At 54.1% G+C, this 53,847-nt stretch carries 52 protein-coding genes; 31 read left to right on the top strand and 21 right to left on the bottom strand.

Features of this window, described 5'->3' with window-relative positions; all coding sequences use genetic code 11:
- Positions 1-288: 288 nt before the first annotated feature.
- The 7 genes from B4O97_RS16915 to B4O97_RS16885 all read left to right on the top strand — a co-directional run bounded on the left by B4O97_RS16915 (position 289) and on the right by B4O97_RS16885 (position 9,233).
- Positions 289-885 carry a TetR/AcrR family transcriptional regulator gene (locus tag B4O97_RS16915; RefSeq protein WP_158084368.1) on the top strand — a complete coding sequence of 199 codons (597 nt, stop codon included), beginning with the start codon at positions 289-291 and terminating at the stop codon, positions 883-885.
- 87 nt (positions 886-972) lie between these two features.
- The gene (locus tag B4O97_RS16910) at positions 973-2,295 is read left to right on the top strand and encodes a TolC family protein (RefSeq protein WP_158084367.1); all 1,323 of its coding nucleotides are present in this window, start codon (positions 973-975) and stop codon (positions 2,293-2,295) included.
- A 5-nt stretch (positions 2,296-2,300) separates the two neighbouring features.
- Positions 2,301-3,371, top strand: coding sequence for an efflux RND transporter periplasmic adaptor subunit (locus B4O97_RS16905; RefSeq protein ID WP_083052676.1), 1,071 nt, complete (start codon positions 2,301-2,303; stop codon positions 3,369-3,371).
- Complete coding sequence (locus B4O97_RS16900) at positions 3,371-6,490, top strand: efflux RND transporter permease subunit (RefSeq protein ID WP_083052674.1); 3,120 nt, start codon at positions 3,371-3,373, stop codon at positions 6,488-6,490. Before B4O97_RS16905 ends, B4O97_RS16900 begins: the two co-directional genes overlap by 1 nt.
- A 30-nt stretch (positions 6,491-6,520) precedes the next feature.
- The gene (locus B4O97_RS16895; protein WP_083052672.1) at positions 6,521-7,453 is read left to right on the top strand and encodes a hypothetical protein; all 933 of its coding nucleotides are present in this window, start codon (positions 6,521-6,523) and stop codon (positions 7,451-7,453) included.
- Positions 7,454-7,560: 107 nt separating this feature from the next.
- On the top strand, positions 7,561-8,670 hold the full coding sequence (gene ychF, locus B4O97_RS16890) for a redox-regulated ATPase YchF (protein WP_083052671.1): 1,110 nt from the start codon (positions 7,561-7,563) through the stop codon (positions 8,668-8,670).
- A gap of 5 nt (positions 8,671-8,675) precedes the next feature.
- The gene (locus B4O97_RS16885; RefSeq protein ID WP_083052669.1) at positions 8,676-9,233 is read left to right on the top strand and encodes a hypothetical protein; all 558 of its coding nucleotides are present in this window, start codon (positions 8,676-8,678) and stop codon (positions 9,231-9,233) included.
- On the opposite strand, the gene B4O97_RS16880 is transcribed toward B4O97_RS16885, so the two are convergent.
- The 5 genes from B4O97_RS16880 to B4O97_RS16860 form a co-directional block, all read right to left on the bottom strand.
- Entirely contained in the window at positions 9,230-9,685 is a 456-nt protein-coding gene (locus B4O97_RS16880; protein WP_083052667.1) for a hypothetical protein, read from the bottom strand. The genes B4O97_RS16885 and B4O97_RS16880 overlap by 4 nt on opposite strands.
- Before the next feature lie 121 nt (positions 9,686-9,806).
- Positions 9,807-10,334, bottom strand: coding sequence for a 3-isopropylmalate dehydratase small subunit (leuD, locus tag B4O97_RS16875; RefSeq protein ID WP_083052666.1), 528 nt, complete (start codon positions 10,332-10,334; stop codon positions 9,807-9,809).
- Positions 10,331-11,626, bottom strand: coding sequence for a 3-isopropylmalate dehydratase large subunit (locus B4O97_RS16870; RefSeq protein ID WP_083052664.1), 1,296 nt, complete (start codon positions 11,624-11,626; stop codon positions 10,331-10,333). The genes leuD and B4O97_RS16870 overlap by 4 nt, the downstream gene beginning before the upstream one ends.
- A 28-nt stretch (positions 11,627-11,654) precedes the next feature.
- Complete coding sequence (locus B4O97_RS16865) at positions 11,655-12,230, bottom strand: helix-turn-helix domain-containing protein (RefSeq protein ID WP_083052662.1); 576 nt, start codon at positions 12,228-12,230, stop codon at positions 11,655-11,657.
- A gap of 74 nt (positions 12,231-12,304) precedes the next feature.
- Positions 12,305-12,877 (bottom strand): TetR/AcrR family transcriptional regulator, encoded by a 573-nt coding sequence (locus B4O97_RS16860; protein ID WP_083052660.1) that lies wholly within the window; start codon positions 12,875-12,877, stop codon positions 12,305-12,307.
- 136 nt (positions 12,878-13,013) lie between these two features.
- Between B4O97_RS16860 and B4O97_RS16855 the strand changes: the two genes are divergently transcribed.
- Together B4O97_RS16855 and B4O97_RS16850 are read left to right on the top strand one after the other, a co-directional pair.
- Complete coding sequence (locus B4O97_RS16855) at positions 13,014-13,439, top strand: metal-dependent transcriptional regulator (RefSeq protein ID WP_083052659.1); 426 nt, start codon at positions 13,014-13,016, stop codon at positions 13,437-13,439.
- 61 nt (positions 13,440-13,500) lie between these two features.
- Positions 13,501-13,908 carry a SufE family protein gene (locus tag B4O97_RS16850; protein WP_158084366.1) on the top strand — a complete coding sequence of 136 codons (408 nt, stop codon included), beginning with the start codon at positions 13,501-13,503 and terminating at the stop codon, positions 13,906-13,908.
- 9 nt (positions 13,909-13,917) lie between these two features.
- On the opposite strand, the gene B4O97_RS16845 is transcribed toward B4O97_RS16850, so the two are convergent.
- Positions 13,918-14,193, bottom strand: a complete 276-nt coding sequence (locus B4O97_RS16845) for a late competence development ComFB family protein (RefSeq protein ID WP_083052656.1) — start codon at positions 14,191-14,193, stop codon at positions 13,918-13,920.
- Positions 14,194-14,316: 123 nt separating this feature from the next.
- On the opposite strand from B4O97_RS16845, the gene B4O97_RS16840 reads away from it, so the two are divergent.
- Positions 14,317-14,622 (top strand): Trp family transcriptional regulator, encoded by a 306-nt coding sequence (locus B4O97_RS16840; RefSeq protein ID WP_083052654.1) that lies wholly within the window; start codon positions 14,317-14,319, stop codon positions 14,620-14,622.
- 10 nt (positions 14,623-14,632) lie between these two features.
- Here B4O97_RS16840 and B4O97_RS16835 read toward each other — a convergent pair whose 3' ends face one another.
- Positions 14,633-15,430, bottom strand: a complete 798-nt coding sequence (locus B4O97_RS16835) for an alpha/beta hydrolase (RefSeq protein WP_143305788.1) — start codon at positions 15,428-15,430, stop codon at positions 14,633-14,635.
- 144 nt (positions 15,431-15,574) lie between these two features.
- Between B4O97_RS16835 and B4O97_RS16830 the strand changes: the two genes are divergently transcribed.
- From B4O97_RS16830 to cyaB, 7 genes are all read left to right on the top strand, one after another.
- Complete coding sequence (locus B4O97_RS16830) at positions 15,575-16,609, top strand: TRAP transporter substrate-binding protein (RefSeq protein WP_083052651.1); 1,035 nt, start codon at positions 15,575-15,577, stop codon at positions 16,607-16,609.
- Between the two features lie 2 nt (positions 16,610-16,611).
- Complete coding sequence (locus B4O97_RS16825) at positions 16,612-17,139, top strand: TRAP transporter small permease (RefSeq protein WP_083052650.1); 528 nt, start codon at positions 16,612-16,614, stop codon at positions 17,137-17,139.
- A 12-nt stretch (positions 17,140-17,151) separates the two neighbouring features.
- Positions 17,152-18,435, top strand: a complete 1,284-nt coding sequence (locus B4O97_RS16820; RefSeq protein WP_083052648.1) for a TRAP transporter large permease — start codon at positions 17,152-17,154, stop codon at positions 18,433-18,435.
- Positions 18,436-18,549: 114 nt separating this feature from the next.
- Positions 18,550-19,425: a formyltetrahydrofolate deformylase gene (purU, locus tag B4O97_RS16815; protein ID WP_083052647.1), complete on the top strand. Its 876-nt coding sequence runs from the start codon at positions 18,550-18,552 to the stop codon at positions 19,423-19,425.
- 113 nt (positions 19,426-19,538) lie between these two features.
- Positions 19,539-21,188, top strand: coding sequence for a 2,3-bisphosphoglycerate-independent phosphoglycerate mutase (gpmI, locus tag B4O97_RS16810; protein WP_083052645.1), 1,650 nt, complete (start codon positions 19,539-19,541; stop codon positions 21,186-21,188).
- 1 nt (position 21,189) lies between these two features.
- On the top strand, positions 21,190-22,518 hold the full coding sequence (locus tag B4O97_RS16805) for a hypothetical protein (RefSeq protein WP_083052644.1): 1,329 nt from the start codon (positions 21,190-21,192) through the stop codon (positions 22,516-22,518).
- 29 nt (positions 22,519-22,547) lie between these two features.
- Complete coding sequence (gene cyaB / locus B4O97_RS16800; protein WP_083052642.1) at positions 22,548-23,084, top strand: class IV adenylate cyclase; 537 nt, start codon at positions 22,548-22,550, stop codon at positions 23,082-23,084.
- Positions 23,085-23,109: 25 nt separating this feature from the next.
- Here cyaB and B4O97_RS16795 read toward each other — a convergent pair whose 3' ends face one another.
- Genes B4O97_RS16795 through B4O97_RS16775 form a run of 5 tightly spaced genes read right to left on the bottom strand, consistent with a single transcriptional unit; the run spans position 23,110 to position 28,266 of the window.
- Positions 23,110-23,907: a hypothetical protein gene (locus B4O97_RS16795; protein ID WP_083052641.1), complete on the bottom strand. Its 798-nt coding sequence runs from the start codon at positions 23,905-23,907 to the stop codon at positions 23,110-23,112.
- Between the two features lie 16 nt (positions 23,908-23,923).
- The gene (locus tag B4O97_RS16790) at positions 23,924-24,601 is read right to left on the bottom strand and encodes a lysophospholipid acyltransferase family protein (protein ID WP_083052640.1); all 678 of its coding nucleotides are present in this window, start codon (positions 24,599-24,601) and stop codon (positions 23,924-23,926) included.
- Positions 24,598-25,449 (bottom strand): MBL fold metallo-hydrolase, encoded by an 852-nt coding sequence (locus B4O97_RS16785; protein ID WP_083052638.1) that lies wholly within the window; start codon positions 25,447-25,449, stop codon positions 24,598-24,600. Before B4O97_RS16785 ends, B4O97_RS16790 begins: the two co-directional genes overlap by 4 nt.
- A gap of 10 nt (positions 25,450-25,459) precedes the next feature.
- Complete coding sequence (locus B4O97_RS16780) at positions 25,460-26,500, bottom strand: aldose epimerase family protein (protein ID WP_083052637.1); 1,041 nt, start codon at positions 26,498-26,500, stop codon at positions 25,460-25,462.
- Between the two features lie 14 nt (positions 26,501-26,514).
- A complete protein-coding gene (locus B4O97_RS16775) occupies positions 26,515-28,266 on the bottom strand; it encodes an ATP-binding protein (protein WP_083052635.1) in 1,752 nt (583 codons plus the stop codon).
- A gap of 133 nt (positions 28,267-28,399) precedes the next feature.
- Here B4O97_RS16775 and rnhA point away from each other — a divergent pair, with 133 nt between their 5' ends.
- From rnhA to B4O97_RS16740, 7 genes are all read left to right on the top strand, one after another.
- On the top strand, positions 28,400-28,879 hold the full coding sequence (gene rnhA / locus B4O97_RS16770) for a ribonuclease HI (RefSeq protein WP_083052634.1): 480 nt from the start codon (positions 28,400-28,402) through the stop codon (positions 28,877-28,879).
- Positions 28,880-28,922: 43 nt separating this feature from the next.
- Positions 28,923-30,461 carry a YifB family Mg chelatase-like AAA ATPase gene (locus B4O97_RS16765; RefSeq protein ID WP_083052632.1) on the top strand — a complete coding sequence of 513 codons (1,539 nt, stop codon included), beginning with the start codon at positions 28,923-28,925 and terminating at the stop codon, positions 30,459-30,461.
- 74 nt (positions 30,462-30,535) lie between these two features.
- Positions 30,536-31,765, top strand: coding sequence for a S1C family serine protease (locus B4O97_RS16760; RefSeq protein ID WP_083052631.1), 1,230 nt, complete (start codon positions 30,536-30,538; stop codon positions 31,763-31,765).
- Positions 31,766-31,769: 4 nt separating this feature from the next.
- Positions 31,770-33,755 carry an excinuclease ABC subunit UvrB gene (gene uvrB, locus B4O97_RS16755; protein WP_083052629.1) on the top strand — a complete coding sequence of 662 codons (1,986 nt, stop codon included), beginning with the start codon at positions 31,770-31,772 and terminating at the stop codon, positions 33,753-33,755.
- 15 nt (positions 33,756-33,770) lie between these two features.
- Complete coding sequence (locus B4O97_RS16750) at positions 33,771-34,181, top strand: SH3 domain-containing protein (protein ID WP_083052628.1); 411 nt, start codon at positions 33,771-33,773, stop codon at positions 34,179-34,181.
- A gap of 9 nt (positions 34,182-34,190) precedes the next feature.
- On the top strand, positions 34,191-35,513 hold the full coding sequence (locus tag B4O97_RS16745; protein ID WP_083052626.1) for a DUF445 family protein: 1,323 nt from the start codon (positions 34,191-34,193) through the stop codon (positions 35,511-35,513).
- A gap of 22 nt (positions 35,514-35,535) precedes the next feature.
- Positions 35,536-36,555, top strand: coding sequence for a GGDEF domain-containing response regulator (locus tag B4O97_RS16740; protein ID WP_083052625.1), 1,020 nt, complete (start codon positions 35,536-35,538; stop codon positions 36,553-36,555).
- Here the strand turns inward: B4O97_RS16740 and B4O97_RS16735 are convergent.
- The 6 genes from B4O97_RS16735 to B4O97_RS16710 all read right to left on the bottom strand — a co-directional run bounded on the left by B4O97_RS16735 (position 36,539) and on the right by B4O97_RS16710 (position 42,220).
- On the bottom strand, positions 36,539-37,255 hold the full coding sequence (locus B4O97_RS16735) for a response regulator transcription factor (RefSeq protein ID WP_083052623.1): 717 nt from the start codon (positions 37,253-37,255) through the stop codon (positions 36,539-36,541). The two genes, B4O97_RS16740 and B4O97_RS16735, sit on opposite strands and share 17 nt — an antisense overlap.
- Before the next feature lie 11 nt (positions 37,256-37,266).
- A complete protein-coding gene (gene phoU / locus B4O97_RS16730; protein WP_083052622.1) occupies positions 37,267-37,929 on the bottom strand; it encodes a phosphate signaling complex protein PhoU in 663 nt (220 codons plus the stop codon).
- 25 nt (positions 37,930-37,954) lie between these two features.
- Positions 37,955-38,713 carry a phosphate ABC transporter ATP-binding protein PstB gene (gene pstB, locus B4O97_RS16725; RefSeq protein WP_083052620.1) on the bottom strand — a complete coding sequence of 253 codons (759 nt, stop codon included), beginning with the start codon at positions 38,711-38,713 and terminating at the stop codon, positions 37,955-37,957.
- Positions 38,714-38,724: 11 nt separating this feature from the next.
- Complete coding sequence (gene pstA / locus B4O97_RS16720; RefSeq protein ID WP_083052619.1) at positions 38,725-40,365, bottom strand: phosphate ABC transporter permease PstA; 1,641 nt, start codon at positions 40,363-40,365, stop codon at positions 38,725-38,727.
- Complete coding sequence (gene pstC / locus B4O97_RS16715) at positions 40,365-41,234, bottom strand: phosphate ABC transporter permease subunit PstC (protein ID WP_083052617.1); 870 nt, start codon at positions 41,232-41,234, stop codon at positions 40,365-40,367. Before pstC ends, pstA begins: the two co-directional genes overlap by 1 nt.
- Positions 41,235-41,389: 155 nt before the next feature.
- Positions 41,390-42,220, bottom strand: coding sequence for a phosphate ABC transporter substrate-binding protein (locus B4O97_RS16710; protein ID WP_083052681.1), 831 nt, complete (start codon positions 42,218-42,220; stop codon positions 41,390-41,392).
- Positions 42,221-42,409: 189 nt separating this feature from the next.
- Between B4O97_RS16710 and murG the strand changes: the two genes are divergently transcribed.
- From murG to B4O97_RS16685, 5 genes are read left to right on the top strand one after another with little or no spacing between them, the layout of a single operon-like run.
- Complete coding sequence (gene murG / locus B4O97_RS16705) at positions 42,410-43,531, top strand: undecaprenyldiphospho-muramoylpentapeptide beta-N-acetylglucosaminyltransferase (protein WP_083052615.1); 1,122 nt, start codon at positions 42,410-42,412, stop codon at positions 43,529-43,531.
- Positions 43,528-44,028, top strand: a complete 501-nt coding sequence (locus tag B4O97_RS16700) for a CvpA family protein (protein WP_158084365.1) — start codon at positions 43,528-43,530, stop codon at positions 44,026-44,028. The genes murG and B4O97_RS16700 overlap by 4 nt, the downstream gene beginning before the upstream one ends.
- Positions 44,021-45,193 (top strand): hypothetical protein, encoded by a 1,173-nt coding sequence (locus tag B4O97_RS16695; protein WP_083052612.1) that lies wholly within the window; start codon positions 44,021-44,023, stop codon positions 45,191-45,193. The genes B4O97_RS16700 and B4O97_RS16695 overlap by 8 nt, the downstream gene beginning before the upstream one ends.
- On the top strand, positions 45,190-46,362 hold the full coding sequence (locus tag B4O97_RS16690) for a two-component system sensor histidine kinase NtrB (RefSeq protein WP_083052611.1): 1,173 nt from the start codon (positions 45,190-45,192) through the stop codon (positions 46,360-46,362). Before B4O97_RS16695 ends, B4O97_RS16690 begins: the two co-directional genes overlap by 4 nt.
- Positions 46,352-47,713, top strand: coding sequence for a sigma-54-dependent transcriptional regulator (locus B4O97_RS16685; RefSeq protein WP_083052609.1), 1,362 nt, complete (start codon positions 46,352-46,354; stop codon positions 47,711-47,713). The genes B4O97_RS16690 and B4O97_RS16685 overlap by 11 nt, the downstream gene beginning before the upstream one ends.
- 40 nt (positions 47,714-47,753) lie before the next feature.
- On the opposite strand, the gene B4O97_RS16680 is transcribed toward B4O97_RS16685, so the two are convergent.
- Together B4O97_RS16680 and lysC are read right to left on the bottom strand one after the other, a co-directional pair.
- On the bottom strand, positions 47,754-48,611 hold the full coding sequence (locus B4O97_RS16680; protein WP_083052608.1) for a diaminopimelate epimerase: 858 nt from the start codon (positions 48,609-48,611) through the stop codon (positions 47,754-47,756).
- Positions 48,611-49,954, bottom strand: coding sequence for a lysine-sensitive aspartokinase 3 (gene lysC, locus B4O97_RS16675; protein WP_083052606.1), 1,344 nt, complete (start codon positions 49,952-49,954; stop codon positions 48,611-48,613). Before lysC ends, B4O97_RS16680 begins: the two co-directional genes overlap by 1 nt.
- 177 nt (positions 49,955-50,131) lie before the next feature.
- On the opposite strand from lysC, the gene B4O97_RS16670 reads away from it, so the two are divergent.
- The gene (locus B4O97_RS16670; RefSeq protein ID WP_083052604.1) at positions 50,132-50,938 is read left to right on the top strand and encodes a purine-nucleoside phosphorylase; all 807 of its coding nucleotides are present in this window, start codon (positions 50,132-50,134) and stop codon (positions 50,936-50,938) included.
- Positions 50,935-53,376, top strand: coding sequence for an ATP-dependent DNA helicase (locus B4O97_RS16665; protein ID WP_083052602.1), 2,442 nt, complete (start codon positions 50,935-50,937; stop codon positions 53,374-53,376). Before B4O97_RS16670 ends, B4O97_RS16665 begins: the two co-directional genes overlap by 4 nt.
- A 57-nt stretch (positions 53,377-53,433) precedes the next feature.
- Here the strand turns inward: B4O97_RS16665 and B4O97_RS16660 are convergent, their stop codons facing one another.
- Positions 53,434-53,697, bottom strand: coding sequence for a co-chaperone GroES (locus B4O97_RS16660; protein WP_083052601.1), 264 nt, complete (start codon positions 53,695-53,697; stop codon positions 53,434-53,436).
- Positions 53,698-53,847: the final 150 nt, after the last annotated feature.

Here is a 53,847-nt window from a genome sequence, read left to right as displayed (position 1 = left end):
CAAAAGAAAAGGCCGGTTTGCACTTTCGCATCCCCGCGAAAGATGCCGGACCTGGCGTCACGTGTTAAGAGCTTACGGCGTCAACGGCCTGATTACCCGGCTTGAACTTGCTCCTTTCTTATAAAAACTGCGGTTTCTCCTGTAAACACAAACGGTTGTCTCCCATCGACTTTGAAAAAAGAGACAGGTATATGATGAAATCAAAAAAAATAATGCAGAAAATTTGTTGACCGGATAAAGTAATATGATTATAGTTAGTGATAACTAACAAAGGGTGGGATGAATCCGGTGGAATTGAGTGAAAGACAGAGTGAGATACTGGAACGGTCCATTGAGATTATAGCAGAGAAAGGGATTCAGGGTTTTACAACGCGGGAACTTTCCAGGCGAATCGGCATATCTGAACCTGCTCTCTATCGTCATTTCGACAGTAAACATGCAATTCTCGTTGCAATTCTTGAGCAGTTTGCCATCTGGAGTTCACGAGTTCTGCAGGAGATCGTTCAGAGCGATCGCAGCCCGGAAAACAAACTGCGCGCTTTTTTTCTTCAGCACACCAAACGTTTTCTGGAATATCCTGCGACGTCAGGAATATTCTTCGCTGTGGAAATATTTATGGATCAGCGGGAACTTATTGATACAATTTCTCGTGTTATGGAATCCGCCGAAGGATATGTCAGAAGTATCCTTGATGAAGGCATTGAAAGCGGTATTTTTCGCAGGGAAGTGCCGATGCAGCACCAGGCAATGACCGTACTGGGTACCCTGCGTCTTTTAGTGACCCGTTGGTATTTGAGCAAATATCAGTTCGACCTGGCGCAAGAGGGGGCGGCACTTGCCGAGTCGATTATCAGCCTGTTATCAGTCGCTGGAAATAAAAGATGAAGGAGTGTAAAAATGCTGTTTTTTTACAATAGAAGGTTAGTTAGTGATAACTATGAAAAAGTACATAAAGCACGAACAAAAAGATTTATGCTGTTACTGATACCATACCTGGCGGCACTGCTTATAGCCCATCCAGGTGAAGGTTTTGCAGAGACAATAGAGCACAATGAGATCTCCCTTGATGAGGCCCTGGAGGAGGTAATGGTAAAAAATTACCGCATCGCAGCTGCAGAGGTGGAAGTCAGGCAGCATGAGGCAGCAGTACGGGAAGCACGGAGTACTCTGTTGCCGAAACTTGTAGCCCTTGGTGATTACACAAAAAATGAGGAACAGACTCTGGTATCTCCCATGCATGGTTCGCCTGAACCGGCAAATCCTCTGGAGTTTGACCGGGATATCTACACTGGTGTACTGCGCCTCGACATTCCCATTATCGACCTCGCTTCCCTCCACAGTGTCGGGGCAACGCGACATATGCTGAATGCCGGAAAGGCCCAGGCCAGCATTGTTGAACAGAATGTTATAGCCGGTGTAATTGAAGTCTTTGTACAAATGGCCCAGCTGTCAGACAGTCTCGCACTGATGGACAGTCATATTACGACCCTTAAGCGCAGACACGAGGAACTTGAGACTCTCAGCAGAGAGGGAAGGGTATCCCCCGCATCGCTTGCCGAGCTTACTGCCTCCCTTGATTCTGCGATTTCTGACCGACTTGAAATTCTTTACCAGAAGGACGTAGTTGCATACCGGCTTGGAGAAATGCTTGGACGAAGCGAAGCTGTTTATCCACGAAATCATGGTTTTTCCGTTTCAGCGATCGATAAGGATGATTTTGATGAGAAGACGATTTCCGGACCCGGAAGCCTGGCAGCGGATGCGCAGTACGCTGCTGCTCAGGAAGCGAAGAAGTCGACACTGTCTGCGTTTGCTCCGAGGCTTTCAGGCTTTGCCAGCCAGACCTTCCGGGCTTCCGCGGAAACGGATATTGCTTCCGAATGGGCCCTTGGACTGTCGGTAAGCATGCCCCTCTTTACTGGAGGAGAACGGGCGGCGCACCTGCAATCAGCGGAAGCCCGTCTGAAAGCTGCCAGGTATGAGCTGGATGCTGCTCGCACAAATGAGCAGAGCGAAGCACAAATTGCCATGCTCCGTTCCGACAATGCTGCTTCGCGCAGGGAATACCTGGCAAAAGCTGTCGAGAATCAGGAGCTGACTGTCCAGGCGGCGGAATTTCGATACTCCGAAGGTCGCAGCTCCCTGAGCGATGTCCTGACAGAAGAAGCTGCTCTCCTTGAACTTCGCCTGCGCGAGCGGAGCATGCTGTATGAAGAGCTGCTCTCCTATGTCGCGTACTACAAACTGGCGGGAAAGTTGACTCCATCCCTCGCAGGAAAATTTATACAGGAGTAATTCAGATGATACAAAAGCATAAAGCGCTGTGGATTATGGCAATTATACTATTGATGGTCCTCGCCGGATGTTCCGCCGGAGGCAGTATCGGAAAGACGGAAGGGAAACCTGCCGCGGAAAAGCCGGTAGCCGTCCGGGTGGAAAAACCCAGGATTACCAGCCTTGAACGACGTATTTCATACATAGGGACGGTATACGCTCGTCAGGAGGTACCCATAATCGCCCGGGTACAGGGTACCCTGGCGGAACTCCCTTTTCGTGAAGGTGAATCGTTTTCACGTGATGAGATACTGGCGATGCTCGATTCTCCTGAATTGGGAGCGGCGGTGGAACGACTCGAGGCCGAGGTCGACTACTGGGGCCGCAGGCATACAACAGACAAAAACCTGGTGGCAAAGGGGGCATTGGCACCTGAACAGGCCGATTCCAGCGAGCGGGCTATTCGCAGCGCCAGGGCAAGTCTCGACGAAGCGAAGGCTCAGCTGGCAAAAACGGTCGTAACTGCACCTTTCGATGGTACGGTTCTGGACTGGCCGGCGGAAATAGGGCAGCCGGTTATGCCCGGCCAGCCGCTCATCCTGATCGGAGACGAGTCCCGGGAAATCAAAGTCGATGTGGTTGAGGAGGACCTCGAACGGGGTATAGGTATTGGTACTCAAGTGGAACTTCATATAAACAACGGCCCGTCGGTGGCGGCCAGTGTGTCAGCTATATCACCGGCGGCCAGCGGCCAGTCTCGAACTTTCTCTGTGACAATACCTATACCTGATACGAACCTTGCAAAAGGCTTGTGGCGCAAGGGAGCCTCCATCCGTACCGAGTTTATTGTCCAGCGTCAGGTCGATGTTGTCGCCGTGCCGACCCGGGCGCTTGCTGATCGCGACAGCAACCCCCACCTCTTTGTCATCACCGGAGAAACGGCTCATCGAGTCGATATTGAACCGGGGATAAGCCAGGAGGGATGGGTAGCGGTTGATTTTGACTGGAACGGGCAGGATTTCGTGGCCGTCACCAACCTCAGCAGTCTGCAGAACGGGGCGCCTGTCTATGCCGTCAACGCCGAAAGGAGCAGGTAATGGCTCTTTCCGAATATTCGCTGAAAAACAGATATACCATCTATCCGCTCTTTATTGCAGCGGTAATCTTCGGGATTCTCTCGTACATAAATCTACCGATTCAACTCTTCCCGGATACCGCTCCGCCCCTGGTGAATATCCTGACCTCCTATCCCGGGGCCGCCGCCGAGGATGTGGCAGATCTGGTATCCGATCCCATCGAAGAGGAGCTTGCCTCGCTGGAGGGGGTGGAGAAGGTCAGTTCAACCTCCCAGAACGGAATATCCCTTGTGGCAGTGGAGTTTCGCTACGATACTTCAGTAGACCTGGCGGCGGTGGATGTTCAGAATGCTTTGACCCGTATAAGGTCGGCTTTACCGGATACAATCGCCGAGCCGCAGGTATTGAAGTTCTCCACCAGTGACCGCCCGGTGATCACCCTGGGATTACTGGGTACGGATATGGTGGCGGTACGGGATCTTGCCGAAGAAGTGCTGTCCCCGGAGATTCAACGGATACCCGGCGTAGCCCTTGTGGATGTGTTCGGAGGCTTTCAACCGGAGGTATCGGTAGATGTAGACCGGTCGCGGCTGGAAGCGCATAACCTTCCCCTTGGCGCTGTTATCGGGGCGATTTCCTCTCACAACGTTAGTCTTCCCGCGGGTGAAATCAGAAGCCAGGGACAACAGTACAGTTTTCGGGTCGATGAGCTCAGTCAATCCATCGAGGAGATTGAATCAATTCCGCTAAGCACTCCCGCGGGGCAGCGTCTGATTGTGGGGGACCTGGCCCGGATCAGTATCGGTTCCGGGGAAGACCTCTCGCGCTTTCGGGTCGACGGCAGCCACGCCATCGCCATGCAGATATTCAGACAGGATGATGCAAATACCGTGGAGGTCGTACACCGGATCACGGCAGCTTTTGAGGAGATCGGAAAGAAGTACCCTGAGTTGACCGTGCTGGTTGCTGACGAGGATGCCTCCTTTACCGAGCAGGTTGTTTCCAATATGCTCGGCGCCGTCGGCCAGGCGCTGGCCCTGGCAACGGTAATCATCTTTCTTTTCCTGGGCAGTTTTCGTCGCGGCCTGGTGGTCGCCATTTCGATGCCCATGTCCTTCCTTCTTACCTTCGCCGGGATGAAGCTCTTCGGCATTCAGGTCGACCTGGTTACGCTGACGGCGATAATCCTCGCGGTGGGAATGGTTGTGGACGCCTCGGTTGTGGTCCTGGAAAACATAACTCGCCACTATCAGGAGGGGAACTCAGAGGGGGCGGCTGGTGTCTCCTCTTTCAAGGCGGCCCTGGAGGGCGCCAAGGAGATCCAGTTCGCTGTTATTGCCGGTAACGCGACGACCTTGACGGTTTTGATTCCCCTTTTGTTTCTGTATGGATTTGTCGGAAAGACCTTTGGTCCCCTGGCGGCAACAATGATCATCGCCTTTATTTCATCCCTTCTGGTAGCCTTGATGCTGGTTCCGATTCTCACCATGAAGGTCACAGGGAATGCGGGCAGAATGGAACGGTTTGCTCAAACCGCGGCCAGGCCCTGGAGTTTTCTGATGAACCGTCTCCGATCGCTGTACGTTCATATGCTCAAGTGGTCTCTTCACCACCGTTGGGTGGTACTGGTCGTCGCGCTGGTGCTGTTTGTGGCCGGGGGGCGTATTCTTGTGTCCCTGGGTATGGAACTGCTGCCGAAGATGGACGGCGGAGCGACCTTCATAAGCATCGAGACTCCCTCAGGTTCCTCTCTCGACGAGACAGAACGGGTTGTTGCCGATGTGGAAGCGATTATCCTTGAAGAGGCTGAACTGGACAAAGTATCGACCCAGATAGGATTCGAGCCGGGGATGAACTCCTTCGGGGGCGGTGGTGTCCAGGGACCGACGCAAGGGTATATCACCATTGCTTGGACAGAGCGGACAGAGCGGGATGAGACGATATGGGAGATTCAGGACCGGGTGCGTGAAAAAATCTCGCGGGTGCCTGGAATCGAGAATTATGTTGTCCGTGAGTCCGGCAGTACCGCTAAATCAACCACGGCCTCGACGATTGTAGCCAGTATAAAAGGTCCCGATCCTCTGGTTCTCGATCGGCTTGGTGACGAGGTGCTGAAAACAGTCGCCTCGGTGCCGGGAACGGTCAATACCTACCGCAGCTGGCGTCTCGACCAGCGGAACGTAATCCTCACTGTCGACATAAATCGTGCCCGTGAGCTCGGACTGCCGCCTGACGAGATCTCCCGTGAACTGGCACGATCCCTCGACGGGGCACCTGCCGGCGTCTACCGGGGTGAAGGAGGCAACGACACTCCCATACGCGTCCGCTACGCGCCGGAGTACCGCCGCGAACGGGATGATGCCTTTGCCGTCCGGGCTTTTGCACCCAGTGTCGGGACAACCGTGCCGGTTGGAACAGTAACCCAGGGGCGTGAGGTAATGGGGCAGGGGCTGGTTACGCGGGAGAACCTGCTGCCGACCCTCGACATCCTGGCGCTCCATCAGGATCGTCCCCTTAATTTTGTCTCCCGTGATGTGGAACGAGCCCTCGATAAAATCCTGGTACCGGAAGAATACGCAATTACCCTGGAAGGCGAAGAGAAGGATATGGCCGAGTCGCGGAGCGAACTCGCCGGCGCGCTGGGAATCGCCTTTATTGCTGTCTATCTGCTTCTGGTAGCACAGTTCAAGTCCTTCGCCCACCCGATTACCGTGATGATGGCGGTACCCTTGAGTCTGATAGGTATAGCCACGGCACTAGGGATAGCGGGAATGCCCGTCTCGATGCCGGTACTGGTAGGCCTGATTCTCCTGATCGGAATTGTGGTGAACAACTCAATAATCCTGATCGATTTTATCCAGCAACGACGCGATGCCGGTGAAGACCGCATGGTGGCGATAGAAAGCTCTGTGGATGCCAGATTCAGGCCTATAATGATGACCTCCCTTTCAACCATCGTGGGTATGATCCCCCTGGCCATGGAGTGGGCCCTCGGAGCCGAACGTTTTTCGCCCCTGGCGGTAGCTGTTATCGGCGGAATGACCGCGGCAACCTTTCTGACCATGATAGTAATCCCGGTCTTCTATTCGGTGATGGACGATCTCGGCGGATGGGTCAAGAGATTCAACAGGACTGATTGATTTTCCAAAGGAAGGAGTATCTCAGAAATCATGCGTCGATCAACGAGTGAAATTTTAGACGGAGCTCCGGTCGTAGTTGTCGGCCGGGGGCTCAATGCTCTCTGCTGGGCAGCTTTACTCCAGAAACAGACCTTTACCATTCTTGTAAGCTCTTCTGAGTATGCGGTGGATCCATATATTCCTGCCATTGAAGGAGCGGGATTGTGGACCGAAAACCTGCTGATACGGCCGCGGGATGTGCTGAAACCGGGTACGATATTGGATGGAAGAATACTCAATTGTGAGGACCATCAAATCCATATTATCCTGCGAAACGGGTCGAGTTTCTGGCTGCCCGTCAGTGCGCTGTTGAACATCGATTCCCCCCGATTTTTTGTCAATGGGATTGATGTATATGAAAACTGCAGCTGCAAGGCCAGGACGATCTTGTCAAATCGACCTGAAAGGATCGTTCTTGGCGGACATGTCCTGAGTGCAGCAAGCGCGGCAATTGAAACCCTTGCCGCCGGATCACCGCTCAGCCTTACCTGGGCTGTTCATCCTGATGAGCATGTCCCAGCTGATTTTCTGCAGTATGTTGGATTATTGGGCGGGCGAATACAGGTCGAAGCGGAAACAGTGAATAACCCTTCGGAGCAAGAGAGAAGTCTTTCCGGCTGTCTCCAACAACCAGATGAGGCCTGTTTTCACTACTCTCTGCCTGATTATGAGATTGATGAAAATGAAGAGCTGCTTTCCAGGATACTGTACTCTGCTTCTGTTCTCAGCGAGGTGCCGATAACGCATCATGCCTGTAGTAATTCTGGCCTGAAAAATCAGTTACCCGTCGTACTCTCTGAAAAGGCGAGACACAGACTGTCTCGATTGGGTATTACGGGGGATGAGATCTCGGAAAATACCAGTTTAGAGCAGCGCATAGAGACTATTCAAACCATTATCAAGATATTACAGGAACACCGCTGATCGGGATGTCTCCCTCTGTCCGAGCTGACCTTTATCTGCCTGTCATTGAATAAAGTCCCGATTTCAGAGTATAAAGAATAAACAATCCTTCAGATAAGAGAATAATAATGGCATTGAATTGCGGTATCGTCGGACTGCCGAATGTTGGAAAATCAACTATTTTTTCTGCCCTTACCTCGGCACCTGCTGAGGCGGCAAACTACCCTTTTTGTACTATAGACCCGAATGTCGGAATAGTGTCCGTACCCGACAGCAGGCTTCAGAAAATTGTAGATCTTATTCCCACAGAAAAGGTTATACCCGCCATCGTGGAATTTGTCGATATCGCTGGACTTGTAAAGGGCGCCTCCAAAGGGGAAGGGCTTGGGAACAAGTTCCTCGCGAACATCCGGGAAGTAGGAATTATCGCCCATGTGGTGCGCTGTTTTGACGATCCTGATGTCACCCATGTAAGCAATACGATTGATCCTGCTTCGGATATCGAGACGATCAATATCGAGCTTGCTCTGGCGGATCTCGAGACGGTGGAGAAGCGGCTGGAAAAAAACAGCAAGGCCCTCCGGTCTCCTGACAAGGATGTGAAAAAGAAGGCCGAAACCGCAGATCTGCTCCTCAAGCGGCTGCAGGAGGTCCTCTCCCAGGGAAAGGCGGCCAGGACCCTGGATTTCGGTAATGATGAAAAGGAGATCCTGAAGGAACTTCAGCTTATTACCCTGAAAAAGCAGATTTATGTGGCCAATGTCGATGAGGAAGGCATAAAGGACGGCAATGATTATACCCGGGAGGTTGAAAAGATTGCCGGAGAAGACGGGGTCGAGGTCGTACGAATCTGCGGCAAACTCGAGGCGGATATCGCGGCACTGGATTCCGAGGAAGAGAAGGAGATGTTCCTCTCCGATGCAGGTCTTGCAGAGTCGGGTCTGTCCAAACTGATACAGAAGGCCTATGACACGCTTGATCTCAGGACCTTTTTTACCGCCGGACCGAAGGAGGTCCGGGCCTGGACCTTCCATAAAGGCGACACCGCGCCGAAAGCCGCCGGGGTAATTCACACGGATTTCGAGAAGGGTTTTATCAAGGCGGAGGTTTACCACTGCGAAGACCTTTTCAGTTATGGATCTGAACAGAAGGTCAAAGAGGCAGGTAAACTGAGGATTGAAGGAAAGGAGTATCCCGTCAAGGACGGAGATGTCATGTTCTTCAAGTTCAATGTTTAGAGGCCATGGACAAGATACGGATCTATCCCATACTTGAATATATCCTGAATGAGGCAGACACGGATGATCTTGCCGCTATCAGGGAAGCACTGAAAAGGCGGGAGAAGCAGCAAGCCTTCGGCGGGGTTAATATTCAGAACGTCGCTCGCCAGACCGGCCGCAGTATTGAAGAGCAGGTCGGGGCAAGTGTGGAATCCATCCGGGACATGATTCGCAACTATGCCGTGCAGATAATAAAAGGTCAGGCCCCCGAGATCGGAGACGAACAGCTTGAGACCCTCCTGGAGTCATGGATTCCGGATCCCGGGAAGAAAAGCAGGGGCGGACAAAGCGCCGGGGACATTCCCCAGGAAGCCCTTTTGACAATGATTCGCCAGTATATTGCCTACAAGACCGAGAGTATGGATCCCCGGGAGCTCAAATCTCTTGTTGCCGAGATCGGAGACTGGCCTCAAGCTTATTGGAGCAAATTTCCGGTTCCCGTACGCAGAATCATTACCAAGTATCTGAATAAAGAGATCGATGCCGATATGTGCTGGGAGCTGATAAACAGGTCGATCTAAAGGGTCGTGATCTTGTTGGGGGAGTTCTCCCGAAGGTATACCTTCTTGTAGCGTCCGGAATCCGGGCTTCTCTTTTCCTCGGGCAGTCCTGCTGTGCTGCTCAGAAAAAATACCACGTCCTGCATGTCCTTGAAGTTTTCACTGAGACAGTATCTGAAGAAGAATTTCCTGTTTTCGATGAATTTTCTTTTTTCAAGGTCTTCCTCGAGTTCCGGGTCGGTTATTCTCCGCAGGCGGGACCGGAGTCCTCCGTACCATGCGCAGTCTACCTCGTGAAGGATCATTTTTCCGTAGGGGTCCCGGTAATAGAGTTCGTATACCCCGGACATGGAGGGAACGCCGGAGTTTATACGGTATTTGTCAGCCTTTTCGAGGGGTGACCAGTGAAGGGTAAAATACACGTTGTGGTTTCTGGTCATCTTTTCTATGACCGGGGTATGCTGAAAAGCCAAAGGATCCTCCCTCTCAAGTGTACGACTTTAGGGCAGACAGATTCAAGGCGCCTGGAGAAACGGGAATAAAAAACGCTGCCCTCGAACGAGAGCAGCGCGGATGAAAAGGAATGGCCTGTTTTTACCGGTATTTGGCGTCGGCGTATTCCACCCAGCCGCCGGCTTTTATCAGATCCTTCTCGAATTCGCTCAGTTTAAAGGGTATCTCGATCTTTTCTGATCCCGAGGAGAATATAAACTTCATTGCATCCAGGTCCGTTTCCACTGAAACATCTTTCCCTGAGAAGCGTTGAAAAAGATCATCGCATGCAGGGGATGGTATTTCCACCGCCAGCATACCGCAGTTGAACATGTTCTGCCGGAAAATTCTTGCAAAGCTGGTGGCTATCACGATATTGATTCCCCGGGCTTCAAGGGCCCAGGGTGCGTGTTCCCTGGAAGATCCGCATCCGAAATTCTCCCTTGTCACTACGACCTTTTTTCCTTCCAGGTCCTTTGCCGGATCGAAACCCTCCAGGGAGAGGTCTTCCAGCAGGTGGGGACCCAGGGCCTCCCGGGTGATTTCTGTGAGATACTTTGCCGGGATAATCTCGTCGGTATTTATGTCTCCCCGGTCCAGAAAAAGGACCCGGCCTGAGAAGTTCTTCATTTTGCGCTCCTTGCATAGAGGGGTGAGTTGATGATGCGGCCTGCGATGGCTGTCGCCGCAGCGCTTGCAGGACTCATCAGGTGTACCATGCCGCCCTTTCCCATGCGGCCGTTGAAGTTGCGGTTGGTGGTGGAGGCACAGACCTCTCCCTCCGCCAGTACTCCGTTGCTCATGCCCAGGCATGCCCCGCAGGTGGGGTTAGTGACACAGAAGCCGGCCTCCATGAAGATGTCTATTATTCCCTCTTTCAGGGCCTCATGGTAAACCCCGGGGGTTGCGGGGGAGAGTATTCCCCTCACGGCAGGGGCTACTTTTTTCCCCTTCAGAACCTGTGCGGCGATGCGAAGGTCTTCGAGTCTGCCGTTGGTACAGGATCCTATATAAACCTGGTCCACGGGGGTGGAATCGAAATCCGCCACGGGTTTTACCTGGTCAGGCTTGTAGCCGAAGGTGCTCAAGGGTACTACGTCTGCAGCCTCGATAACGATGGTTTCACTGTATTCTGCATCGGAATCGGCGGCGAAGCGGCTGTACTCTTCAAGGGCGGCCCCGGGACTGGCGAACTCATCCTGGATGAAGGGCCAGAGGTATTCGACGGTGGTCGTATCCGGCATGCATATACCGCTGGTCGCTCCGGCCTCCACGGCCATGTTGCTCAGGGTCATGCGGCTTTCCATGGACATTGCCGTTATCGCCTCTCCGTGAAACTCGATTACCATGTCGGTTGCTCCGGCAACTCCGATGGTTCCGATGATGTGCAGAATCAGGTCCTTGGCGTATACTCCGGGCTGAAGGCTTCCGCGGACTTCGATCTTCATGGTCTGGGGTTCACGAAAGACGCAGACGCCTTTGAGGATCCCTACTTCCAGGTCGGTGGTGCCCACTCCCGCCGCGAAGGCACCGAATGCACCGTGGGTACAGGTGTGGGAGTCGCCCATGATTACAGTGTAACCGGGACGCACAAAGCCTTTCTCCGGAAACAGGGCATGGCAGACCCCGTTGCGTCCGATGTCAAAGAAGTCCCTGATTTTCTGCTCCCGTGCCCATTCCCGGAGAATCTTGCCCTGAAGGGCCGTCTTGGAGTCCTTGGCGGGGCTCACATGGTCGATTACGGCCTTGATTTTATCGGGATTGAACACCCGGTCCTTCTTTCTGGCCTTGAGATCCAGAATAGCTCCGGGGGTCGTGATTTCGTGGCAGAATACCGCGTCGAGGTTGAGAACATATCGTCCGGGTTCCGGCTGATCGACCTGATGAGCCTGGAATATCTTTTGCGCAGTCGTTTGTCCCATTTTTTCTCCTTGCTTTTTCTTCCTGTTATCAGGGTGTATGTTTTGGCGGTGTTATTATCCAGACTGCCCGCAGGGGGGTCTGGCCTTTGTTTTCCAGATTGTGGGGAATGTCGGAATCGAAGGAGACACAATCCCCGGCGTGAATAGTATATGAGTTGCTTCCGTAGGTGAGGGTACCTGAGCCTTCAAGAATGACACCCAGTTCTTTTCCCCGGTGGCCGTACTCCATGTCACCCCGGGTACCGCCTTTTTCCAGAGTAAGAAGAAGGGCTTCCATGGAATGCTCATCCGTGGGATCACTTACCACGGTTAAGTGCTCATAGGTGACACCCTGGAAGGTCCTGGTGACCCGCTGGTCGGGACGTACTATGGTGGCGTTCTTTTTCCTTTTATAATCGCGGAAGAGGTATTCCAGATCGATTTCCAGAACATTCGCTATGGCAATAAGGGTGTCGACAGAGGGGGATACCTTGTTCCGTTCAATCTGGGAAATCAGGCTTTCGCTGACTCCCACCTCCAGGGCTACCTTTTTTAAGGTGATTCCCCGGCGTTCTCTGACGTTTCTGAGTATTTCCCCGAATCTGTGGCGTGTCTCTTCTTTCATTTAGACTAAAGCCTCTTAAGTATTTATAAAGTATAAAGCCTGATAAGTCAAGATATGTATCGGCCTGGGAGTGCTTAACGTTTATACACGAGCCAGTGAGACATCTCTTCCAGGGGAAGGTCATCGACTCCCAGGAGCTGCTGTATCATGCCCCCGGTTATGCTGGTAAGCAGAACGTGGGAGAGTACGTCGATATCCTTTCTGCGTTTCAGGATTGTTTTTAAACCTGAGCTGATCATTTCCCGCCATTCGTTGTAAGCCTGCTGGAAACGCTGCTTCAGTTCGTCGTTGCCGATGATGGCCTCCTGAACAAGATAGAGGTGCAGCTTCGATCGCGATTCGGCTTTTATAATTGTGTTGTAGACGAGGTGGATAATCTCCGCCGCATCCATGGTTTCGGCCTTGTCCTCCACGAGCTTCAAGAGGGAGGATGTCATCGAATTCATATGTTCATGGGTAATGTCGAAAATCAGTTCCGCTTTTGTTGAATAATAGTAATAGAGGGTACCTTTGCTGATCCCCGCAGCTTTGGCTATGTCCGCAAGGCTGGTCTGCTGTCCGCCTTTCTTCTGAAAGATTTTCCTGGCACTGTTCAGGATCTTTTTTTTATTGTCGATTCCCCTGTTTTTACCCCGTGCTGCTACCATTCGGATAACTCTCTCTAGGCCGTCGGCCGATATTTGCAATAACAGTACGTCCTTTTTCCTTTCTCGTCAAGCAATAATACGGCACAGGTCCTAAACATCTTGTCATCCTATTTTTGTTAGGCTATACTAATGATCGATGGTGGAAAAACTCACACAAAGTCTTGAAGATTATCTGGAAGCGATACTTTTTCTCGAAAAAAAGAATCGGGTTGCCCGGGTCAAGGATATAGCGGAAGCATTGAAGGTCCAGATGCCTTCGGTAACAGGAGCTGTGCGTATACTGAAAGAGAAGGGCCTCGTGGACTATGAAAAGAACTCATATATTACCCTGACAGGCAGGGGAACAAAAATAGCCAGATCAATCTACAACAAGCACCAGATCGTACAGCGTTTTCTGTCCGAGGTTCTCATGGTAAAGGAAGATGAGGCTGAATCAATCGCATGCCAGATAGAACACGCAATGCCCGGGAGTATCGCTGCCCGTCTGGAGAGTTTTACAGACTTTGTCCTGAGTGATAAGGTCCCTCTCGGACAATTCAGGGACGAGACCGGCGACTATTGAGATCCTCTGAAGTATCCTGCCCGGTCTTGTAATCCGACGAAATTATCCGTAGTTTATCTGTGTGAGAATCAGTGATCTTCGTGAGGATTTGAATCTTCTCTCTTCCTGGGAAGAGCGTTTTGAATATGTTATCGATCTTGGAAAGGATCTTCCCGCCTTTCCTGAAAACAGAAAAACCGAAGAATATCGTGTTCGCGGCTGTATGAGCCGGGTGTGGGTTTATCCCCGCTGGGAAGAAACTGATAATACCAGGGTGTTCCGGCTTCTGGTCGAAAGCGATTCCGCCATTGTCAAAGGACTTGCGGCTGTTCTCGTTATGCGTTACGACGGAGTTCCGGAGGCTGATCTGCCTGAAGACAGCTCCGACGGACTCTTTTCAGAACTGGGCTTTGCCGAACACATCTCCCCGTCCCGGAGAAACGGTCTTGCCGCTCTGGAAGGCAGAATCAGGAGTTTTATTGACGGGTGATTCCGGGTATCAGGGATTTCCGCGGATTTTGAGAATAGCGTTGGAGACTGCCTTCTCGACTTCGTGATAGTAGCTTTCTTCCAGATTATCGGTGTAGAGTTTCCCCAGAAGGGTATAGCTGTAAATCGGACGCAGGTGATTGAGGGCAAACGTAGCTACATCAAGAATGAATTCTTCGTTGTCCTGCAGTTCCCCCTCCGTCAGTTGCCGCTCGATCTCTTCAATAACCAGCTTTTCCGCCTGATTTCGAATCTGCGAGAAATCATAGATCTCTTCCAGGGCCATACATATCCTCTCTGAGCTGAATCAATATAATCTTCCTGAAATTTTAACCTCTTTTAATGGTCAAATCAAGGCAGAAAGGCCAGCTTGTTGCACAATAGTGTCTGTTTTTACTATATTGATTCTATGGAACAAGACAGCCTTACCCCGGAAAGGGCTTTTGACGAACTGGTGGATGCCATTGCGGCTACCGATGATCGGGATCTTATCGCAGAGTTTCTGCGCAGCCTTCTGACCAAATACGAGGTTGACGAGCTGACCAAGCGCTGGGCCCTTGTCCGACTCATTGACCAGGGTATGAGTCAGAGGAATATAGCAAAGGAACTCGGCCTGAGTCTGTGCAAGATTACCCGGGGCTCAAAGGAACTGAAAAAAGAGAATTCCGCCTTTGGCAGAATGATCGGTATATACAAAAAGCATACGGCCGTATAACTCCAGGTCATTATTCACCGGAAAATCGTGCTTTCAGCCATCCGATAATCTCTTCCGCTACAGCCTGCTTCTCCTGACCGTTGAACAGCTGATGTCCGCTCCCGGGAAAAAGCCGGGTAATTGAGTCTTTGGAAGAGACCATTCCGGCTGTTCTTGATACTGCTGCAGGGGTGACAAGTTCATCCTGACCCGCCTCCAGGAGCAGCAGGGGTGCATCCACATGGAAGAGTTCTTTTCTGACCCGTCGCCTCACCTTGAGCAGTTCCGCCACCGCCGAAAGCCTTCGGGATGACCAGTATTCTTTTCGAATATAGTTTTCCTCCGGGTCGTCGCTTTCGTTCTCCGACACCACGGGGATCTCTTTTATCAGGTACTTCAAAAGCGGCGAAAGGCAGACGCCGGGGTTTTTAAAGGTCATTGCAGGAGCTGCGGCAATAACACCCGAGGGCTGGAAAACTGCCCCCAGATGAAGAGCAAGCAGCGCACCCATGGAGATGCCGGCAACAACCGGACTGCCGCATTCAATGCTCAGGTCCATGTATGCGTCTTCCGCCCGGCGAATCCAGTCCCGGGCTGTGCTGGCAAGAAAGTCGCCGGTACTTGTCCCGTGACCCGGCAGGCGCGGTATCATGACCGTGTATCCCGCTTTCTGCAGCTCTTCGCCGAGAAAGTAGAGCTGCCCCGGATATCCTGTCCAGCCGTGGATAAGAAGGATCGATCTTTTCCGGCTGCCCGGGAGGTAACGGGGTGCAGCGCTGAGTACAGGACGGGGATTCTGCTTCATGGTTACAGTATAGTCTAAATACACTTTCCTGGACACTTGTTGTGATTTACGGTAAAAAAAGTGGACAAAGCCAGTGGGATACTAGCATAATTAAGACAGTGTCCTGATCGAGTGTTTCTCCATGGTTGTTAAGTCCGGGATGCGGAGATTATTCCTAAGGAGATACGTATGAATCGGTCCAAAACAATCCTGTTTTCCCTTCTGATTGTTTTTTCCCTCCTCGGTACAGGTGTTGGAGCTCAGGAATATGTACTTAAGCTCGCTCACCTGAATGCTCAGCAGCCTTTCGAGATCCCCTCTGCAGCAATTGCAGCGGTATTCAAGTCCTCTGTGGAAGCCAACTCCAACGGCCGAATCGAGGTTCAGATATTCGACAGCGGGGTCCTGGGAAAAGAACGTGAGACGATGATCCAGGTTCAGAACAACATCGTCCAGAGCTATATCGCCTCCACCGGCGGTATGTCGACCTTTTATCCTCTCATCGATGTAACGAACCTTCCCTTCGCGTTCTCAAGCTATGCGGTGGGATACAAGGTCTACGACGGCGATTTCGGCAAGGATATGGCCGAAGATATCCGCAAAAAAACCCGCTTCAAGGTGCTGGGTTTTGGTGAGTCCGGCGGGTTCTTTGCCTTTACCAACTCAAAGCGGCCGATCCGGACCCCCGCAGACATGAGGGGACTTAAAATCAGGACGATGACAGTTCCGCTTCACCAGGATATCGTTCGCTCTCTGGGAGGGACCCCCACGGCGATTGCATGGGCGGAGGTGTATACATCCCTGCAGACCGGTGTTGTGGACGGCCAGATGAATCCCATCTCCATAATTAATATGGCAAAGTTCTACGAGGTGCAGAAGTACATTACCCTTACGAACCATCTGTATGCTCCCTATGTGTGGGTAATGAGCGACACCTTCTATCAGCGGCTGCCCGATGACCTGAAGGCTGTCATAGACAATGCCTCCCGGGAGGCGCTTCTGGCGGGACGTGGTTTAAGCCGTCTGATCGACTCCACCGAGAAGGGGCTTCCGGTTCTGCAGCGTCGCATGGAGGTTTATACCCCGACGGCGGCCCAGATGAGGGAGTTCCGCAATCTGACCATTCCTTCCGCCAAGGCCTTTATCGAAAAACAGCTGGGCCGGGAAGGTGCAATGTGGGTGGACAAGTTCCTCGCGGCCATTGAAGAGGCGGAAAGGGATTAGGTGTGCGGGAAAAGGGCATACAGCTCTTAAAGGGCTTCGCGCAGTTTCTTGATCGCATCTCAAGCTTTGCCTGCGCCTTTATGTTGGGAACCATGACCCTGGCCGTACTGGCCGGGGTCATCTTTCGCTATGTTTTTCTGAATCCCCTGGGATGGACCGAAGAGCTTTCGCGTTATCTCATGATCTGGACCGCTTCTCTGGCAATCTCGGTGGGAATATATCACGGTGAACATATAGGCCTTACCTTTCTGCCGGATCGGATACGGGGAAGATATCCGAAAATAGTTCTGAACCTTGGTGTCAATCTTCTGATACTGCTTTTTCTCACCGTCATGCTGGTCTATTCCCTGAACATGGTCCGGGATGCGAAGTTTCAGATAGCCCAGTCTCTTCCCATCAGTATGGTGATCCCCAGTCTTGCGATTCCGGTAACCATGGGCCTTGCCATGGTTCAGAACCTGATACAGATCGCTCTTCTCCTGCTGGGGCGGGAACCGGATTCCGGGGGGGTGCGGAATGTGGATGTCTAGGAGGAGTGCCGGATGATAATCGCTGTATCGGTGTTGTTTTTCACTCTGCTGGTGCTTGGGGTTCCCATAGGCTTTACCATCGGTCTGGCCGGACTTGCGGGGCTCTATTTTATTAACATGGATCTCGCATTCTTCTCCATGGCGCCTCTTCAATATTTCTCAGGTCTGGATATGTTTACCCTCCTGGCAATGCCTTTTTTTATCCTCGCCGGGGAGATCATGAACCGTACGGGGATAACCGAGAGGCTGGTTCAGTTCGCCAATATCCTGGTGGGACATCTCCGGGGAGGCCTGGCCCATGCGAACATTCTTGCCAGCGTCTTTTTTGCCGGAATGACCGGAGCCGCAGTATCCGATACCGCTGCCATCGGTACCATGCTGATTCCGGCCATGGAGAAGGACGGGTACGACCGGGATTTTGCCGCGGCGGTTACCGCCTCGTCTTCCATCATCGGCCCGACGATTCCTCCTTCAAACATGATGGTGATCTATGGTTCCCTGATGAATGTCTCGATAGCGGGCCTGTTTGCTGCGGGCTTTCTTCCGGGGATTCTGCTTGCGGGTCTGCTGATGATTATCGCGGCGATATTTTCTGTAAAACGGGGATACCCGAAGTCAAAACGCAGCTCTCTCAAGGAGATGCTGATTGGATTCCGGAATGCCCTGATTCCCCTCTTTATGCCGGTAATAATCCTGGGAGGAATCCTGTCGGGAATCTTTACCCCCACCGAAGCCGCCGCAGTAGCCGTGGCCTATGCCGCTGTAATCGGCTTCCTGGTTCTCAAGAGCCTCTCCTTGAAGGATATTCCTGCAATGCTGATAAAAACATCCCGTATAACCGGGGTGGTTTTTCTGATAATCGGGACCGCATCCATCCTGAGCTGGGTGTTGTCCTTTTCCCAGGTGCCCCAGAAGATCGCCGCCCTGATGCTCTCGGTTACCGATAATCCGAAGCTTATTCTGTTGATGATCCTGGGCCTGATGGTTGCCGTCGGGCTTTTTATGGATATTGCCGCGGCATTGATAATTCTGGGACCCATCCTGCATCCCATTGCTGTAAGTATGGGCATAGAACCGATCCATTTCGGCATTATCATGGTCCTGTCCCTGAACATTGCCCTGATGACACCCCCCGTTGGTGCCTGTCTCTTCGTGGCCTGCAGCATCGCTGACCTTAAACTGTCTCAACTCAGCAGGGCAATCCTTCCGTTTATTGTCGTCGAGATTATCGCTCTTTTCATCGTAGCCTACGTTCCCTGGTTCAGTCTGTTTCTGCCGAGACTCCTGGGATTTTAAGCCTTCCTTTCAGGCTGTGATTTCTCCCGGCGGGGGGCATCCATTGCCTCTTGCCGGCTGCCCTGATAAAATACGGATCATACTGTTTTCACAGCACAGGAGTACTTACAGGATATGGCAACCAACCGACCGAATTCCGGTGATACCGCGACCCTTCTTATCAGCTGTCCTGATCACCGAGGTATTGTCGCGGAAGTCACCCATTTTATCTTTACCTACAATGGAAACATTCTGCATTCCGATCAGCACAATGATGACGAGACGGGCACCTTTTTTATGCGCATTGAGTGGGACCTGAAGGATTTCAGCATAAAAAAGGACAAAATCGCCCAGGCCTTCGAGGCAATCGCCGAGAAGTTTAAAATGGAGTGGCACCTTGAGTTTTCCACACGGGTCACGAAGATGGCGATTTTTGTTTCTCGCTTCGACCACTGTCTCTGGGATCTGATGACCAGGCAGCGTTCAGGGGAACTTGATGCCGAAGTGGTCTGTATTATTTCGAATCATACGGATTGTCAGTCCATAGCCGAGTATTTCAAGGTTCCCTACTATCACCTTCCTGTTTCCAGGGATAAGAAGGCCGAGGATGAGGCCCGTCAGTGGGAGATCCTCAAGAAGCACAAGGTCGATCTGATTGTTCTTGCCCGATATATGCAGATATTAAGCGACGCCTTCGTTCAACGCTATAAAAACCGGATTATCAATATCCATCACTCATTTCTTCCCGCCTTTATCGGGGCCAAGCCCTATCATCAGGCATACTCCCGGGGGGTAAAGATCATTGGCGCGACCAGTCACTATGTAACCGCCGATCTGGACCAGGGGCCGATTATCGAACAGGATGTGACCAGGATTTCCCACCGTGATACGGTGACTGACCTGGTGCAGAAGGGAAAAAATCTCGAAAAGATGGTCCTCTCCCGGGCGGTCAGGCTGCACCTTGACCACAAAATTCTGGTATTCGGAAACAAAACGGTTGTTTTCGACTGATGAGCCCACCGGGATCCCCGTTTGACTTTTCTTAAGCACCGGGATTCTATATATTTGGAGTCGATACGAATTGTACAGGCGGTTTTCCGCCAATCAAGGATAAGGACAAAATAATGGTAGAAGCATTACAGAAGAACCCGAAACATAAAGGACGGAAAGGTCCTGTTGTTCTCGTAATAATGGATGGTGTCGGATACGGAAAATATACCGAGGGGGACGCGGTAAAAGCAGCCCTGACCCCGAATCTTGACAGACTCACCGCTGAATGGCCCTCAACAAAGCTGAAAGCCCACGGAACGGCGGTGGGACTCCCCGATGACGGGGATATGGGAAACAGCGAAGTCGGTCACAATGCCATCGGCTGCGGCAGGGTCTTTGCCCAGGGAGCGAAACTCGTGGGAAAGTCCATTGAAGAAGGCAGGATCTTTGCGGGCGACACCTGGAAAAAACTGATTTCCAACGTCAGGGACAAGAACACCACTCTCCATTTTCTGGGGCTTTTTTCCGACGGCAATGTCCACTCCAATGTTTCCCATCTGCGGGCCATGCTCACCAGAGCCCTGGATGAGGGGGTTAAGCGGGCCAGGGTCCATATTCTGCTGGATGGTCGGGATGTCGGGGAAACCTCCGCGCTGGAATACATCGATCCCTTCGAGGAGTTCCTTTCCGGACTGAATGCGAAGGGTGCGGATTACCGGATCGCCTCCGGAGGCGGAAGAATGCAGATCACCATGGACCGCTACGGAGCCAACTGGAGCATGGTGGAGAAGGGCTGGCATACCCATGTTCTGGGAGAAGGCCGTCGCTTCGCCTCTGCCCATGAGGCTGTGGAGATCCTGCGCGCTGAAACCTCGGCCATAGACCAGGACCTGCCTCCCTTCGTTATCGAGGAGAATGGCAAGGCCCTGGGAAGTATCGAAGACGGTGATTCGGTCATCTTTTTCAACTTCCGGGGAGACCGTGCCCTGGAGATTACCGCCGCTTTTGAGGAAGACGACTTTGACAAGTTCGACAGGGTCCGGCGCCCCGGGGTGGAATATGCCGGCATGATGGAGTACGACGGCGATATGCATGTTCCCAGACAGTACCTGGTTCCGCCACCCTCGATTGACCGCACCCTGGGAGAGTTCCTGGCTGCCACCAGGGTAAAGCAGCTTGCCGTCAGCGAGACCCAGAAGTTCGGCCATGTAACCTATTTTTTCAATGGAAACCGTACCGGAAAATTCGATCCCGGCACGGAGGACTATGTAGAGATCCCCTCGGACATAGTTCCCTTTGAAGACAGGCCCTGGATGAAGGCCGCGGAGATTACCGACACCGTTATAAAGGCCCTGGAGGAGGGAAAGTACGACTTTATCCGCCTGAATTATCCCAACGGGGATATGGTGGGTCATACGGGAATCTATCCCGCGGTTGTCTGCGCCATGGAAGCCCTGGATCTGCAGCTCGGTCGTCTTGAGAAAGCCGCCCGAAAGGCCGGGGCCACTCTTATTCTCACCGCCGACCACGGAAACTCCGACGATATGTTTGAACACAGCAAAACCGGAGAGGTCATCATCAAGGAGAACGGTCAGCCCAAGGCGAAAACCGCTCATTCCCTCAATCCGGTTCCCTGCATCATTGTGGATTTCGACGGAAAGGGTGAGTACTCCCCGACCCTTAAGGAGGGACTTGGAATCAGTTCCCTGGCGGCCACGAGTATTGAGCTCCTGGGTTATCTGCCGCCCTCGGATTATGATCCCGGTGTACTCGACTGGAAATAACATGATCTGGAAGAAGACCCGGCTGATTTTTCCGCTGCTTCTTGCCTCGGCGCTTCTCTTCTTTTCCTGCGCCGGGGCTCCGGATGTACCGGTTTCAAATGTGCCTGCCGCCGCCGTGGATATGCCTGCGGATCATCCTGCGGATCTGACAATCTATTTTCCCCTGGAAACCGCCGCCCTCGCCGACGCAGGACAGACGGGGTTGCTGGAGGATTCCCTGGTGGTGATGCGATTTGACCGTCCGGGTCCCTGGTCGATATTCCCCGAGAGGTTTCTCTTTTCCAACGGAGTACCCCGGCGGCTTGAACCCGTCCAGATCTTCGGTTCTTCGAAACTCAGGCAAATAAATATGATTCTGCTCCGGACCGAAGCGCAGCGCCCCGCCGGATTCCTGGAAGGCCGCCGGGGGAAGGAGTTTTTCGATGAGGATTACACCCGATTCCCTCTTCCGGAGGCACTGCTGTTGCTGGACAGATCCTGGGTGAAGGACCCTCTGCTTGTCCGTATACCCCGGGATTCACCGGTCTATAAAGGGGGTATGAAGAGTCTTTCGGACCTTCCGAAGGAAAGCCGGACAGAACTTTCCGCCCTAGATTCAACGGCCCGGACAATTCTCGATGACGCTCTCCGTCTCGGTTCTGCCGGGGGGAGCCGGCGGGGTTTTCGCAGTCTGCTGCTGATTCCCATGAATGCGATACCCTTTGAGGGGTACGGAGCGTACGGCGACGGAATGGATCTGGAACTCACCTTCAGTTTTGATCCTGAGAGCGAGGGCTTTTCCGGAATGCTGACGGTAACTCCCCTGGGAAAGCAGTCTGAGGGCGGAAGCACCCCGGTATCTGAAAGGCTTGAAGAGGTCCGCATCGGTGATCTGGGAGTGTTTTCCGGGGCCACTCCTCTGCTGGATCCGGATATACCCCGCGTAGCCGGAGAGGTCTATCGGTCCGGGATCCTTACCAGGATCGGCTCATCAAAGGTGCTGCGACCAAGTCCTGTACTCTGGGAAGGAAGTTTTAACGCCTACAGGGACGAACGGAGGAGGTTTCTCTTCTCTCCCGGGATATTCTCCTATATTCCCGGAAAGCACCCTGACCTGAGCTCCGAAGATGTGCGCAAGGTGACGGGAATGGAGCAGTATGAATTCGACAGGATGCTTCAGGGGCGTTCCATCGTTACCCTGCAGCATGCCATCTACGGTGCCATACCCGCCTTCATAGCCGCTTCCGCATCTCCAACGGAACTGGAGATCGCCTTTTCAGATAATCCCCGCCTGCGGGAATCCCTGGGGGAATTCCTCCGGCAGAAGGCCCGCCTGATCTGGCTTGACTGACAAGCCTGCAGCAGGAAGGAGAGTGCTGTATGTCCATGGAGATCGAGATAAAAGCCTGGGTGGATGATCCTCCTCTGATCGAGGAGCGCCTCCGGGAAAAATTCGGAGATGCTCTCCCGGTAAGCAAGGATGATGTCTACTACGAAACCGACGGCCGCTTTCCCGGTCTCAATACCCTTCGACTTCGAAAAAGCGGCGCCAAATGGATCCTGACCTACAAGGACAAGAGTCTCGAGGACGGCACGGAAATAAACCGGGAGCACGAAACGGTGGTGGAGGAGTTCGAGGTAATTGACGAACTGCTGCGGCGTTTCGGGTGCCGAAAATTTCTGGAGAAGAAAAAGCGTGGACTCCTGTTCTCTCATGAGGATCTTGTAATAGAGCTTGTCCATGTCGAGAGTCTGGGCACCTTTCTTGAAATCGAAAAAGTACTTCCCGTGGATACCCTGGAGCTGGCCGGAATCGAAGCGGCAAAAAAGGAGATTCTCGCCGTCTTTGATGCCGTGGGGATAGGGAGGGACAGGATCGAAGGCCGCTACTACTCCGACATGCTTCTTGACCTTTAGGAGTCAGTTCTCCTTGTTTCTATCCTCAGGCTCCAATCCACAGCAGATTGAACCAGAAGAGGCAGAGGGATGCGAAGAGCAGGAAAAGATTCATCGCCGGCGGCTCTTTTGAAGTGCTGTGGTCACTCTGGAAGGCCGCGGTTATCCAGAAGCTGAGGAGCACCGCGGCAAAGATCACGAGCATCTTTTCAAAAAGGCTGAAACTCGCAGAAAGAAAGGGTATGGCGATCACCGAAAGCCAGCTCAGCAGAATCCCCGAGATGGCTGCCATTCGTCGTCCACCCCGGGTGTTTAAACCGTTGAAATACAGACCTGCAACACACAGCAGAAGTACACCCCCCATGAGACCCGTTCCGGGATTTGCCGGAAGGTAGATCAGGTAGAGGGGTAGAAAAAAACCAGACAGGGTGAGAAAAAGCAGGATACTCCTGAACTTGAAAAAGAATTCCCGGGCGGTGTGGACGGGGCTCAGGAAATTGTAGAGCGCGCTGAAGAGATAATAGAGGATTGCCAGGGCCCAGGATATGCTGTAGTACAGAATGCCTTCGGTCTTTCCCGACACCGCTGCGAAGACCACCAGGATAACCAGTATCGCCACGGCTATGCCGATGCCCAGGACATCCAGAATTGCGTTTATTAGCTGGTTTGTCTCTCGCCGGGGGAGGTTCTCCTTCTGCAGTTCCCGTTCCCACTTCTGTCTGTCGAAGCTGTAGCGGAAGCTCGATCCGTTTTTCATGCGCGCTTCAAAGCGCATCCGGGACACATCCTCTGAGTGCTCCAGAATGAGGTTGAAAATCTCCCGTATCTCATCAAGTATCTTCATGGATCCGTCTCTCCTTCTAGCTCCAGAACTTGTTATGTTTTATATCGTCGATAAGATCGGCGATGATGGCTTTTATCTCTTCCGTGAGTTCCCTCGCGGCTTCCTTCCGGTCTTCCCGTTTGTGGTATTTCGGAAAGCTGCGGGGTTTTCCTATGTTCGCGTAATAATTTCTGGATACCACCCGCAGCTGGTGATACAGAACTTCCCGTACCTTTACGTCCTTGTCGGATACATTTCTTCGCGGCGAAATCAGGCCGATGGGCACAATGGGCACAGGGTATTCGAGGTAGATCCGCGCAATGCCGGTGTAAAACTTTCTCAGCTGCTGCTGGTCCCCGATATCCCCTTCGGGGAAAATATAGACCGATTCTCCCCTTCGAAGATATTCGACGGCCTCGGGAATGACTCTGCCCCGGGCCTTCTCGTCAAAGGCGTCTATCTGCTCTCCGGCCCGCAGAAGGCCGGCCAGCCAGGGAATTCCGAAGGCCGAGCCGATGATCATGTGTACCGGTTCGTTCATAAGGGTGATTACAAATCCCGGGTCGGAGGAGGAAAAATGGTTCGAACAGAAGATCTTCGGTCCTTCAGGGGGGATGTTTTCCCGCCCCCATACGTGAAAATCGTAGAAAAGCGAAAGGTTAAGGCGCAGAATACTGCGTATTGAATTGTAGATTGTTCGTTTCCAGAGCCTCATGCAAACAGGTAATGGTGCCACTGCCTGGCAAGACCGTAAAAACCGGCCTCTTCAATCTTCTGTGCGTTGTCCTTCCAGTTGTCCCCGTAATGGGTCAGGATCATCCGTTCCTTGACTGCGACGGGCAGTGTGGCAAGTTCGTCGATACCGGCATGAACGCCTCCGGTAAAGAACTGGCAGTCGTGGAAGATATACTCCAGGTCAAAGTTCTCCGCGAAACTGTGGATAAGCTCGGGATCGAAACGGGTATCCGAGGTAAACATTATCCGATTGTCGATGATAATCCCGCAGCTCCAGAAGGAACTCTGCCAGCTTCCGGTTATATCGGGAATATGCATGGTACGGAACATCTTGATATTGATGGATCCGATATTCGCTTCGTGGGTTTCCCTTGGATAGGCCGGAAGCCAGGTCGGCCGGATCACATTCCACATGTCTCCGAAGTTAAGGTCCATTCCTCCCTTTTCTTCGTTGTAGGCCGCACCACCCCGAAGGCTCATATCCCAGAGCAGATGCTGGTAGGTTGTGTTTATCACAATGGTCGGTTTTTCCCCACGCCCGTAGCGGTTCATGAGCATGACCTCTTCCAGCCCTCCGATGTGGTCGGCGTGGGAGTGGGTTATGAGGTAGTTACGCACATCCGTAACATTGAGTCCAAGTTCAAAAAGTGCCTGCGGAGCTTTGGTACCGCAGTCGATCATTACATGGTCATCACCCTTTATGATTATAAGGTTTGTCTGATAATGAAGCTTGGAAAAGGCGCTTCCCACACCCAGCCAGAAAAGGCTTAAGCTTCCGTCATTGCTGAGTTTCAGACCCTCTTTTGGGGATTGTTTTTTTATCTGCATGCCACTTCCTTTAAGCCAGGGAAAAATGGTGTATCGTTTTATGAGTATAACGCACGCCCGGGCGTAATACTGCGGAGGGGAAATCCGGCCGGTTCGGGGAATCGGGAAATCCCGCCGCTTCCAGACAGAGGGCGCAGCGCTTCTTCGCAGAAATACCGCCCCGCAACATTATGGAGCCGTCCAGAAACTCAGCGGTGTAAAACTGAAGTCCCGGCTGGGTGGTGTAAACCTTCATTACCCTGCCGGAATCGGGGGAGTAGACCTCCGCGGCCAGGGCCGGTTCATCGGGATCGCTTTCGGCCAGCTTGTAACAGTGATCGTAACCGCCGGCGGACTGTATGTCAGCCGCAATCGTCTTGCGGCGGCGAAAATCAAAAGGGCTCTGCCGTACCTGCAGGATGCGGCCCGTGGGAATTGCATATTTGTCCACCTCCACATAGCTGTCGGCATGAATCAGGAGCTCATGATTAACGATGGAGGTCCCGCCGCCGGAACCGTCCAGGTTCCAGTAGGCATGGTTTGTCAGATTTACCAGGGTAGGGGCATCGGTGGCGGCTTCGAAACTGATGGACAGCTCGTTGTTAACCGACAGGGCATAGCTGACAACCACATCCAGATTGCCGGGATACCCCTCTTCTCCGTCGGGACTGGTCCGGCTGAACTTGACTCCCGCTTCCTGTTCGTTCTGAAAGGGGAAGCCGTCCCAGATTTTACGCTCAAAGCCCTCCTTTCCGCCGTGGAGATGATGGGCCCCGTTGTTGGTGTAGAGGGAGTATTCCTTTCCGTCCAGGCTGAACCGTCCCTCTGCAATGCGGTTTGCAAAACGCCCTATGGTCCCGCCGAAATAGGGGTGGGCACTCTCCCATCCGGTGAGATCGTCAAACCCGAGGGTCAGCTCCGCGGGATTACCTTCCCGGTCGGGACTGCTTACGGAACTCAATACTGCTCCATAGGTCAGGGCCTGAAACGCGACCTCTCCATTGCTGATGACAAAGGCATCCACCCTGTCGCCGCTTTGTGTTGTTCCATAGGGTATTCGTTCAATCGTCATGCTGCGCCTCCGCGTCAGGGATGTTCTCCAAGGAGCTCCTTGAGTTCCCGTATCTCCTGAACAAGTTTTGACCGGTCAAGGTTCTGAAAACGCTTTGGTACCATCTCGCGGCTGGTACACTCCAGGACCGCCACCAGGTTCTGCAGGCGGATCTCGTGGGGGTAGCTGGCGGGTACAAAGTCGTTCATGGCGTTTTCCAGGTCCTCCCGGGTAATGATTATATGGTTCTCCATGGCCGCGTTGAACTTGGCCCGGATAAGAATCGATTCCAGATCCGCCCCGGAGTACTCATTGGGGAACTTTTTCAGAAGATCCGTGACGGGAAACTTCTGGATCTTCATCTTCAGTTTCTTTACCAGTATATCGAAGAGGTCTTCCCGTTCACTTAAGGACTCCGGGTAGAATATGGCCAGGTGTTCCTCCGCCCGTCCCTGACGCTTCAGGTCGATGGGCAGAAGGTCCGGTCGGCAGGTTATAAGAAACCAGATAATCTTGCCCCGGTACTCCGTATTGCCCATGAAGCTCGCTATCTGGGCGAAAATCCGGTTGCTGGTGCCGGAATCCCCATCCTGGTTGCGGTCTCCCAGAAAAGCATCCGCCTCGTCGATCATGACTCCCACCGGGGACATGGCCTTGAGGATGTTGAGTACCTTCTCCAGATTCGATTCCGTCTCTCCCTGCCACTTGCTGCGGAAGTTCCGCAGCCGGACGATGGGAACTCCGATTTCCGAAGCGAAAGCGGATACCATAAAGCTTTTTCCGGTTCCCACGGGACCCGCAATAAGGTATCCCATGGGAAGCACGTCGAGACGGCCCTGCTTGATGGCCCTGGCGGCGCTCTTGAAGCGCTTTTTCACGAACTCATGCCCCGACACCATGGAGAGGTCGTGTTCGCTCTCGATGAACTCCAGGAGACCGACAGCCTCGTTCTCGATGATCTCCTTTTTTCGCTCCGTAAGATATTCCAGGGTTATGGGTTTGTCTTCCTGGTAGCTTTCCGCGGCGATCTGGTTAAGGTTCTGCAGGTTGAGTCCAGAGGTTATCTTGGCGATCCGTTTGGGATTAAGCCGGGACTCCGTCAGGAGAATATCCTGTCGGTCCAGAAAGTTGAGGAACTTTTCCCGGATGTCCTCGTCGGGAATCGGTACATGGACCTTCACCGTATGGGGGGAACGCACGATCCTGGTGCTCAGGTCCGCCAGGTTCTCGGTAAGCAGAATGATGGAAACATCTCCCTGGGTAAAGATGGGGTCGTGGGACCAGCGGTTGAGGGTTACAAGGGCGTAGCGGTCCTCGTCGGAGAGCCGGGCGAGCTCCGTATTGGGGATAAGGGTTTCGGCATAGTCGATGATCAGAACAATCCGCTTTTTATGGGGAATGTTCATGAAAAAGTATTTTTCCAGGTAGTCGAAGGCCTTCAGGGGATCCAGGGATATAAAGTCCTCCCGGGGCGTATCCGGAAAGTGGGACTCCATGATGTTCAGGTACTCTTTCTGCATTTCCGGGGAACAGAAGTTGATTCCCGAAGAACGGTCGTAAAAGGCCACGATGTCCCGGTTTCCGAAGAGCACCTCGGAGATAAACTCCTGAATCCGGACAAAGATAAACTCCCCTTCGATCATCTTGTTGGGCAGGAAGTCCCGGATATTCCCGTGGGCTATATAGAGGTTGGTTGTTTTGGAAAGATACTTATACGAAAGTTCCTGGGCCCAGGCAGGCAGGATCCGTATGAAATCCAGATTTTTTACAATCAGCTGTTCCGACATTTCCCCTCCCGAATCAAGGCAGCGGACACCTCGGAACAGTATAGGCCAAGCTACAGCCCGGGTCAACGGATAGGGGAGGGCATTTTTCTGTTCCCGCTTGCCCAATTCATGGGATTCCCCGTACTATGGGCCGATGACGGATAACAACGAAATACACATCTATACCGACGGCGGCTGCTGGGGGAACCCCGGACCCGGGGCCTGGGCCTACTGTATCCTCTCTGACGGTGAATCCCTGGAGAAAAACGGCGGAGACGCTGCCACCACCAACAACCGCATGGAACTGACGGCGGTAATCGAGGCACTGACGGAGATTCGACGGCGTCAGTGGGACCGGCGGCCGGTGGCGGTCCATACGGACAGCCAGTACGTCAAAAACGGCATTACCAGCTGGATAGAGACCTGGTCCCGGAACGGCTGGAAGACGGCGGCAAAAAAGCCCGTCAAGAATCAGGATCTCTGGGTTCCTTTAAAGGAGCTGCGGGACTCCCTGAATATCCGCTGGCAGTGGGTCAAGGGGCACGCGGGTAACGAACACAACGAACGCTGCGACGCCCTGGTACAGGAAGCCATAGCCTCGATCCAGACGGAGAAAAGGCAGCACCCCGGCTGAAGCATGCAGGTTCTTCCGGGGTTTAATTACTTCAGGAGGAACCATGACAATCTACAGCTACGCCTCCTTCGGTTACGAAGGAGAACTGGTCACCGTGGAGGTAGACCTGCGTCCCGCCCTGCCGGGGATCGAGATCGTGGGGCTGCCGGACAGCGCCATCCGGGAGGCTAAGGAGCGAATTCGGGTGGCCATCCGCAATTCTGGCTTCGAATATCCGACAAAACGTATCCTGGTAAACCTCTATCCCGCGGGAGTACCCAAGGCGGGGGCCTCCTTTGATCTGCCCATTGCCCTGGGAATCCTGGCGGCCTGCGGTATTCCGGAGAATCCGCCGGAACGTATCCTGGCCCTGGGGGAGCTGCAGCTCTCCGGGAGAATCCGTGCCGTGGACGGGGTTATAGCCGCCCTCCATGAGTCCGAAGCCCTGGGAGAACTTCCACGGCTGGTCCCTGAGGAAAACAGAGCGGAAGCAGCCGCAGCGGGAATCGGGAATCTGTGCCCTGTCGGGGACCTGGCCGATGCCGTTGATTTGCTGCGGGCCCCCGCCTCCTGGAAGCCCCGGGATACAGAAGACAAGGTAGGGGACAGCGGAATTCCGGAGACCGGGCTCGACTACGGCGATATGGCCGGATGTCCGGAGCTTCTCAGGGCCCTGCAGGTCGCTGCTGTGGGGGGCCACCATGCAATGCTTTTCGGCCCCCCGGGTTCGGGAAAATCCATGGCGGCGCTACGCTTTCCTTCGATCCTGCCGCCCCTTGCGCATCGGGAGTCCCTCGAGGTAACCCGCATTTATTCGGTGGCGGGCAAGCTGCCCCGCCGCTGGGGGCTCATAAAAAATCCGCCCTTCCGCAAGCCCCACCACAGTGCCAGCCGGGAGGGGCTTATCGGCGGCGGACCGGCTCTGCAGCCCGGGGAGGTTTCCCTGGCCCATAACGGAGTCCTGCTCCTGGATGAGGCGGCGGAGTTCCAGTCCGGGGTGCTTCAGGCCCTGCGGGAGCCGGTGGAGCAGCGGCGGGTCGATCTTGTCCGGGCCGGACGGCGGGCCTTCTTTCCCGCCCGATTTCAGCTTCTTCTTACCCTGAACCCCTGTCCCTGCGGAAATCTGGGCAAGGAGGATGCGGTATGCCTGTGCACGGAAAGGGAGATCTCCCGCTACTGGAAAACCCTGGGGGGTGCCCTGCTGGACCGGATAGATATTCGCATTCCCCTGAATCCCGCAGGACCCGGGGCGCTCCTGGGCGGGGAGAGACGGGGGTCCCGCAGTATCCGGGAGGATGTCCTTAACGCCCGCCGGTTCGGGAGGAAGCTGCGGGGGACGGAGCGCATGAATGCCGACCTTGAAGGACGTGAACTGGCCCGGGCAGCGGACCTTGACGATGACTCCCGCAGGGTCCTTCTGGAAGAGACCCATCGCGAAGGCTTCTCCAACCGCGCGGTCCACGGAGTGCTGAAGGTGGCCCTGAGCATTGCGGACCTCGAGGCTTCGGAGAGGGTCATGGCTCCCCACATCGCGGAGGCGGTGGCTCTCAGGGGAGTGGGGGGGAACCTGTTCTATTCGGGGGTGAGGATCAGATCCTCCTAGACTTTTTTCAGACTTCTCAAAGCGAGTTGGCATTATTCTCCTATCCGGCTATATTTAAAGGGACAGGAGGAAATATGAAGCTCTACAGCCGAGGACAGCTTGTTTTCTACTCCCTGGCCAGCGGGCTTATAGTTCTGCTCTTTGCGGCGGGTCTGGGAATCTTCAGCCCGGGAAAAGCCGGAACTGCGGCAGCCGAAGCAGTTTCGACTGCGGAGGAACCGGTTTTCAGACTGGAGACAAATCCCATCCCCCCGGAAAACACTTATCTGACCCAGAACGCCGGTGAATACACCGATGATGAACTGGCCACCATCCGCACCTATGAGAACCTGAATCGCGGTGTCGTGAATATCGCCACCGAAACCCTGGCCCTGAACTGGTTTCTGGAGCCTGTACCCTCGGAAGGCGGAACCGGCTCCGGTTCGATTATCGACCGCCGGGGATACATTCTTACCAATTACCACGTGGTGGAAAAGGCCTACAAGGTCCATATAAATCTTTCCGACGGAACCCAGTTCGATGGAGAGGTCATCGGCAAGGACCCGGAGAACGATCTGGCGGTGGTCAAATTCGATCCCGACGGCAGGGACCTTGTTACCATTCCCTTCGGGGACTCCACAAATCTCAAGGTTGGCCAGAAGGTCCTGGCCATCGGGAACCCCTTCGGCTACGACCGTACCCTGACAACGGGAATCGTGTCCGGCCTGGGAAGGCCAGTACGGACTTCGTCGAATATAGTCATCCGCGATATGATCCAGACCGATGCCAGTATCAATCCGGGGAACTCCGGAGGTCCGCTTCTGAATTCCCGGGGAGAGATGATCGGTATCAACACCATGATCTACAGCCCCTCGGGGGGATCCGTGGGTATCGGTTTCGCCACGCCGGTCAATACCGCCCGTAGGGTCGTGCCGGACCTTATCGAGTACGGATTGGTGCGAAGGGGATGGATAGACATTGTTCCCGTTCAGCTGGACAGAAATATTGTCCGCTATGGAAAGCTCCCGGTGGAAAAGGGTATTCTGGTATCGAAGACCGTCAAGGGAGGTGCCGCCGACACCGCAGGAATCCGCGGAGGAGACCAGAACAATCCCATACGGTACGGCAGGTCCATTCTCTATCTGGGGGGCGATATCCTGGTCGAGGTGGACGGCGACAAGACCGAGACCATATCTGATCTTCTGGGCGCCCTGGAGGACAATAGGCCGGGAGATGTAATCGACGTGGAAGTATACCGGGGCCGACAGCGGCGGAGTTTTCAGGTCGAGCTCTCCGAGCGCCCTGAAGAACTCTACTGGAATTAGCGTTATGCCCCGTTTTCGTGTAGTATCCCCCTTTGCCCCCGCCGGTGACCAGGGACAGGCAATCGCCAAGCTGGTGGAAGGCCTGAAGGAGGGAGACCGATTTCAGACCCTGAAGGGGGTAACCGGTTCGGGCAAGACCTTTACCATGGCCAGAATCATCGAGGAGGTCCAGAGACCGACCCTGGTTATCTCCCACAACAAGACCCTGGCGGCCCAGCTCTACCGGGAGTTCAAGGACTTTTTTCCCGACAACGCCGTGGAATACTTTGTCTCCTATTACGACTACTACCAGCCCGAGGCCTACGTTCCCTCCAGGGACCTGTACATCGAAAAGGATGCCTCCATAAACGACGAGATTGACCGCCTCAGGCTCTCTGCCACCTCATCGCTGATGGAGCGGGAAGACGTGATAATCGTGGCCACCGTCTCCTGTATATACGGCCTGGGAAATCCGAAGTCCTTCCACGAGATGCGTCTCCGGCTCAAGGTCGGTGATGAGGCGGACATCGCTTCCATCAGCAGGCAGCTGATCTCCCTGCAGTACGAACGGAATGACCATATTCTGGACCGGGGTAATTTCCGGATCCGGGGAGATGTGATCGAGATCTACCCGGCCTACACCGAACACGCCTTCAGGGTGGAGCTTGACTGGGACACCATCGCCCGCATACGGCGGATCGACCCGGTGGGGATGCAGGTACTGGATGAGCGTGACCACTGCGTTATCTATCCCGCCAAGCACTTCGTGATGCCGGAGGACCAGATCCAGAAATCCCTGGCTGATATCCGGGAGGAACTGGAGGAGCAGTACCGCCGCTTTACCGAAGAGGGAAAAATCGTGGAAGCCCAGCGCCTCAAGACCCGCACGGAGTACGATCTTGAGATGATGGAGGAGATGGGCTACTGTTCGGGTATCGAAAACTACTCCCGGCACCTTTCAAACAGGATAGAAGGAGAGCGGCCCTCGGTGCTGCTCGACTATTTTCCCCAGGGCTTCCTTACCATGATCGACGAGAGCCACGTAACCCTGCCCCAGGTAGGGGCTATGTACGAGGGGGACCGCTCCCGGAAGCTGAATCTCGTTAACCACGGATTCAGGCTCCCCTCGGCGCTGGACAACCGTCCCCTGATCTTCGGCGAGTTCGAGCAGATCCTGGACCAGACCATCTTCGTCTCCGCGACCCCGGGAAAGGAGGAGATCCGGCGATCCGCACGGGTGGTGGAGCAGATTATCCGTCCCACCGGGCTTCTGGACCCGGGCATCGAGGTTCGTCCCACGGAGGGACAGATCGAAGACCTTTACGGCGAGATACGGGCCACCACAGCCCTTGGATACCGGACGCTTATCACCACCCTCACGAAAAAGATGTCCGAGGACCTGACGGACTACCTGGCAAATCTGGGAGTACGGGTACGATACCTTCACTCGGAGGTGGAAACCATCGAGCGGGTGGAGATCCTTACCCAGCTGAGGCAGGGGGTTTTCGACGTTCTGGTGGGAATCAACCTTCTCAGGGAGGGGCTTGATCTGCCGGAGGTCGCCCTGATCGCCATCCTCGATGCGGATAAAATCGGTTTCCTGCGGAGTGCCACATCCCTGATTCAGACCATCGGCCGGGCGGCCCGTAACCTGGATGGACGTGTGCTTATGTACGCCGACAGGATATCCGAGGCAATGAAAACCGCTATCGATGAGACCGAACGCCGGCGCAGTATTCAGGAGGAGTATAACCGGACCCACGGGATTACACCCCAGTCGGTCAGAAAGTCCATTCACGATATTCTGGTGCGGCAGAAAGAGGAGAGCCGGGCCGCGGAGGAGCAGGCCCTGGAGGTTCTGAAGCGCAGTTTCAACGTACTTATTCCAAAGGAGAAGGCAGCTCTGATCAAGGCCCTGGAGAAGGAGATGCTCGAGATGGCAAAGAACCTGGAGTTCGAGAAGGCCGCCCTTATCCGGGATGAAATTCAGCGCCTCAAGGGCGAGGACTGACAGGGAAGGGTATTTATGATAAAATCCCTCCAAAATATGGGCAGTAAAAAATATATGCTCCTTGGAGCCTTCGGTATACTTCTGGCGTTGACGGGCTGTTCCAAAGAAGAGGCGCTGACAAATATTGAACTTCCCCCCACATCCCTTCTGTCCATGCGGGAGAAGTGGGGGGTTATCGCTTCGTCCCATCTGAGGATGAGAGACAAACCCGATCCCCAGAGCGAGGTAGTTACCACCTTCTGGAACCGCCGGGGTGTAGTGCTGGAGGTCCTTTCCCAGTCTCCCGAAAAGGTCTTCCTCGAGGGCTACGAAAACTACTGGTACCAGGTATCCTACGACGGTCTTATAGGATGGGTCTTCGGCGCTTATGTGGAACTCTACGGCAGCAGGGAACAGGCCCTGAGGGCCGCCAGGGAAACACGGTAATCCGGGAATATGACCCTTCCTCCTCTTGTTTTCTACCTTATACCTCCCCTGGTGGGGGCCCTGATCGGGTATATTACCAACAAGATTGCCATAACCATGCTTTTTCGCCCCCACAGGGAAAAGAGGTTCCTGGGGCTGAGGGTGCCCTTTACCCCGGGGATTATCCCGAAGCAGCGGCATGAGCTCGCCCGCAGCATCGCCCGTCAGGTTTCCGGAGAACTCTTCACCGTTGAGGCTGTTACCGCCCAGATGCAGACCCCGGGATTTATTCAGGGCCTGGAGGCGGCCATCCGCCGGGGCGGGGATATCCTGAGTCCGCTTACGATCTCGTCGCTTATCAGGAATCCCGATAAATCACCCCTGGGCAGGTTCTCTCCCCTGTGGAAGGAACTTGCCGGTTCCCCGGGCATCCACAGCCTGGGAAACGCCCTGATCCGGGGACTTTTCCGGATCTATCTGGGGCCCGATCAGGATGAATCCGGAGATCGGAAGGTCTTTGGTCCGGCGGGAGAACTGACTGCCGGGGTCCTTCACCGGCACATACGGGAAAAACGGCGACTGGATGAACTCCTCAGTCCGGAAGCCGTTCAGGCTCTGACCGCCGCTTTCGCCGGTCTGCTTCCCTCCCTTCGCCGCCTGCTGATCCAGTGGCTCAACAGGCGGTCGACGCGGCAGGAACTTCACCGGCGGGGTATTATGCTTTTCCGTGACGCGGTGGACAGTCTCTCGGGTATCCAGCGCCTGGTGGTCGTGGCGGGGCAGTACCACCGGAGCATGGAAGAGAACATGTCCTATCTTGTGGACCGCTTTGTACAGAACCTGGAGGAGAGCCTTGAATCTCCGGATACCGTAAAGGGGCTGCTCGCCGCGGCGCGGGAGTATCTGGAGCACAACCTCGACAAACCGGTGGGTGATTTTCTTGAACCGGAAAAGATTGACGAGCTTGCGGGGGTCGTGGATACACTCTTCAGCGGAGTCGACCTGTTCAGGCCGGAATCAGGGGTTACGACGGCGGGTATTCTTTCTCTGGTTCCCGAAAGCTTGAGCCTGGGTGAGCTTGTGCAATGGGACAGCGGAGGAAGCGAGCTTCTTATACCCCTTATTCGGGACCTCGTTCTGGGACTCCTGGTAAAGGCTGTACCCCTGGCCCTGGATGTTATGGATATAGAAAAGCTGGTGATTTTACGTATCGACAGCCTTGCCATTGCTGAGGTGGAATCACTATTATTAGAAGTAATAAAGAAGCAGCTCAAGTGGATTAACATCTTCGGGGCACTTCTTGGAGCAGTTCTTGGTGGATTTCAGGTTCTGCTTATGGTCCTTCGGGGCTGATTAATAAAAAAAATGAGGGTATATGACCCGTATTCTGTTAATTGACAGCAATCCCGACGATCTGAAAAAGATGAGCCGGTATCTGATGGAAGAATCGTATACCGTTATCCCTGCCGGGAGCTCCGCCGATGCTCTTGCATATCTGCAGGAAACGGATATTCACATTATCCTGATCGATCTCGATGTGAAGGACCCACCATGGAAAGAACTGGCCATTGAATTCAGAAAACGCTATTTTCAGCGGCCTCTTCAGATTATCCTGAGCGCTCATGAAAAACGACGCTTAAAGGATGCCCTGGAAGAAGGCGCCGATGATTATATCCAGAAGCCTGTCCGCAAGCTCGAATTTCAGACCCGCATAAAGGCTGCGTACATCCGTTTAAAAAGTCAGATGCGTCTTTTCGAGGAGCGGGAGTTTTTTCGCCAGGCTGTAAAACAGGAGGAAGAGCTTGCCAGCAAAATCCTCGACCGGCACCTGCACCTGAAACAGACCCTGGAAGTAATGGAGACCGAAAAAGAGGAGCTTGAGCGATCCAAGGCCAAGCTGGAACGGATTGCCAAGTACGATATGCTCTCCGGACTTCTGAACAGGATGAGCCTGTTTTCCATTATCGATATCGAGATTGACCGGGCCCTCCGGACCGAGGATCCTCTGTCGGGTATAATGATGGACATAGACCATTTTAAGCCGATCAATGATAATTACGGACATCCCGTGGGAGATGTGGTTATCAAAGAGATCGGCCGTCTGCTGCAGGAAACCCTGCGAAAATACGACCATGCGGGGCGATACGGAGGAGAGGAGTTTTTTATGGTCCTGCCCAATACCTACAAGGACCAGGCCTTCACCATAGCCGAACGTTTTCGTCTGTCCCTTATGGACTGCGCAATTGATACCGGTGATCTGGAGCTTTCAGTCACCGCCTCCCTGGGGGTCGCCCAGTATCACTCGGGGGAGAGCCGGGAAGCCTGGATTGCCCGGGCTGATGCCGCCATGTACCGGGCCAAACAGAAGGGACGTAATCTTACGATGATGGAATAGACTCTTCCCGCATACGATACCCGACCCCCCGGATGGTCTCTATGTATCGGCCGTAATCTCCGAGTTTCTTTCTCAGTCCGAGGATCTGTACGTCCACCGCCCGTTCGGTAACGGGATAGGACTCTCCTTTTACGGCACCGATTATCTGGTTCCGGGAGAAAACCCAGCCTGCATTCCTGGCTAAAAACTCAAGTATGGAGAACTCGGTGACGCTGAGGTTCACATGGTCTCCGCCGCAATGGACCTGATGTCTCTTTGTATCGACGGATATTCCATGAATACTGAAAGAAGACTCATTTTCCCGGGGGAGCCCTTTTTGATCCTTTCTGCGCAGAACTGCGCGAATACGGGCACCCATCACCCTGGGACTGAAGGGCTTTGTAATGTAATCATCGGCGCCGATTTCAAGACCCACCACAATATCGGCGTCCTCGCCTTTGGCGCTGGCCATGATGATGGGGATATCAGCGGTACGGGGGTCCTTTTTCAACCTGCGGCAGACATCGATGCCGTCGATTCCCGGGAGCATCAAATCGAGGATGATCAGGGCAGGATGATTCCGTCTGGCAAGATCCAGCCCCTCTTCTCCGCTTGCGGCGGGGATGACGGAATATCCTTCCTTTTCCAGGTTGTACTCCAGGAGTTCACGAATATACTGTTCATCGTCAATTATCAGTACTGTTTCGCCGAGCTGTGGCATGCCGATCTTCCCTATCTGTTTAATTCCACATGTCTGCCGGAGGTATTATAGATTATCAGCTCCGAGATATTTGTAACGTGGTCGCCCATCCTCTCGAGGTACCGGACAACAAAAATCAGCTCAAGACCCTGGTTAATCTTTGCCTTGTCTTCTGTCATTCCTGTAACGAGTTCACGGGTAATCCGGTAGTAAAGATTATCCACCTCGTCATCCCTGGCTGCTACTTCCCGGGCGTAGTCACCGTCATTGTTTATGAGAGCGGTGAGAATATCCCGGATCATGGCCTGGCAGATCTTTGCCATGCGGGGTATGTCGATCAGATCCCGGATAAAGGGGTCCTCCGATAGTTTCAGAACACTTTTTGCAATGTGCACGGCATGGTCTCCTATTCGTTCCAGCTGGGTCGCGACCTTGATGGCTGTGACGATGGTCCTGAGGTCGCCGGCCACGGGCTGCTGTGTGGCCAGGAGTTTGGTGCAGTGATCGAGTATTCCGGTTTCCGCCCTGTTGATATCCTCATCATCATGTATGATCTGTCCGGCCAGTTCGCTGTTGTGCCCTTTCAGTGCGATGATGGATTTCTGTATGGATTCTTCCACCAGTATTCCCATCTTCAACAGGCTCTGATGCAGATCCTTCAGTTCCTCGGAAAAGTGTTTTCGTGTGCCTGGCATAATCTGTTTTCTCCCTGCCTGTTTCTCAGCCGAATTTTCCGCTTATGTAGGCTTCGGTCTGCGGATTTTCGGGTTTGAAAAAGATCTGCTCCGTGGTGCCGAACTCCTCGATTACTCCGTTCAGGAAAAAGGCGGTGTAATCGGAGACCCTGCCGGCCTGCTGCATGTTGTGGGTGACGATCACGATGGTATATTTCTGCTTCAGCTCATCAATAAGGTCCTCTATCCGGGATGTGGATATGGGATCCAGGGCGGAGGTGGGTTCATCCATCAGTACCACATCCGGGTTTACCGCCAGGGTGCGGGCTATGCAGAGCCGCTGCTGCTGACCGCCGGAGATTCCCAGGGCAGGCTTATGGAGCCGGTCCTTGATCTCGTCCCAGATGGCCGCCTGCTTCAGGGAGGTTTCCACGATCTCCTCCAGCCTGTTTTTATCCTTGATACCGTGCAGCCTGGGACCGTAGGCCACGTTGTCAAAGACACTCATGGGAAAGGGGTTGGGTTTCTGAAAAACCATCCCGATCTTCTTTCTGAGTTCTATTACATCATAGTCAGAGTAGATATCCATTCCGTCGTATTCGATGGTTCCGTTTATGCTTACGGAGTCGATGATATCGTTCATTCTGTTCAGGGCCCGGATAAAGGTCGATTTTCCGCAGCCCGAGGGACCTATAAGGGCGGTCACCTTCCCTTTTTCGATATCCATGGAGACGTCGTGGAGGGCCTGAAAATCCCCGTAGAACAGATTGAGATTGCTGCATTTAATTTTAACAGTAGAATCCATATGAAACTCCTCTATTTGCCGGACATCCGGTTCATGCGGCCGATCATCCGGGTCGTCATGCGATTGACAATGAGAATGATAAAAATCAGCACCGTTCCGGTGGCGAAGGCCCTGTCAAAGGAGACGGCCTCGGAGAACAGCAGGTACAGGTGGAGGGAAAGAACCCGCGCCGGGGAACTCGGTCCCGCCACCAGCTCGTAGCTTGAACCCAGGGTGTAGAGCAGGACAGCGGTCTCGCCGACCACCCTGCCGATCCCCAGAATAATCCCCGTGAGGATTCCCGGGCTCGCCGCGGGAAGGACTACCTTGAAGATGGTATCCAGCTTGGTCGCCCCCAGAGCAAGGGATCCTTCCCGGTAGGTACCCGGAACCGCGGACAGGGCCTCCTCTGATGTCCGTACGATGGTGGGCAGTATCATAAGGGTTACCGTCAGGGTGGCGGAAAGGAATCCTATCCCCATGCCCAGGATCTGAACGAAGAATATACGTCCGAAAAGGCCGAAAACGATGGAGGGAATACCCGCCAGGGTCTCCGTACCCATGCGGAGAAATCTTACCAGGGGACCCTGTCTGGCGTATTCGACCAGGTAGATGGCTGCGGCGACTCCGACGGGGGTGGAGAAGAGCAGGGTGAAGGCGATAAGCAGCAGGGTATTTATAATGATGTAGGATATACCTCCCCAGGCCCCGGAACGGGAAGGGGCTTCCAGCAGAAAGCTCAGGGTAAGGTTGGGACCGGTCTCTTTTCTGATAACCGGAACGGAAGGAAGGTCCCGGTCATGTACTTCATCGTACAGGGCGATGCCGATGGATCCGGGGGTCGACGCGATGTAGTCGAAATACTTGTCTTTATCGGTAAATACGGGAATCCCCGACTCTTCCAGAGAACCGACGGATACGAGATCCTCCAGCTGCTCTGTAAAGCTGTCGTTGTACAGGTACAGGGCTGGAAGAATCTCAAGATCGATCCCTCCCAGCTCAAGCCAGTTTCTTGAAGTTCCCTGGAAGATCCTCTGTAGCTTCTCCTGATCCAGCTCCTGAAGCTTTTTGTTCTTCTCAATTTTAACTGTCCCGGGGCTGAAAAAGACGCTGAACCTCCGGAGGGGTACAGTTTTTACCCGGTTTAAGGAGCCCTTGTAATCGGAGGGCACAAATCCGATGGCTCCGGGGGTTTTTGCCACCATGTCCGCCATTTCGTCAAAACCGGAGACAAAGCTTGTATACTTGCTGAACTCTTTTCCCTCGGGCAGTACCGCCCGGGCTGCGGCATCTGCGAATTCCTTTGAGTCCGGAGCCGCTTTCAGGGCAAAGGGCTGGACGTCCAGGTCCTGACGGGTATAGAAGCCCCAGTTTTCCCGGCGTCGTTTGGAATAGATCTCGTTCAGCTGAGATTCCGTGAGGTCCCGGATTTTTATCTTTTTGTTGACGATAATCCGCAGTCCCTGGTCATCCGTTCCTTCCAGGGGGATTACCGATTCTTCTATGGGCAGAACATCGTAGGGAATATACTGCCGGGAGTAGAAACCCCGGAAGAGAATATAGCCTACAATCCAGACCAGGATAATGATGGTAAGGCCGGCAAAAAGCCAGACAAAGCCACGGGCAATATTTTCTTCCAGTTTGCTTATGCGGGTCGAGCGGGATAATTCCATTATTTCATGTCCTTTACGGCTTTCTTCATGAGCATCTGAACCGAGATGTTGATGACGAGGATAAAAACGAACAGGACCATTCCCGTCGTAAAAAGGCTGGTCCAGTGGTCTCCCGAGGCATAGGACATATCGGTGGCCACGTTCATGGTAAGGGTCCGTGCCAGCGAAAGGGGACCTGTGGGCATGGTAACGGCATTCCCCGCCACCATCAGAACCGCCATGGTCTCTCCTATGGAGCGGCCCATTCCCAGAACGATTCCTGCCAGAATCCCGGATCGCGCCGCCGGAACCAGGGTATGGACTATTGTCTGCCAGTGGGTGGCCCCCAGGGCAAGGGATGCCTCCTTCAGCTCCGGGGCCACCGCCCGCAGGGATACCTCGGTGATATTGATAATCGTGGGAAGAACCATGATGGCCAGCACAATGGACGCTGTCAGCACTCCCAATCCTGTATTGCTGGATGTAAGGTTGCGCACCAGGGGTGCGATGGCTATATATCCGAAGAGACCGTAAATGACCGAAGGGATTCCCGCCAGGAGTTCAACCACCGACCGGACGGTATTGGCAAAGCGGCCTCGTGCGTACTCGGCCATGAAGATTCCCACGGAAAGACCCACGGGAAGGGCAAGAATCAGGGAACCGAAGGTGACCCAGATGGAACCGGCGATAAAAGGAAGTATCCCGTAACGTGCAGGATCTCCCGTCGGTTCCCATACGGTACCGAAGACAAAATCCAGAACTCCGGTTACCCGGAACAGCGGCAGACCTTCGAGGAAGATGAAAACAGTAATGAAAAGGACGCTCAGAACGGAAACAAAGGCGCAAAAAGCGAAGATGCCCCTGGCCGTACTGTCCCGCAGTTTTTTCATGTTCAAAACGTGCCACTCCTTGTTTTTACTCGTATATATATAACGAGTGCCGTATGAAGGGCGGATAAAAGTTATGTTAGAGTTCTGTTAAAAGAATGGCCCCCCCGCCGGGGAGGGGCCGATCGCCGATGACTTTTCTTTATGAAAGCAGTGTCTTACCGAACGGATATGAACCCTTCTTCCTCTATGATGGCCTGGCCGTCTTCGGAGAGCAGGTAATCGAGAAAAGCCTGCTCCACATCGTCCAGGTCGCCGGTATGAACCATGTTCAGGGGGCGCTGGATGGGGAATTTCTCGCTGAGGACGTTCTCCATGGAGGGCTCAACGCCATCCACGGTAACCGCTTTTGTCCCCGGCTCCCGGTCGATGTAGGCAAATCCGCAGTAGCCGATGGCGTAGGGCGTGGACCCTACCTTGGCAACCATGTCTCCGTTGCCGGTGGTGATAATCGCCTTGTCGGTAAACTTTGCGTCCCCCAGGGTAATATCGCCGAAGGCAGCCCGGGTACCGGAAGCTTCGTCACGGTTTACCACTACGATTTCCGCATTGGGACCCCCCAGGACGCTCCAGTTGCTTATCTCTCCGGAAAAGATCTTCCGGATCTGGTCCATGCCGAGGTTGCTGATAGTAACGCTTTCTTTGTTGACCACCACCGCTACTCCGTCCAGGGCCACTACCACCGGAACAGCGCCGTCCGCCTTTTCCGAATCCTTGATCTTACGGGAGGCTGCGCCCAGATCGTAGGTCCCGTCCAGGGCGCCCTTGACCCCTGCGGAAGAACCGGGGGCATCGTAGGAGATGGTCACACCGGGGTGCATTTCGGTAAACTCATCGATGGCGGGTCTCAGGAAGCCTTCCAGGGTGGTGGATCCGCCGAAGGCGTAATTGCCGGAGAGACCGTCGCTGCTCCCGGCGGCCTGCTGGCCGCCTGCAAACACGAGCCCTGCAGCAAGAAGCAGGGAAACAAGAATCAAAGTCTTTTTCATTTTTTCCTCCATAGAAACTGAATGATGACTAAGAGATAAAATCCCCGGATAAGAACTGTATGAAAGACATGTTAGGAATAGGTTAAATTCCCGGCTTTTATCTGTTTTCCGGAATCGCGGACTGCGGTTCTGTTCGTTGCACAAGCAGCGGAGGCTGTGGTAATCTCGTTTACGGAGAAGAGATTCCATATGAACACAGGGACACGAAAACTGCTTGTTTTTACCGGTGGGGGCACCGGCGGTCATGTATATCCGGGTCTGGCAATCATTGATGAGCTGAAAAAAAAGGGAAGAATCTCTTCTGAAGATATCCTCTGGATAGGTTCAGGAAAGGGAATGGAGGGGGAGATCCTGAAAAAGCATGGGATTCCCTTTTTCTCTGTTCCCTCGGGAAAGCTCAGGCGCTATTTCTCCCTTAAAAATGTGACGGATCTCTTTTTAATCGCCCTTGCCCTGTGTAAATCCCTGGTGTTCATGCTGAAGTACAGACCGGTTCTGCTCTTTTCCAAGGGCGGCTATGTTTCGGTTCCTCCGGTAATCGCAGCGAGAATCTGTCGTGTGCCCGTTCTTACCCATGAATCGGATCTGGATCCCGGGCTCGCCACCAGGCTCAACGCCCGCTTCGCGGACAGAATATGTATCTCCTACGACAAGACCCGGGAGTACTTTACATCCTCCCTTGCCGAAAAACTTGTGCTTACCGGGAACCCCGTACGTCCGGCCATGCTCGAAGGGGACCCCGAAATTGGCCGACGGAGTTTCGGACTCCCGGGGAATAAACCCCTGGTCCTGGTTATAGGCGGCAGCCTGGGGGCACAGCAGATAAACCTGCTTATGGCGGAGGTGATAGATGATATCCTGCCTCATGCGGAGGTTCTGCACCAGACCGGTGGGGGAAACGGGAGCGACAGTCCCCGACCCGGCTATGTACGGCGGGAGTATATTCACGAGGAGATGCCCCACGTTCTGGCGGCAGCGGATGTAGTTATAAGCAGAGCGGGGGCCGGAACCCTGTGGGAGTGCGGAACCCTGGGAAAGGCAATGCTTCTGATTCCCCTTGGAACGGAGGGCAGCCGGGGGGATCAGCTGCGTAACGCAGCATTCTTTGCAGAGCGGGGGGCCGCCCGGATACTTTCCGGAGATGAGGCATCGGCCGGTTTTCTGAGGAAGGCCGTTCTGGAGCTGGTTTCCTCCCAGGAGATCCGCCTGCGCATGGGAGAGGCCGCAAGGCGGATATGCGGACTCAACGCTGCCCAAAGCTGTGGAGATCTGATAATGAAAATTTACGGGGAGACGGTTCTTCACCGATGAATCCGGGGGTATTGGACTATATTTTTGCAACCATAATGCTGGTCATGGTAATCAGGTGCCTCATAAAGGGCTTTATTACCGAGCTCGCTGCAGTAGCCGCCATCGGCGGCGGTATTGTGGGGGGAATCCTGTTTTCCGCCGCCGGAGGGGACTTTTTGGCCGGAGTATTTGGCGATTCTCCCTGGAACAGGGTTATAGCTTTTCTGGCAATCTTTCTGTCCGTATATTTAATTCTGAAGATAGCAGAAGGCCTTCTGTATCGGCTTATCGAAGCGGTACACCTGGAAAATCTCGACAGGGCTCTGGGCTTCTTCTGGGGACTTGGCGAAGGAATTGTTCTGAGTGTTCTGATCCTCCTTGTCCTTGAGACCCAGCCCTTTGTCGATACCCGTCGGATAATCGACGAGAGTCTTTTTGCACAGTTTATAACCGGGGTTCTGCCGGAAACGCAGATTCCCGGACATATTCCCCTGGGAGAGAGCTATAAAGGTGTTTGAAAACATTCTTGATCAGGAACACGTAATATCACGCCTCATGGAAGATCTGGAGAACCAGCGTCTTCCTTCATCACTGCTTTTTTTCGGCCCCTCCTTCTGCGGAAAACTCTCCGCCGCTCTGGAACTGGCCCGGGGATTAAGCTGTTCCCGGGAACGGGAGTGGTCCTGCTCCTGTCCGGACTGCCGCAAGCATCGTACCCTGACCCATCCGGATCTGGGCATGCTCGGGCCCCGTTATTTCCAGCAGGAACTGGATGGCAGTCTCGAGGTCCTGCGCCGCTCCCGAAAGGATTTTGCCCGTTACCTGGTTATCCGGGGGGCGCGCAAGCTGACGCGGCGTTTCGATCCCTGGCTCTGGGAAGGGGAAGAAAGCAGGCTCAAAGGAGCCCGTTCCTCCCTTGATGCCCTCGAGGAACTGCTGGACGAGCTTGACCCGGCGGCGGGAGAACTTGCCGAAACCAGGGCGGAAAAGATCATCTCTTCCATCGCCAAAGAGGCGGCATCCGTACTGAAGGCTTCGAATCTGAGCCATATTCCCATCTTTATGGTGCGGAATCTTGCATACTGGGCCCGGACAACGGGACATGGTAAAGCGAAAATCATTATTATGGAGAATGCCGAGTCCATGATGGATTCGGCCCGCAACGCGGTTCTGAAAATCCTGGAGGAGCCGCCGGAGGGCGTTCACTTTATCCTGACCACTTCCAAACGGGCCGCCCTCATCCCGACAATCCTGTCCCGGGTGCGGCCCTATGCCTTCAAGGAACGGGACAGCCGGGGAGAGCGTCAGGTCCTGGACAGAATTTTCCGGGAACCCTCCGGGGAATTCCGTTCCCTCAGGGAGTATTTCCTCGGTTTTGATCTGGGGGCCGGCGAGATTCGCAGGCATGCCGAAACCGTCGCCGACCTGGCCCTGGGAAACGACTCTCAGGGAGACCTCTCGGAAGTTTTCAGCATGCTCCAGAAAAAAGAGCGTTTTCTTCCTCTCCTGGAAGAGGTCCAGGAGCTTCTTCGACTCAGGCTTCGTGAGGGACTTCCCGGAGTGGATCTTGCCCGGATGGAAAACCTGCTTGACCGGCTTACCCGGGCCAGGAAGATGTTCGAAGGCTACAACCAGAATCCCGATCTGCTCCTTGAAGGACTTCTGTACGGAGGGGTCCGGTGAGAAAGTTTCTGAACAGGGCCCTGAAAAAGATCGGAAAACTCAATATAGACCAGATACGCTCCCTCATTATGGATGTTGTCCAGGAGAATGAACTTCTTGAGATGGTCCTCTATTCCATGACCGATGGAGTTGTGGTCCTTGATGAGAAGCATTCGGTAATACTGCTGAACAAGGCGGCGGAAAGGCTCTTTCCCTTCAAGAACGGCGACGTTGTTGAGCGGCCCCTGTGGGACGCCCTTGCGGACAGCAGCCTGAGCGAGTTCTTTCATAAAGCCCTGGTGGAGCATGAGAACATCGAGGACAAGGAGATCTCCCTGCAGACCAGCGCTTCGACCCGGGTGCTCTCCTGTACCATGATGCCCCTGGTGCGGGAAGGACGTATTCAGGGCGGACTGCTCCATATCGAGGATATTACGGAAAAGAAGGCCAAGGAGGCCCGCCTGCGTCGGGCCGAAAACCTCGCTGCCCTTACAACCCTGACAGCCGGAGTGGCCCATGAGATCAAGAACCCTCTGGGCTCCATCAGTATCCATATTCAGCTCATTCAGAAGGCCCTGGGCAACGGAGCAAACGGAAAGAATACCGAGACGATCCAGAACTACCTGGATATCGTCAATGAAGAGGTGGATCGCCTCAACGGTATAATCGTCGATTTCCTTTTTGCAGTCCGTCCCATGGACGTCAATCTTGTCGCCCAGAACCTGAATGATCTTGTTCACGAACTCTTTGAGTTTATCCACTACGAGCTGGAAGAACAGAAGATCCGACTGGAGTTCAACCTGGACGACAGGATGCCCGAACTGCAGCTGGATGTAAAATACATGAAGCAGGCGCTTCTGAATATCGTCAAGAACGCCATATCCGCCATGCCCGAGGGGGGAACCCTGCGGGTCGAAACCATTGCCAGGGACGACCAGGTGGAGCTCTCCATACGGGATACGGGAGTCGGTATCCCGGAAGAGAATATGACCAAGATATTCGAACCCTATTTTACCACCAAGGATTTTGGCTCCGGCCTGGGGCTGACTCTGGTCTACAAGATAATCAAAGAGCATCAGGGCGAGATAAACCTGGAGAGCCGGGAAGGGGAAGGCACCACCTTTACCATAACCCTGCCTGTTCCGCAGAAGGAGCAGCGTTTACTAGGATGGCAGAGCAATGAAGTTTAATGTACTGATTGTAGATGACGAAAAGAATATTCGCGAAGGTCTCGGCAAGGCCCTGGAGCTGGAGGACTACAACGTCTTTCTGGCTGCAGACGGCAAGGAAGCCCTGGCTGTAATCAACTCTGAAGAGATCGATCTTATCATTACCGACCTCAAGATGCCCGAGATGTCCGGAGAGGAGCTGTTAAAAAAGGTCGCCTCCGCCTATCCCACGGTACCGGTCATCATTCTGACCGGCCACGGTACCATCGAATCCGCCGTCAATGCCATGCGGGACGGGGCATATGATTTTATCACCAAACCCCTGAACCTGGACCGCCTCTCCCTTATGGTAAAACGGGCCCTTCAGAACCGGGAACTTGTCCTCCAGCACCGGGCGCTGCAGGAGGAGATCGATCTTATCGGGGAGCGAAACCGCTACGCCAGGATAATAGGAAAGAGTTCCCAGATGCGTCGGGTCATGGAGGTGGTGGAACAGGTTGCCGCCACCAAGGCATCGGTGCTTATTACCGGAGAAAGCGGTGTTGGCAAGGAACTGATTGCCGATGCCATACATAAGCTCTCTCCCCGCAAGGACAAAGCCCACATAAAGGTTCACTGTGCCGCCCTGTCGGAGAGCCTTCTGGAGAGCGAACTCTTCGGCCATGAAAAAGGTGCCTTTACCGGGGCGGTGGCCCGCAAGCGGGGGCGTTTTGAGCTGGCCCACACGGGTACGATTTTCCTGGACGAAATCGGGGAGATCTCCCAGTCGGTGCAGATAAAGATCCTGCGGGTTCTTCAGGAAAAGCGCTTCGAGCGCGTAGGAGGAGAGGAGACCCAGGAGGTGGACGTGCGTATAATATCGGCCACCAACCGGGACCTGAAAGCGGAGATAGAAAAGGGGAATTTCCGCGAGGACCTCTACTACCGTCTCAATGTGGTGAATATCCATGTTCCTCCCCTGAGGGAACGAAAGGAGGATATCCCGCTGCTGGCTGCCGCCTTTCTCAAGGAGTTCGCCGGGGAGAACGGCAAGAGTATCGAGGGAATTGACCATAAAGCGAATCTTGCCCTCTATAACTATTCCTGGCCCGGGAATATCCGGGAACTCAGAAACTCGATAGAGAGCGCGGTGGTGCTCTGCAAGGGAAATATTATCACCACCGAAGACCTTCCTCCCAGTGTGGTCACCGGAGAAGAGGGAACCTACATCAAGATCGATCTCGGGGTCAGTATGGAGGAAGCCGAGAGGGTTATTATCGAGAGTACCCTCAATTACTGCAACGGCAACAAGAGCAGGACCGCAGAGGTTCTGGGCATAGGCCGCAAGACCCTGCACCGAAAAATCAGCGAGTATGACATAAACGAAATATAAAGGCTTGTCGTGATTCAGGGGGGGGCTTCCTGAGGGCCCCCTATTCGCTGTAAAAGGGTTCCTCGTCGAAGTAGTAATCCCCGGTAAAGACATATTCTGCACCCCCGGTTAAAAGGAGTTCTCCCTCGGGGTCCTTCCATTCAATGTAGAAATCATCCTTTCCGCAGCGGGTCATCAGCGAGCGGCTGGTAAACCCTCTGACCGCCGCCGCTACAGCCGCGGCCCCGGCGGCAAGACTTGTCTCCCGGAGTCCGTAGCCTTTTTTCCACCAGGGCCAGAAGGATATGTCATCGTCCGAATAGAGCTGGATAAACAGGGGATGAAACTCCCTGGCAAAGAGCCCCGCCTTGGCCAGGGCCCTGCCGGTCTTCTTCTTCCCTTTTCTGGGATGCGTGTTGAAAAAGAGGGCCCCGAATAGCTGACCGAGGACAACCGGGGTAACGGGATAGGTTTTACCATCCAGGGAAAGGTACCTGCCCGTGTCCCTGCTTATCATCTCCTTCAGTTGATTCCCTTCGATATCAAGAGGCTTTCCCAGGGAAATACGGAAGTTGGCGCTGTCGATGGCTTCGACGCTCTTGATTCCCCCGGGGGTGGAGATGGTAATGGCCCTGGTTCCCGCGAAGCCGGAGTCAAACAGGTACCTGGCGGCACCCAGGAGGGGATCGAAAAAGCTCTTCAGCTCTTCTCCCCGGGGATTGAAACAGCGGAGGTCTGCCCCGGCCTCTGGATGGTCCAGCAGGATTGCCAGCCCGTTGGCACCGATGCCTCGATGCCGCCGACACATACTGCGCACGATGAAGGGAAGAATCTCCTCATCAGGAAGAGCGTCCCCCATAAGATTTACAAGGAGCGTATCGTTTTTACCAACCCTCAATTTATAAAACGGAAGGTTCACTAACTCTCCTCAAGAAGCTTCTGGTGTAAGGTCCTGATTGCCTGGTCAGCGTATTCGTCCGGAACAACGCAGGAGAGGTTTATATCCGAAGCCCCCAGGGATACCATCTCTATGGGGATTCCTTCCAGGGCGGAAAAGGCCCGGGCGATGAATGCGGAGTCCCTCCACAGATTGAAACCGACCATGCAGATAATGCCCGCTTTCTGTACGATCTTTACCTGTCCCAGTTTTTCGAGTTCTTCGGTTATCTCCCTGAGGAACCTGGTGTTGTCGATGGTCATGGAGACGCTGACCTCCGAAGTGGCCACGAGATCTACGGAGGTTTTATAGGTGTTGAAAATCGTGAATATCCTGCTCAGAAAGCCGTAGGCGTTCAGCATTCTCGAGGAGGATATATTCATAAGGGTAACACCTTTTTTGCCTGCGATCGCCCGCAGCCCGCTTCCTGAGACCTCGGAGGAGATAAGGGTCCCGGGATGATTCGGGTCTCCGCTGTTCTTGACCCACACGGGAATACCATGACGGATCGCGGGCTGGATGGTACTGGGGTGCACGACCTTGGCACCGAAGAACGCGAGCTCCGCGGCCTCGTCGTAGGTTATCTTGTCGATTGTGCGCGCACCGGGCACCAGCCGGGGATCGGAGGTCAGGATACCGTTAACATCGGTCCATATCTGTACCTCTTCAGCCTTGAGGGCGGCTCCGAAGATAGCGGCAGTATAGTCGCTGCCTCCCCGTCCCAGGGTTGTGGTGGTACCTTCGGCGGTGCGGGAGATAAATCCCTGGGCAATAATGAGGCGGCCCCGGTGGGGTTTTACGTGTTTTTTTATCGCTTTGTTTGTGGCATCAAAATCGGGAGCAGCGCTGGTAAAGTTGTCATCAGTAATAATGCAGTCCCGTGAATCAATCCAATGAGCGTCCATTCCCCGGGCCAGAGCACGGTAATAGATGATGGTTGTGGCCAGAAGCTCCCCGAACGCCAGAATCGCGTCGCGGCTTCGGGGGCTGCATTCATGGAGGAGGCTCGATCCCCGTACCAGGGCGATCAGCTGAAGGTAGAGCTCATCGATGGCCCGTCGGCAGTCAGCAAGCTCCTGACCGCTCAGAAATCCTTCCACTACGGCCAGGTGTCTGTCCTTCAGGGTGTTCAGCTCTTTTTCAGCCTCACCGAACATGCCCTGTTCGGCAAGATCGGTAATCGCAACCAGGGCGTCAGTGGTTTTGCCCATGGCCGATGAGATAAGAAGGGGTGCGCTGTCGAGCTGTTTCTCCGCGATATCCAGGGCCCGATCGATAAATTCACCGTTCTGGACGGAGGTACCGCCAAATTTCATAACCACCATGTCATGCTCCTTATGGTAAGCGGCAAGGCTATAATAAAATGATTTTCCTCTAGTACCATGTTGAAAAATTTCTGTCAATGTGCAGGTATTGCCCGGTTCTCCGCGGAGGACACTGCTTGCTTGATCTTTTCCTTATCAGCGGGGATAATTCCCTTCATGTGGTCAGGAGGTAAAATTATGGCGGACTATTACACTACGATAGAAGCCTTCCGGAAGTCCCTGGAAAAGAGTACAGAGTTCAGGCCCCGGACAGGGGTAATCCTCGGTTCCGGTCTGTCGAAGATCGCGGATTCCCTGTCCGGAACGGCGATCGATTATTCACAGATCCAGGGTATGCCCAGACCCACCGTTGAAGGCCACCGGGGTTTCCTGAAAATCAGCAGAGATTATGCCCTGCTGGCGGGACGTTTCCACTACTACGAGGGACACGCCATACAGGATGTAGTCAAACCGGTACTGCTTCTGAAAGCCCTTGGAGTGGAACGACTGATCGTCACAAATGCAGCAGGGGGCATAAATCCCGATTTTGAGCCGGGACAGATTGTACTGATCCGGGACCATATTAATCTCATGGGCGCAAATCCCCTCGTGGGACCCAACAACGGGGATCTTGGTCCCCGGTTCCCGGATATGAGCGATGCCTATTCCCGGGCTTTGAGAAAGCGTATCAGTGCCAGGCTCGAATATCCCCTTAAGGAGGGGGTGTATGCGGGCTTGAGCGGTCCCTGTTACGAGACCCCGGCGGAAATCAGAATGCTGGAAAAAATCGGGGCCGACATGGTGGGAATGTCAACGGTGCCCGAGGTTATTATGGCGAATTACCTGGGTATGGGAACAGTAGGTTTCTCCTGCATTACCAACATGGCCGCCGGAATTCTGGATCAGCCCCTGAATCACCAGGAGGTAATCGATACTGCCGCCAGGGTCGAAACGCATTTCAGGGGTATTGTCGAAACCGTGATGGAACTGCTTGCCTCGGAATGAGAATCCAGGACTACTTTCTGCCCCATATAGTGGACAATATATCCGATGCTGTCGCGGAGGCTTCGGGTAATGAGGTCTTTTTTATCGGGACGATAAACGACGAAGGACTCGTTTCTTCCGTAATGATCGGGGCCCGGGGAAACAGGATTTCCGTTCCCGCCCTGAGCCCCTACCTGGAAACGGCGGATGTGGTTATTCACAATCATCCCTCCGGCAACCTTACACCCAGCAGTGCCGATCTGGGAATAGCCTCCTACCTGGGCAATCGGGGGGTCGGCTTTTACATAATTGACAACCAGGTCAGCGATATCTACGTGGTGTCCGAGGCGGTCAGGGAATCAGAGATTTCAGCTCTTGATTCGGCAATGCTGACGGGGCTGCTTCTTCCCGAGGGACCTCTGGCAGAGGAGATCCGGTACGAGAAACGGGATTCCCAGATCGCCATGGTCGAAGAGGTCTGCCGCAGTTTCAACGAGAACGATGTCAGTCTTATCGAAGCAGGGACCGGGGTTGGAAAGTCCTTCGCCTATCTGGTTCCGGCCATCGCCTGGGCGGAAAAGAACCGCCAGCGGGTGGTGATATCCACGGGTACCATCAATCTTCAGAACCAGCTTCTGGACAAGGATATTCCCACGGTCCTGAAAATCATGAAGTCCAGGGTTTCCTGCGCCCTGGTAAAAGGACGGGGAAACTATCTGTGCCTGCACAGGTTGAACGAGGCCCTGGAGGAGGATTCCCTGTTTCGGGAAGAGGGACACGACCTGGAATCCATCAGAGAATGGGCCGGGGTGACTGAGACGGGTTCCCTGAGCGATCTGCCCATTCTGCCTCCCAGGGAACTGTGGAACCGGATCAACTCCGAGGCGGATTCCTGCCTGGGCCTTCGCTGCCGGCATCGGGAAAACTGTTTTGTGATACGGGCCCGCCGCAAGGCCGCTGCCGCCCAGGTGCTGGTGGTAAACCATCATCTGCTTTTTTCCGATCTTGCCCTGAGGCTGGAGGAGCTCGGTTTTGAAGGTACCGCGGTGCTCCCGCCTTTTCACAAAATCGTCTTTGACGAAGCCCATAATGTGGAGCGCAACGCCACCTCCTATTTTTCCATGAGCCTCGGACGCCTGTCCATCTACAAACAGCTTTCCCGGCTTCTCCGTCGACGCAGGAATCGCAGCTTCGGGGCCCTGGTCAAGATTGAACCCCTGGTTCCGGACACCCGCTTGAGTTCCCGGGCCCCCCAGGCCATCGGCAATTTGCGGGAGGCCCTGGAAGCGGCGGAGGCTGCCATTCTTCCCCTTATGTCCGGGGCGTCGAGCTATCGTCTGAGGGGTGCTGCTGTTCATGGGGCGGAAGAGGGTATTGATCTTGTGGTTTCAAACCAGATAGCCGAGATCCGCAAACCCCTGGGTGAACTCTATACCCTGTTGGGCCGAATCGCCGAGTCCCTGCCCGATGACGCTGCAGAGGAACCTGCCCTGCACGAATTGAAGGTTATCCAGCGACGTCTCTCCGGATTTCTTATGGTCTGCGATTCCTTCAGGGAGCGGGAAAACCGTCCCGACCAGGTTTTCTGGATCGAGGCCAAACGAATCGGCCGGGAAACTCATCTGTTTTTTACCGTCAGCCCCCTGGAGGTCAGCTCCCTTATGCGGGAAGCGGTGTATGATCCCTTCGACACGGTGATCATGACCTCCGCAACCCTGACCATCCAGGAGAATTTCAGCTACTGGGAGGATCGGATGGGGCTTACGGAGTATCCCCATCATACAGGACGATTCCCCTCTCCCTTCCCCTACAAATCCAATGTTCTTCTGTGTGTGTCCCAGGAGGCCCCGGACCCGAAGGAGCCGGACTACATCGATTTCTCCGCCCGTCTGGCCAGGGATCTTCTGCTCCTGAGTGAAGGGCGGGGGCTTCTGCTCTTTACCTCCTACGCCATGCTGAAGGAGGTCCATGATTTCCTGGCTCCTCCTCTGGAGGAAGCGGGTATTTCGGTCCTTCGTCAGGGGGATGACGATCGAAGCCGGCTGCTGGAGCGTTTCAACAGCGATACGGGGAGCGTTCTGCTGGCAACCGAATCATTCTGGGAAGGGGTGGACAGCCCCGGAGAAACCCTTACCCTGCTTATCCTTTTCCGGCTGCCCTTTACCGTTCCCTCCGACCCGGTACTCCAGGCCCGTATGGAAGCCGTCGAAGCCCGGGGAGGCAACTCATTCTTTCAGCTTTCCCTTCCCATGGCGGTTATGCGTTTCAAGCAGGGCTTCGGTCGTCTGATCCGCTCCTCCTCCGACCGGGGGGCGGTGGTAATCTGTGATCCCAGGATTCTGAAGAAGAACTACGGCGGGGTTTTTCTTGATTCCCTTCCTGCAACCAGGCGATGTTTCGGAACCCGGGATACTATTCTGCGGGAGCTCGAATCCTTTCTGTATTCCCGGGAGAGCTGAAAAAAAGCCTTCCGTCATTGCGACGGAAGGCCCTTGTACAGGACTGAACTGGTCGTTTTATTCGATTATTGCCATGACGTCGGACATACGGACGAGGAGCATATCCTTTCCGTCAACCTTGATGGTAGTGCCGGCATACTTGTCGTACATTACCTTCTGCCCCGGCTTTACGGTGATGCTTTCGTCATCCCCGACGGCCTCAACAATACCGGTCTGAGTTTTCTCCTGAGCAGTCTGGGGAATAAAGATACCGCTCGCGGTCTTTTCCTCCACCTCTTCAAGTTTCACCAATACGCGATCACCGATGGGATTAACCTTCATATCTTCCTCCTGATTCCAATTGTAATAGGATTTTTCCTTTTCGATTGCAGTAGAATCAATGGAAATATACGGATCAGGGCAAAAAGGGTCAAGGGCAGGGCGAACGCACATAGATATGCATGAACAGGCGGCGGTCGATAGGCTTTTCTG

The organism is Marispirochaeta aestuarii, from assembly GCF_002087085.1.
GTDB classification, from domain to species: domain Bacteria; phylum Spirochaetota; class Spirochaetia; order JC444; family Marispirochaetaceae; genus Marispirochaeta; species Marispirochaeta aestuarii.
Note: the sequence above shows the minus strand (reverse complement) of the source record. Positions and strands in the feature narration are given on the sequence as shown.

Bases quoted from the DNA above. Each gene is read 5' to 3' on its own strand.
- B4O97_RS16790 (WP_083052640.1), bottom strand. From the start codon at position 24,601: ATGAGGCTCTGGAAACGAACAATCTACAATTCAATACGCAGTATTCTG.
- uvrB (WP_083052629.1), top strand. From the start codon at position 31,770: ATGCCCCGTTTTCGTGTAGTATCCCCCTTTGCCCCCGCCGGTGACCAG.
- phoU (WP_083052622.1), bottom strand. From the start codon at position 37,929: ATGCCAGGCACACGAAAACACTTTTCCGAGGAACTGAAGGATCTGCAT.
- B4O97_RS16670 (WP_083052604.1), top strand. From the start codon at position 50,132: ATGGCGGACTATTACACTACGATAGAAGCCTTCCGGAAGTCCCTGGAA.
- B4O97_RS16910 (WP_158084367.1), top strand. From the start codon at position 973: ATGCTGTTACTGATACCATACCTGGCGGCACTGCTTATAGCCCATCCA.
- B4O97_RS16700 (WP_158084365.1), top strand. From the start codon at position 43,528: ATGAATCCGGGGGTATTGGACTATATTTTTGCAACCATAATGCTGGTC.
- B4O97_RS16830 (WP_083052651.1), top strand. From the start codon at position 15,575: ATGAATCGGTCCAAAACAATCCTGTTTTCCCTTCTGATTGTTTTTTCC.
- pstA (WP_083052619.1), bottom strand. From the start codon at position 40,365: ATGGAATTATCCCGCTCGACCCGCATAAGCAAACTGGAAGAAAATATT.
- B4O97_RS16845 (WP_083052656.1), bottom strand. From the start codon at position 14,193: ATGGCCCTGGAAGAGATCTATGATTTCTCGCAGATTCGAAATCAGGCG.
- ychF (WP_083052671.1), top strand. From the start codon at position 7,561: ATGGCATTGAATTGCGGTATCGTCGGACTGCCGAATGTTGGAAAATCA.
- B4O97_RS16665 (WP_083052602.1), top strand. From the start codon at position 50,935: ATGAGAATCCAGGACTACTTTCTGCCCCATATAGTGGACAATATATCC.
- B4O97_RS16745 (WP_083052626.1), top strand. From the start codon at position 34,191: ATGACCCTTCCTCCTCTTGTTTTCTACCTTATACCTCCCCTGGTGGGG.
- B4O97_RS16840 (WP_083052654.1), top strand. From the start codon at position 14,317: ATGGAACAAGACAGCCTTACCCCGGAAAGGGCTTTTGACGAACTGGTG.
- purU (WP_083052647.1), top strand. From the start codon at position 18,550: ATGGCAACCAACCGACCGAATTCCGGTGATACCGCGACCCTTCTTATC.
- B4O97_RS16760 (WP_083052631.1), top strand. From the start codon at position 30,536: ATGAAGCTCTACAGCCGAGGACAGCTTGTTTTCTACTCCCTGGCCAGC.
- B4O97_RS16735 (WP_083052623.1), bottom strand. From the start codon at position 37,255: ATGCCACAGCTCGGCGAAACAGTACTGATAATTGACGATGAACAGTAT.
- B4O97_RS16710 (WP_083052681.1), bottom strand. From the start codon at position 42,220: ATGAAAAAGACTTTGATTCTTGTTTCCCTGCTTCTTGCTGCAGGGCTC.
- B4O97_RS16805 (WP_083052644.1), top strand. From the start codon at position 21,190: ATGATCTGGAAGAAGACCCGGCTGATTTTTCCGCTGCTTCTTGCCTCG.
- murG (WP_083052615.1), top strand. From the start codon at position 42,410: ATGAACACAGGGACACGAAAACTGCTTGTTTTTACCGGTGGGGGCACC.
- B4O97_RS16860 (WP_083052660.1), bottom strand. From the start codon at position 12,877: ATGGTAGCAGCACGGGGTAAAAACAGGGGAATCGACAATAAAAAAAAG.
- B4O97_RS16740 (WP_083052625.1), top strand. From the start codon at position 35,536: ATGACCCGTATTCTGTTAATTGACAGCAATCCCGACGATCTGAAAAAG.
- B4O97_RS16795 (WP_083052641.1), bottom strand. From the start codon at position 23,907: ATGAAGATACTTGATGAGATACGGGAGATTTTCAACCTCATTCTGGAG.
- B4O97_RS16780 (WP_083052637.1), bottom strand. From the start codon at position 26,500: ATGACGATTGAACGAATACCCTATGGAACAACACAAAGCGGCGACAGG.
- B4O97_RS16765 (WP_083052632.1), top strand. From the start codon at position 28,923: ATGACAATCTACAGCTACGCCTCCTTCGGTTACGAAGGAGAACTGGTC.
- B4O97_RS16870 (WP_083052664.1), bottom strand. From the start codon at position 11,626: ATGGGACAAACGACTGCGCAAAAGATATTCCAGGCTCATCAGGTCGAT.
- B4O97_RS16785 (WP_083052638.1), bottom strand. From the start codon at position 25,449: ATGCAGATAAAAAAACAATCCCCAAAAGAGGGTCTGAAACTCAGCAAT.
- pstB (WP_083052620.1), bottom strand. From the start codon at position 38,713: ATGGATTCTACTGTTAAAATTAAATGCAGCAATCTCAATCTGTTCTAC.
- B4O97_RS16820 (WP_083052648.1), top strand. From the start codon at position 17,152: ATGATAATCGCTGTATCGGTGTTGTTTTTCACTCTGCTGGTGCTTGGG.
- B4O97_RS16905 (WP_083052676.1), top strand. From the start codon at position 2,301: ATGATACAAAAGCATAAAGCGCTGTGGATTATGGCAATTATACTATTG.
- B4O97_RS16885 (WP_083052669.1), top strand. From the start codon at position 8,676: ATGGACAAGATACGGATCTATCCCATACTTGAATATATCCTGAATGAG.
- gpmI (WP_083052645.1), top strand. From the start codon at position 19,539: ATGGTAGAAGCATTACAGAAGAACCCGAAACATAAAGGACGGAAAGGT.
- pstC (WP_083052617.1), bottom strand. From the start codon at position 41,234: ATGAAAAAACTGCGGGACAGTACGGCCAGGGGCATCTTCGCTTTTTGC.
- B4O97_RS16660 (WP_083052601.1), bottom strand. From the start codon at position 53,697: ATGAAGGTTAATCCCATCGGTGATCGCGTATTGGTGAAACTTGAAGAG.
- B4O97_RS16865 (WP_083052662.1), bottom strand. From the start codon at position 12,230: ATGAAAGAAGAGACACGCCACAGATTCGGGGAAATACTCAGAAACGTC.
- B4O97_RS16855 (WP_083052659.1), top strand. From the start codon at position 13,014: ATGGTGGAAAAACTCACACAAAGTCTTGAAGATTATCTGGAAGCGATA.
- B4O97_RS16900 (WP_083052674.1), top strand. From the start codon at position 3,371: ATGGCTCTTTCCGAATATTCGCTGAAAAACAGATATACCATCTATCCG.
- leuD (WP_083052666.1), bottom strand. From the start codon at position 10,334: ATGAAGAACTTCTCAGGCCGGGTCCTTTTTCTGGACCGGGGAGACATA.
- B4O97_RS16895 (WP_083052672.1), top strand. From the start codon at position 6,521: ATGCGTCGATCAACGAGTGAAATTTTAGACGGAGCTCCGGTCGTAGTT.
- B4O97_RS16775 (WP_083052635.1), bottom strand. From the start codon at position 28,266: ATGTCGGAACAGCTGATTGTAAAAAATCTGGATTTCATACGGATCCTG.
- cyaB (WP_083052642.1), top strand. From the start codon at position 22,548: ATGTCCATGGAGATCGAGATAAAAGCCTGGGTGGATGATCCTCCTCTG.
- B4O97_RS16685 (WP_083052609.1), top strand. From the start codon at position 46,352: ATGAAGTTTAATGTACTGATTGTAGATGACGAAAAGAATATTCGCGAA.
- rnhA (WP_083052634.1), top strand. From the start codon at position 28,400: ATGACGGATAACAACGAAATACACATCTATACCGACGGCGGCTGCTGG.
- B4O97_RS16750 (WP_083052628.1), top strand. From the start codon at position 33,771: ATGATAAAATCCCTCCAAAATATGGGCAGTAAAAAATATATGCTCCTT.
- lysC (WP_083052606.1), bottom strand. From the start codon at position 49,954: ATGGTGGTTATGAAATTTGGCGGTACCTCCGTCCAGAACGGTGAATTT.